Below are 57671 nucleotides of genomic sequence, written 5' to 3' on the forward strand. Positions count from 1 at the left end.
CGTCATTGCAGCCAATTTTTTGATTTTGCTCTATTTTACGAAGGAACGATTGCAAATCATTGCGCGTTATCATCTGATGGTCACCTTTCTGCTCATCTTAATGGTAGCAATGCTACTTACCAGCTTTAGCACAATGGATTATCGCTATTTGCTGCCTATCGGACAGAAGGGCTGGACGGCCATTATTGCGGGAATGAAAAGCTCTGTGATCACTTTCCTCGGTTTCGAGCTGTTTCTGATCGTCTCCTCCGATGTCCAATCCAAAGGCAAGAGCGTGCTTACTCCCATACTGTGGGCGAACACTATGGCGACCGTTTTCTTTTTCATTGTCGTAGTGCTGATCTTTCTGAATTTCAGTCCCGAGTCGATTCCCTTCATCCCGCAGCCTGTTCCTTATTTTTTGAACGGGATTTCCCTGCCTTTTCTGGAACGGATGGATTTGATTTTCCTTTCCGTCTGGTTGGTCAAAGTGACGGCAACGCTCATCAGTTACATGTATGCTGCTGGCAAAGGGTTCGGGTACTGGTTTCATAATAATGAACACAAAAAGGCCATTTACTATTTAGTCCCCGTAGTCTGTTTAATCGGTTTCTATTGGCGCTCAGAAGAAAGGATTGCTATTTTACAGAAAATTACGGAGTACGAGAGCTTCATCATAATCGGGATTCCTGTTCTGCTCTTCTTGTTAGTTTGGCTAAGGGGTAAAAAAGGGGGACAACTGCTATGAATCGCTTAGCGCCGCTCTGGCTGACGGTTCTTTTGCTGCTTTCGGGGTGCAGTTATCATTCAGATTTGAAAAATTTGCAACTCATCTATGCCACCTCTCTGGATACGAACGAAAAAAATGAAATCATCACCACCGTCACCATTCAATCTCCGGGGGGAAAGGAAAGAACTGTTCCTATCCATGAGGTGCTAACGGCAATAGGACCGACGTTGCAGGAGTCTTTGTATAAAAAAATCGGCCTGCAAATCGCAGGGCCCATCGGCACTTCCAAGAATCAAGTAATGCTAATCAGCGATAAGCTGGCGAGATCGGATCTCTTGAACCTTTTGGACGCCACATTCCGCAACTCCAATGATCCAATGCTAGCCAAAGTAGCTATCGTCCATGGCGAAGCGGCGGAATTAATTCGACTGGATCGCATCGGCTCCGCAACATCCGGAGAGTACTTGCGCAAAATCATTAAAAGCGCCCAGTACGAAACGGTCATTCCGTTCGTAACCGTGCATGCCATTTACCCTCTTCTTCATGATCGGGGGAAAGATGGTGTTATTCCGATTCTGAGAATGGAAAAGGGGAGAGACAGTGAGACGGACAAAGATAAAGCTGTCATCGATGGTGTAGGGCTTCTTAGTAAGAGTAAGTATACGGGATACTATCTCTCTCCTGAGCAATCTTCTTTGTTCCTCTTAATGAACGGCAAAAAGGGCGAAACCTGCATCATCACGCGAAAAACAGATGAAACGAAGGGCAAAACCGACCTGTCGCAGTACGTATCGCTGAACATCGTCAAGTCGAGCCGCGACAAAAAGGTTTCGGTCAGTTCATCCGGACAAGTTCATGTTCAATTGCAGCTGAAGCTGAAAGCGATCATCATCGAACACGCCAAAAAAAATCGCATTGACAAGCAGCTAATTGAGCAGCTGAACAAACGTTTCTCTGCGCTCCTCACGCAGGAAGCGCAAGGCATCTGCAAACTGCTTCAGAAGGCGGATTCCGATGCACTGGGCATTGGAAGGGATCTGATAGCTTTTCACCCGAAGGATTGGCAGAAGCTCGATTGGGAGCAGGCCTATCCAGAAGTGGATTTCCAGGTTTCAGTGAGGATGGAGATAATTTCTCACGGGATTATTAACTAGTCGCCGACTGATGCCTCGGCTTGAATTCGCTCGGCGATTGGCCAGTCCAGCGACGGAATTGCCGGGAGAAGTGGCTGGCCGAGTGGAACCCCAGCTTCTCCGCGATGTCCGTCATCGGCAGATGGGTCGTGACGAGCAGTTCCTTGGCCAGCTTCAGCTTCTGCTGGCTGACATATTGGCGGGGGGATAGCCCGTACACCTTGGAGAATAGCTTGCTGCATTGGCTGCGGCTCAGATTCATCTCCTTGGCAACCCCCGCTACTGTTGCTTCTTCGCATAAACCGTGCGATAGCTTCTCTTCAATCATGTGCGCGATATCGGCGGTGAAGAGCGAGGGATCTTTCTCGGGAGCGGTCCCATGCCCGCGGAATGAGCCGTGCTCATGCTTACGAAGGAGCTGGAGCACATCGTGTATGATGAGCAGTGTATACGACTGCAGGAGCAGCTTATCCTCGAAGCGCAAAGGAGAGGACTCGGTAGCTGTTTCCTCTTCGGGCTGTTCAGTGCGATTGCGCTGCATCACTTCTTCTAGCTCGCCAACGTAGAAGCGGAGCTTGCTTTGTTCCGCTTCTTTGTGCCGGATGAGCCGATATGGCGCTAGGGAGAGCAGGCTGCGAATCTCGGGGTCATCGAGATCGAAATGCACATTAAAAAAGCCGTAGTCCGACTTGGCGGTGTTGGAGGATTGATGCCTGACGCCAGACTTGATCAGCAGCCAGTCTCCTGCCTGCATCGTCATCGCATCTCGATTAATTTCATGCGCGACTTCCCCATCCACGCAGTATAGCAGCTCGAACAAATGATGATGATGCCTAGGGTAATGCCACCCTGGAGGCTTCAAACCAAAATGGCACCCAGTCACCTGAAGCGTATTGATCATATTAGGGAATCGATACAAATCCTCCAACTGTTGTTCCACTTACGTTCCTCCCGTTCGACTTCCTGTTTGTTTCATCATACCATGTCATTTGGCACATTTGGTATAGAAAATGATCCATTTGGCGATGGAGATCTACGATCCTTTCAGCGATGATGAATGTAGGTAAATTCGAACGATTAACCGACAGAACTCATCATCCGGAGGGATCATCATGGCCATTTTACAAGCTAAAGATAAACAGTTTTTATTAGATGGAGAGTCGTTTCAAATTTTGTCCGGAGCCATCCACTATTTCCGCGTAGTTCCTGAGTATTGGGAGGATCGGCTGCTGAAGCTCAAAGCATGCGGCTTTAATACCGTGGAAACGTATGTGCCCTGGAATTTGCATGAACCGCATGAAAATGCGTTTAACTTTGAAGGTCTTGCGGACATTGAACAATTCATAACACTCGCGGGCGAGCTCGGACTTCATGTGATTGTTCGGCCAAGTCCGTATATCTGTGCGGAGTGGGAATTCGGAGGATTACCAGCTTGGCTGCTGCAGTATACATATATGAAGCTTCGGTGTATGGACGCTACGTTTTTGATGAAAGTAGATCGTTATTATGATGCGTTAATTCCTAGATTAACCCGGTTGCAAAGCACAAATGGCGGACCCATTATTGCGATGCAGATCGAAAATGAATATGGCAGCTATGGCAACGACACTGCATATCTAACGTATTTACGTGATGGTCTGACAAAGCGTGGTGTAGATGTTTTGTTGTTTACATCGGATGGTCCGGAGGATGGCATGCTGCAAGGAGGAACGATTCCCGGTACGCTTGCGACCGTTAACTTTGGCTCCAGACCGGAGGAGGCGTTCGAGAAGTTCCGTGAATACCGTGCGAATGAGCCGCTCATGTGCATGGAGTATTGGAACGGCTGGTTTGATCACTGGTTGAAGCCGCACCACACGCGAGATGCGGGTGATGTCGCTGATGTATTCGATCGCATGCTGCGCGCGGGCGCTTCCGTGAACTTCTACATGTTCCACGGCGGAACTAATTTTGGTTTCTACAATGGTGCGAACTTTGGGGAGAAGTATGAGGCGACGATTACTAGCTATGACTACGACTCACCCCTTTCAGAGTGCGGAGATGAAACGGAGAAATATCGAGCCGTCCGCAGCGTGATTGCGCGCTATCTCGAGAAGGATGAGAAGGAGTTTCCTGCATTTCCGGTACCACTCCCGAAGAAAAGCTACGGCCGCGTTGCATTAACAGAAAAAGCAGATCTGCTTGGGCAGCTGGCTCAACTTTCTACGCCTGTTAAACGCACTTGTCCCGAGCCGATGGAGATGGTTGGCCAAAGCTATGGCTTCATTGTTTATTCAACACAGGTATCTGGTCCGCGAACCGGCGAAAAGCTGCACCTTCAAGAGGTACATGACCGTGCGCAAGTTTTCTTGGACGGCGTCTACCGAGGTACAATTGAACGCTGGGACCCGCGTCCTGTCCCGGTGGACATTCCTGCCGAAGGCGCCAGACTGGACATCGTTGTTGAGAACATGGGACGCGTTAATTACGGACCAAAATTAAAGGATTACAAAGGGATTACAGAAGGCGTGCGTTTGAACAATCAGTTCCTGTTTGATTGGACGTTGTATCCACTGCCACTGGACAATACGGATGTAATTCCGTTCGTGAATTCTGAGAAGAGCGAACAGGAGGATCATGTGCAGGTTCAGAATCAGGAGCGTCCGACTTTCTATCGCGGGGAATTTCACGTTGAAGAGGCCGGAGACACGTTCGTCCGTTTGGACGGATGGTCCAAGGGCGTCGTGTGGATCAACGGCTTTAATCTTGGGCGTTATTGGGAAAAAGGGCCGCAGCGTACGCTGTATGTACCGGCTCCGTTACTGCGGATTGGCAGCAATGAAATCATCGTCTTCGAGCTTCATCGTACCGAGGAACCGATAATTGCTTTGACGGATTCACCTGATTTAGGGTAAAACGGGGGAGTGATTCGAACTATGGCATCACAAAAGGCAGTCAAACGAGTCATTATTCTAGGCATTGATGGTGCAGGAACATTCATACGTGAAGCGCAGACACCCTATCTGGATATTCTGCTTGCGGGAGGCGTGCAAACGTACCAAGCTCGCACGGTCTATCCTTCCAACAGCGGGGAATGCTGGGGATCGCTGTTGCATGGCGTAACGCCGCAGCGGCATGAGTCTCATGTGCATATTCAAAAGAATCGAAGCTTTCCGGCGGATTCGTCGACTCCATCTATTTTCCGGATATTGCGAGAAGCAAGACCTGACAGTACAATGGCGGCATTCGTCTCATGGCAACCCATTATTACTGGCATCATTGAAGAGATTGATGGCATGAAGAAATATGCAACATCGGATGAAGAATTGGTTCCTGCCATCGGCGCCTATCTACGTTCAAACCCAGGACTTGAGCTCCTGTTCGTTCAACTGGATGATGTGGACGCCGCAGGCCATCGCCATGGATATGGGGAAGACTCCGCCGAATATCTGAAGGCGATCTCGCGTGCCGACAAGCAGATTGGCGAGATCAGCAAAGCGCTGCTTGAAGCAGGGATGCTGGAAGATAGTCTGCTGATCATCACGACAGACCATGGAGGCGGCGGTCTGGATGCTTTCAATCATGGGAGTGATGCGCCGCGGGACATGACCATTTTCTGGGGCTGCCGAGGTCCTGGCATCCATCCGGAGGCCAACTTGACCGGTCTGTCGATTATGGACACGGCTGCGGTCGCGCTTCATGCACTTGGCTTGCCGGTCCCGAGAGGTTGGGAAGCCAAGCTGCCGGCGGGATTGCTGGGTTAAAGATAGGGACAGTTTGCTGCCTATTTTACAAGCATCATCTCCTTTTCTTGAATATTGTGCTCAAGAGAGGAGTGAGGGCGTTGATCCAAGTTACGATTGCCGCTGTCGGAGATTTATTGATGAAAAGCGAAATTATTACCGCAGCCAAGAGGCAGAGCGGGCATGCGTTTGATCCCATTTTCGAAGAGGTTGCTCCCATTTTGAAGGCTCATGATTTGGCCGTAGGCAATTTGGAAACGACCTTCTCCGGTAAAAGATTGCTGGGCGCTCCCGGCATTCGCCCCAAATGCAACTGCCCAAGAGAACGGAGAAATCCGAGATCAGGTCTGCCTGTGTTCAATTGTCCGGATGAGCTGGCAGGTTCGCTGAAGAAAGCTGGGTTTCATGTCCTTACGACAGCCAATAACCATTGTATGGATGGTGGGAGCAGCGGGGTGAAACGAACGTTGCGGGTTTTGGACGCGCATAAACTTCAACATACCGGAACCGCACGTTCAGCTAAAGAAGCGAAAGGGCCGTTGATCGTGGAAGTAAAAGGTGTGCGCATCGGCATAGTGGCTTATACCGAGAAAACGAACGCCATTCCCGTACCGAAGAGGTGGCTTGTTAATCGTTTCAATGCGAATCAGATGGCAGCGGATATTCGGGGAATGAAGGATAAGGCTGACTTTATCATTGCTTGTCTTCATTTTGGTAAGGAGTATAGGAGCTACCCGGACAGTAGTCAGAAAAAGTGGATGCAGTTCCTGTTCAGGCAAGGTGTAAACGTGGTCTTAGGGGCACATCCGCATGTGCTGCACCCGGTCACTCAGTCCGTGATGAAAGATAAATATGGCGTAGAGCGAACCCGCGTCGCCGCTTCTTCCTTAGGGAATTTCGTATCGACGAAGCTGACGAAGGGGACAAACACGGTTCAGGGCATGATTTTGTCGCTCACCTTAACGAAGCAAGATAATGGTCGAACGGACATCAGCGGCGTTGAGCAAATCCCTACCCTTGTGGAGCGGAGAAAAGGGGAGACAACTGTGTATACCGTGGTTCCGGGGAGGTGAGGATTACATCGTTATGTTGCACGCTCCGAAAGACTGCGCTAGCGATGTAAAACAAAGCTTAACGATGAGGCGATGCTCCATCGACTCCGCGCACTCATGCTGTAACGCTGATTAACATCGCTACCGTATGCTTAACGCTCCGAAAGTCTGTGCTAGCGAGGTAAAACAAGCTTAACGATGAGGCGATGCTCCATCGACTCCGCGCACTCATGCTGTAACGCTGATTAACATCGCTACCGTATGCTTAACGCTCCGAAAGTCTGTGCTAGCGATGTAAAACAAGCTTAGCGATGAGGCGATGCTCCATCGTCTCCGTGAATTCACGCTGTAACGCTGATTAACATCGCTACCGTATGCTTAACGCTCCGAAAGTCTGCGCTAGCGATGTAAAACAAGCTTAGCGATGAGGCGATGCTCCATCGTCTCCGTGAATTCACGCTGTAACGCTGATTAACATCGTTACTGTATGCAGCACGCTCGGAAAGTCTGCGCTAGCGTTGTAAAACAAGCTTAGCGATGAGGCGATGCTCCATCGACTCCGCGAATTTATGCTGTAACGCTGATTAACATCGTTACTGTATCACTGCGGGGCGCCTCTCCAACATCTCTATATTGTACTTTGTGCAATAAAAAAGGAGGTCCGCCCGGCTCCAATCACAGTTCATTGCACAAAGTACAATGACTTTACCCAAACCGCCTGAAACTAACGACTTTTAGCCAAAATTATTGCACTTTGTACAACATAGAGGAGTGCTGAAGCCATTTTAAAGCCGAAATGTTGTACTTTGTACAACATAGAAAGACCGTCAGGCTGCATGCCTAACGGTCTTTTCTTGCTGGGGGTAGGCCGCTCCTGCCAAAATCCCCCGCGAAAAGGAACTACAGGCCGCTAATTGTGCCAAATCAGCTGTTTTCGGCATCCAAGCGGAACTACAGGGTCTTATCCGTCCACTCAAGCCTGCCATTCTGCCAAAATCGGCGAAATAGAGGACCGTAAATCCCCCTGATCTATCAAATGGCGGCTTTCCAGACAAATAGAGCATCATAGTTCCCATCGACGCGCGCCCCGGCTCTGTCTCCGAGCTCCGCTATCGCTCACTCGCCCCGGCCCGATCGCGCCCTCCGCTATCGCCCGCACGCCCCGGCCCGATCGCGCCCTCCGCTAGCCCCCGCTCGCCACAGCCAAGCCATCCAATTTGTTGTTTCACCCACAGATGAGATGGTTAAGATACTATAGGCCAGCGTCCCGCCTTAACGAAATTTTAATTCTTTTTTCAACCCTCATGTCGGATTGTATAAGATTCCATAGTTTGACATTAAGATTTAAAGACATCGAGTGTAAGTTAACATGACAAATAGTTTACATGATTAAGCTTTTAAGCGAAGGGGGGGTTCCATTGATCTCATTCCAACAAGTAGAGAAGCATTACGGCGATTTTCATGTGCTCAAAGGAATTGATCTTCAGGTCAAGCAGGGGGAAGTTGTCGTCGTCGTCGGTCCGTCAGGTTCGGGCAAAAGCACGCTGCTCAGGTGCATTAATCGATTGGAGACGATCACTAGCGGCGAACTTACCGTGAGCGAGCGCAAAGTCAGCGACAAAAAGACGGATATCAATAAGCTGCGCCGTGACATTGGGATGGTTTTCCAACATTTTAATCTGTATCCGCATAAAAAGGTCATCGATAATATCACACTTGCGCCAATGAAAGTACTCGGCCTCCCGAAGAAGGAAGCGGAAGAAACGGCGATGTACTACCTTGAGAAGGTGGGCATTCAGGACAAAGCCGGAAGCTATCCCTCGCAATTATCAGGCGGTCAGCAGCAGCGGGTAGCCATAGCCAGAGGGCTGGCGATGAAGCCAAAAATTATGCTGTTCGACGAACCGACATCGGCCCTGGATCCAGAGATGGTGGGTGAAGTGCTCGACGTCATGAAGGCACTCGCGCATGAAGGAATGACGATGGTTGTGGTCACGCACGAGATGGGCTTTGCCCGGGAAGTGGCGGATCGCGTTGTTTTTATGGATAAAGGGCAAATCGTCGAAGAGTCGCCTCCGGAGGAGTTTTTCGTCAATCCAAAAGAAGAGCGCGCACGACTGTTTCTAAACCGCGTTCTGAATCACTAGTATTTCGTTCTGCATCACTAAACCGCGTTCTGAATCACTACTAATGAGGAGATGAACTTATATGATAGCTAAAAAGTGGAATTTTATCGTGATGTTAACAGCCGTATTCGCATTGGCAGGGTGTGCCTCAACATCGACAACGGGTGGCGCATCAAGTACACCAGCAAGCTCGCCAGCAGCAAGCGCTAGCGCGCCAAGCACGGCCAAGCCGGCAGGCGGGGCATCGGTTCTTGACGAGATCAAGAGCAGAGGCAAGCTGGTAGTTGGCGTCAAATACGACACAAAGCTGTTCGGCTTGAAAAATCCGACAGGCGGCGAAGTTGAAGGCTTCGACGTGGATATCGCCAGGGCTCTGGCGAAAGAAATTCTCGGCGATGAGAAGAAAATTGAGCTCAAGGAAGTAACGTCCAAAACGCGCATCCCAATGCTCGACAATAAGGAAATCGACATGATCGTCGCAACGATGACAATCACGGAGGAGCGTAAGAAACAGGTTGAATTCTCCGATGTTTATTTTAAAGCGGGACAGTCCCTGCTCGTTAAGAAAGGCAGCCCGATCAAATCGGTTGCCGATATTAAAAAAGGCACCAAGGTACTAGCGGTAAAAGGCGCTACATCCGTTGGAAACATTAAAGCCAAAGCACCAGAGGCAACGGTGCTGGAGTTCGATAACTACCAAGATGCCTTCAGCGCTCTAAAAGCAGGGCAAGGGGACACACTGACCACAGATAATGCGATCCTCTACGGCATGGTCGCGCAAGACCCGAACTTTGCAGTCGTCGGTGACCCGTTTACGGATGAGCCTTATGGAATCGCGATGAAGAAAGGCGAAACAGCGCTCCAAGCCGTGGTCAATGAAAACTTGAAAAAGCTGCAAACGAACGGCGAATACGACAAGCTTTATAAGAAATGGATCGGCGAGGCGCCATCCAAATAACAAAGTTAAGATGGGTAGCCGCAAGCTGCCCATCTTCTGTCTATGAGGGGGGCACAAGCCGATGCCGGATTTCTCGATTTTTACCGACTATATCGATATCTATATGAAGGGCTTTGTTAACACGATCTGGGCCAGTGTCATTGCCTTAATTGGCAGCTTTATTCTGGGGACGGTCATCGCTATATTCCGAATCTCATCTGTAAAGCCCTTGCAGTGGATAGGTACGGCTTACGTGGAGTTCATTCGGAACATTCCACTCTTGCTCGTCGTTTTTGTATTCTTTTACGGTTTGCCATCACTCGGCATTACCTTGAGCGGCTTCGTCTGCGGAACCTTGGGGCTGACGGTGTACACGGCAGCTTTTATCGCTGAAGCGATCCGCGCTGGCATCATGTCCGTTCCGCTGGGCCAATCGGAGGCCGCAAGGTCCTCAGGTCTGACCTACGGGCAAACGATGTGGCATGTCGTCCTTCCGCAAGCGTTCAAAATCGTCATCCCACCACTGAGCAACCAGTTTATTAACCTGGTTAAGAATTCGTCGGTGCTAGGGGTATTTGCGGGCTTTGATCTCATGTATTTCGGGGATCAGATTGCCAGTGAGACGTACGCCACGTTTGATACGTATATTTTCGTCGCTGTGCTTTATTTGATCTTAACACTGCCGCTAAGCTACGGCGCATTGCGTCTAGAACGCAAGCTGGCGAGGGGGTGAATGAATGGATATCCTGCATGCTTTCTCCGTTGATAATATGAGGTTTATTTTCGAAGGTTTCTACATGACGCTAAAAGTTGCCCTGATTTCTATCATTCTCAGCTTTATTGTTGGCTGCGTCGTGGGGACGGTCCGCTATACGAAAATGCCTATCGTCTCACCTATTTTAGGTGTAGCTGTAGAGTTGCTCCGTAACTTGCCCTTACTGCTGATCATTTTTTTCGCCCGGTTTGCCTTACCGGATATCGGCATCAAGCTGGGGCCGATGAATGCGACAATTGTCGCGCTTACGCTTTTTGAAGGGGCGATGATTGCGGAAATTGTGCGAAGCGGGCTGAATTCCATCGACAAAGGGCAGATCGAAGCAGCTCGTTCTTCAGGACTAGGCTATGTCCAAACCCTTTGGCATATTGTGATTCCGCAGGGGCTTCGCCGTATGGTTCCTCCGCTGGTCAGCCAGTTTATCTCCCTGCTCAAAGATACTTCTCTTGCCATTGTTATTTCCTTGCCTGAACTGATGCATCATGCGAAAATAGTAATTGGACAAAGTTATAGCTACACCTTACCAATTCTGTTTGTCGTGGCTGTGCTTTATTTTGCAGTCAATTATGCATTATCGTTAGCAGCGCGAAGATTTGAAGCGAGAATGGTATAGAGAATTTGAGCTGAAAGAGGAGTCATTGACATCATGTTACACTTGAGTTGGGAAATGTTATTGTTCGTCATCATTGGAGGGTTTCTGGCCGCTTATGTAGATTCAGTCGTGGGAGGCGGGGGATTGATCGCATTACCTGTTCTCCTCGCAACGGGATTGCCACCGGCAGTCGCGCTTGGAACGAATAAACTGGCTGGCACGATGTCGTCGCTGACGAGCACCATTTCCTTTATGCGTTCAGGCCATATCGATTTCAAAGCGGTAAAAGGTTTATTCATTTTATCTTTATCAGGAGCCGTTTGCGGAACGATGGTACTGAGGCAAATTCCTTCGGATTTTCTTAAACCGCTGGTGGTCGTCATGCTGATTCTAATAACCATCTACACACTTTTCCGGAAAAATTGGGGAAACAGCTCGACATTTCGCCAGTACTCAACCAAGACAGCCCTGCTAATGGGAGGCGCCGCTTTCGGTTTGGGCTTCTATGATGGCTTTTTTGGACCTGGCACGGGTTCCTTTCTTATATTCGTTTTTCTTATGTTAGGTTTTGATTTTGTAAAAGCGGCAGGGAACTCCAAAATGCTGAATTTTGGAAGTAATATAGCGAGCTTGGCTACGTTCATGGTACTTGGTTCCATCAATTACGGCATTGGAATTCCGATGGGCATCGCGATGATTTGCGGTTCTCTGCTGGGCTCGCGCATGGCGATTCGCAAAGGTTCAGCTTATGTGCGGCCTCTATTCCTTACCGTTTGTATACTTCTAATTAGCAAGCAGATATGGGATCTAATCTAGGGGGTGATCGGCTGGGACGCTTGAAAAATGAAGGGCTACAAATGATTCTCATCGCCATTGTGACGGCAATTGCTGGCGAGTTCAAAATAACGCCCTTCAGTGGCGAAGTGTTTCGGATCGGTCTTGGGAGCAGCACATTCCTTTTGTGTCTGCTTTTACTCAAACATTTGCCTTATATCTATACAGGCATTATTACCGGAATTACCGTTCTGCTGTTTCGTACCTTAGAGGCAGGGATTATGACGCATGGCGATGTGTCGCTTGGCTGGAGCATGCAGACTCACTTGTCTGCCATGCTGTATTACATGGCTTTTGCGGTGGGCATGAGTCTGATGAAGCAGAAAATAGGGAAATTCCATCCCCTCGTGCTTGGTATATTCCTAGCGCTCATCGATCTCCTGTCCAATGAGATTGAGCTGCTGGCGCGCAGTTTCATTTTCGATACACCCTACAAGTTTTCACAGCAATTAGTGTATATATCGGTGATTGCCCTTGTAAGAAGCTACTTTGTGGTGGGCATCTACAGCAGCGTGACCATTCATCAGATGAGGGTCCTCCACAGTGAGCAGCAGAAACGGATGGAGCAGATGCTAAATACGAACAGCGGACTGTACGGCGAAGTATTTTACCTGCGAAAGTCCATGGAAACGATTGAGCAACTGACGGCCAAAAGCCACAATTTATACGAAAGAGTGAACGGCTCGGGGCTGAAAAGTTATGCCCGCACGATTTTGGAAATCACGCAACAAATCCATGAGGTAAAAAAGGACTCGCAGCGCATCCTTGCCGGCTTATTAAAGCTCTTTGACCGAGAATTCGCTTCGAATATGAGGCTGGCGGAAATCATAGAGTTTGCGATAAAATCCAATCTTGGATACAGCGGAATGATCGGCAAACGGATACGATTCACCACGGATCTGCGAATCAATTATGATTCGGATCACTATCTTCCTCTGCTGACGGTCATGAACAATCTGTTGTCCAACAGTGTGGAAGCGATCGAAGATCAGGGAGCGATTCATGTAAGTGCGTACGAGCGCGGCGCTGAAACTATTTTGACTGTCACGGATACGGGGACGGGGATTGCCGAACTCGAGAAGGATATGATTTTCGAGCCTGGCTTCACGACGAAATTCAATCAGGAAGGTTTTGCCGCAACCGGCATCGGGCTTTCTCACGTACGGGATATTGTTCATTCCTTAGGCGGGGATATTCATTTGCGTTCTGATGAGCTTGGCTCTCAGACAACTTTTGTGATCACCTTATTGACCGATACGTTGAAAAAAGGAGCGTAGAGATCATGCTGTCTTTCGGAATTGTGGACGATGATGCGGTAAGCAGGCTGATGCTGCACAAGATTATTGAAAAAGGCGGGCTAGGAGAAGTCGTAGGAACAGCAGGCAGCGGGAGCGAAGGGGAAAGAGTGCTGCTCGAAACATCTCCGGATGTCGTTGTCATCGATCTGCTGATGCCGGATCAGGATGGGATTGAGACCATCATTCGGCTCAAGGAGCAAGGTTTTCAAGGGAAGTACGTCATGATTTCGCAGATAGAAAACAAAGAGATGATCGGCAAGGCCTATCAGGCTGGCGTCGAATACTACATTCAAAAGCCGATTAACAAAATCGAAGTGGAAGCGGTGCTTTCCAAAGTCAACGAGCAGTGGAAGATCAGCCGTTCCCTGAAGGAGATTCAGGACTCTTTGACGAAGCTGAGCCTATTGAACATCAGTCCAGAGAGCGCTCGCAAAAAGCGCAGTGTGCGCGAGATTGTCCAGCCCATCCTCATGGATATGGGAATTGTCGGGGAGAGCGGAAGCCGGGATGTGACGGACATTATGGAGTATCTGACGAAGCATCATAGAGGTGATGGGATACCGCCCCTGAAGGAATTGTATGAGACGGCGGCCCGTACTCACAAATTGCAAGAAGCTGATGTGGAAAAAGAAGGGAAGGCCGCCGAGCAGCGTATTCGCCGCGCCGTTATGGCTGCTTTAGCCCATATAGCTAGCATCGGTTTGACCGATTACAGCAATCCGAAATTCGAGCATTATGCGCCGCTCTATTTTGAGTTTCAGGATGTCCGTTTGAAGATGAAAGAAATCGATGAGAATTTGAAGTCGGAGAAAAGCAAAATTAACATTAAAAAGTTTCTCCAGGTCCTTTATCTGGAAGTTACGGACAAAATGCGAAGCGAGCATTAGGCCCGGCATATGGGCGTTTTGCGGTTGCGAATTGACCGACGGTTATGATATGATTTTGTACATAGTAGGAAAAGGAGGTGAAGGTAGGATGAATCGAGAGTTTGTGAACAACCGTGTGAGCCAGTTACCTATCGCGATGGCTGGCATCGTTCATGCAGCAGCGGGCAACGGGAGAAGTCTGTCCAAATATGCTCATACGGCATTACAACTCACGAAAAGACACCTACCTTAACCTCAATCGGATGATCCGCCCAAGGTCGTAGGAATTTTCCTGCGGCCTTTTTTGCTGCGCTCAGGATGTTCAGGATAGGGTCTTTCATAACCAAGGAGGATCCTTAACGATGTTACTTATAAATGGTCAAAATATGAAGAAATACCACGGTGCCCAGCTAGTGCTGGCAGACGTCACTTTTGAGATTCATCAGGGTGAACGAATCGGATTGGTCGGACGCAACGGCAGCGGTAAATCGACCCTGCTGCGCCTCATTTCCAAAATGGAGAAGCCGGATGAGGGGCTGCTGACGGTACGCAAGGATACGCGAATCGGCTACTTAGCCCAGATTCCGACGGAGTGGGAGAGCGGTACGGTATACGATGTGCTGGCGGCTAGTTTTGCGGAGCTGCTCGAGTGCCGCGCCGCGATGACAGAGCTGGAGAAGCGCATGTCAGACCCATCGGCGATCGGAGAGCTCGATCAGCTGCTGGGGCGGTATGCGCAGCTACAGGAGCGTTTTGAGCGTGAAGGCGGCTATGAGCTGGATGCCAGAATCGACCAAGTAGCAACTGGACTTCGCATTGCCCACGAGGTATACGGGCGAAGCTTCACCTCGCTGTCCGGGGGAGAGAAGACCAAGATCGCGCTCGCCTCCCAACTGATCGGCAAGCCGGATGTCCTGCTGCTCGATGAGCCAACGAATCATCTTGATTTATTTGGCGTGGAGTGGCTGGAGGAGTACTTGACCCATTATGAAGGCGCCTGTTTCATTGTGTCTCATGATCGCTACTTTTTGGACCGGGTCGTTACCAAGATTGTAGAGCTGGAAGACGGAGAATCTTCGACTTATCTGACTTCCTATACAGGATACATGAAGGAGAAAGAAGTTCGGCTGCTGCAGCAATTCGCGGATTATCAGGAGCAGCAGAAGGTCATCAAGAAAATGAAAGAGACGATCAAGCAGCTCATGGAGTGGGGGCGTGTCGGAGGGAACGAGAAGTTTTTCCGAAGAGCGGCATCCATGCAGAAGGCGCTCGATCGAATGGAGAAGCTGAAGCGCCCTGTTCTTGATCCGAAGGCAGCTGAATTCGGGCTGAAGGTGGATGATCGCTCCGGCAAGCGGGTCATCGTGTTCGATGACGTAAGTAAGCAGTATGGGGATAAAGTGCTGCTGCGGCGGGCAAGCGGCTTGCTGGAGTATGGCGAGAAAGTGATGCTTCTGGGGCATAACGGTTCAGGGAAAACGACCCTGCTGAGGATGTTATTGGGCGAGGTGCAGCCTGACGGGGGCGATCTGGAAATCGGCGCGCGCGTGGACATCGGCTACTTGGCGCAGCAGGAGTACCCCGCTGACCAAAAGAAGACGGTGCTGGCTTACTTTTGCGAGGAAGCGAAGCTGGAAGAAGGGGAAGCTAGAAGCAGGCTAGCTACTTATCTGTTCTATGGCGCAGATGTTTTCAAGCCAGTGAGCTCGCTCTCTGGAGGAGAATGGACGCGGTTGCGGCTGGCGCTGCTCGTGCTGCGTAAACCGAATCTGCTCATTCTGGATGAGCCGACGAATCATATGGACATTGCCTCAAGGGAGGCGCTAGAGGAAGCGCTTGAGGAGTTTCCGGGCACGGTGCTTGCGGTTACGCACGACCGTTACTTCATGAACCGGCTGTCCCAGAAAATATGGGAGCTGGATCAAGGGCGCATCACCGTTTATTTGGGCAGCTTTGATGACTACAAAGCTAAGAGCGCTCAGCTGCGCGCGGCGGTGACGAAGTCGACCGGCGCAGGAACAAAGGCAGCGGCGGCCAAGGCGGAGCCGCGCATGGAATCCGCTCCGCGCGGGAAGTCCCGCAGCACGGCTGCGTTCGCGCGCGAGAGGCTGGAGCGGGACATCGCGGAAGCGGAGGCGTTGCTCGGCGAGCTCGACCAGGCGTTGGAGAATCCAGCGGCTGAGGAGCTGAGCCGCCTCTGGGCAGAGCGCGAAGCGGCGCAGGGCGCGTTGGATCGGCTGTATGCGGAGTGGATACAGTATGAATGATAGGAAGAGGGGAGCCGCGGGCTCCTCTTTTTTTGTTATCGGCGGCGGAGAGATGGAACTCTGCTCCGCTATTGTAGTGTAAAGCGCCCCCTTGCCCTGTTAAGGGGAACTAGGGGGCGCTATTTCGCTTGATTTCGCTTGATTTGGCCGCTATGCAGGTCTTCGCGGACAAATAAGGGCCTGTAGTTCCGCAAAGTCTGCGAAACAGGCTGATTTAGCCGAAATAGAGGACCACAGTTCTCCTGAGCTAGCCCAAAGCCGCACCCTAGCGCTGCGCTCTATCCCTACGCTAACCCTGAACCCAACGCACAGGGATCTCCACACGCTGCGGGTTGTACTGACCGCTGCACTGCTCAAGCAGCAAGCTTACGGCGGAAAGCGCCATCTGCTCCTCATCTTGCAGTACGTGCGAGATTCCCGGGATTTCCGGATCGTCGAAGGACACGAGTACAGTGTTTGGATTTAGTCCCTCCTCTTTAAGGAGGGCATGATGCGTAAGCTTCGCCATCTCGGCTGTCAAAGCAAAAACAGCTGTTAGGCTGGGATGCTGATGCAGAAATTTAACGACATAAGCTGAGGTGTCGCCGGTCCTGAGGATGTCGATGGGCACGTGGCACCATAAGCTTTTATCAATGGGAATATTGCTGTCAATATAAGCCTTTTCGAAGCCATGGGTACGGTCCTCAATGGTCGTATTCGTATTATCCGGGGAAATGAGTGCAATTTGCCGATGGCCTTCCTTAAGCAGATGATTAACGGTCTCATAAGCGCCGCCCCAATTATCGGATGTTATCCGGTACGTATCGATATTTCGCAAGTAACGGTCAATAAAGACAAAAGGATACTTATCTAAAGAGAGACGAAGCAGCGATTCGTTATAACTTTCATCTTCCGTAGGGAAAACAATGATGCCGCGGACGCCTTGCGTGCTGGTAAGCTGTTGGACGGCCCGTGATTCTTCATGGGAAGATTCCCGGGTAATATGCAGGACAAGCTGATAGCCAGCTTCCTTGACATAATACTCGACATAATCGACCAGTCGTTGGATGACCTTTGTTTTCATCGTAGGGATGATCAGACCTATGTAATTGTAATTATGATTGTGCAAAGCTGGCGCTACAGGGATCGATCGGCTCGTAGTTTCCACAGTCACGGAAGCGGGATCTGACGATACAAAGGTTCCTTTCCCTTGAATACGGGTGACGAGCCCTTCGTCTACCAGGACGGCCAAGGCGTTTTTCACCGTAATTTTACTGACCATAAATTCATCCATGAATTCCTGCTCGGAGGGCACACGGTCTTTGGGACGAAGCTCGCCTGAAATAATCTGGTCTTTGATGGATTGGTAAATTTGTTTATAGAGAGGAACTTTGTTCATGCGAGCATCACCTGATTCTTCATAATCTAGCTAGCTTCATTGTACTTAGTAAATCAATAAAATGGAATATGTTTAATATAATAAATATGATTTTATACTAAATTGGTTATATAAATATGGGATTTTATGTACTATAATTCGATATGTAAAGCGCTTACACGTCGTTAATTCCAATCTAGGGGGAATCATTGTTATGAAAAGGAAGCTACAAGTAACTTCAGCTGCGGTCCTGGCATCGATGCTTTTACTATCTGCTTGCACATCAAGCCCGAGCACAACGCAAAATGATAGCGCAACCAAGCCTGGCGAGCCGGTCAAGCTGAGCTTCTGGACGTTTAATGAACTGCATCAGAAATTTTTTGAAAGCATGGCAGAGTCCTGGAATAAAGCACATCCGGATCAGTCGATTAAACTAGAAGCAACAACGTTCCCTTATGATGATAACCACAATAAACTGCTGGTGGCGCTGCAATCCGGTACAGGTGCCCCCGATATGGCTGACATTGAAATCAGCAAAATTGGTAATTTTCTGAAAGGTGATGTCCAGCTGACGCCTCTAAACGATATTGTTGAGCCAGAGAAAGCGAATCTGGTCATGTCTCGACTCGATAATTATGCCAAGGAAGGCAAGTATTACGGCATTGACTACCACGTAGGCGCTCAAGTTATCTACTATAACAAGGAAATTCTCGATAAAGCAGGCGTGAATGCGGACAATATCAAGACTTGGGACGATTATGAAAATGCAGGCAAACAAGTTCTCGAAAAGACCGGGAAGCCAATGACGACCGTCGAAACGCAGGATCAGTGGAGCTTCTGGCCACTCGTTGTTCAACACGGTTCAGATTTTCTAGACAAAAGCGGTAATGTAACGCTGGGAGATCAAGCGAATAATGATGTGTTATCTTACCTTCAAAAGCTGGTAAAAGAGAAAGTAGCGATTGTGGCTCCAGGCGGCTTTCATCATGCGGAAGAATATTATGGTTTCATGAATAAAGGCGGCGCAGCTTCTGTCTGGATGCCGATGTGGTATATGGGCCGGTTTACGGACTATATGCCTGATCTCAAAGGCAAAATTATCATTAAACCGATGCCGGTATTTAAACAAGGCGAGATGCGCTCTTCAGGAATGGGTGGTACGGGTACGGTCATTACGAAACAATCGAAAAATCAAGATGTTGCGAAGAAATTCCTGTCCTATGCCAAATTGTCCAAAGAGGGGAACATCCAGATCTGGTCGCAGCTCGGATTTGATCCGATTCGTACGGATGTTTGGAATGACCCGGCGCTGAAAGCGGACAATAAATTCACTTCGTATTTTGGTAAAAATCTATGGGACGTTCTCATTTCTGTAAAAGGTGAAATCGCGCCTACGAATATTAAAGAGAAAACGCCGGCCGTGTCTGATTACCTCAAGACAAAGACGATATTCCAAGCGTTGAATGAATTGAAAGATCCGAAACAAGTACTGGACGATGCCGTGAAAAATATCAAGTAGTTCGAACGCCTCGCGTTCCGTTGCTGGCTTTGCCTTCGCTATGTTACACGGCTTAGGTGAAGCTCGGCAGCGCTTCTAGAGAGGAGTAGCGATAGCCAATATGAGTAAATTTCTGTATTCCTCCCGGGTGGCTCCTTATGTGTTTGTTTTGCCATTTGTCTTGTCCTTTCTTATTTTCTTTGCCTATCCGGTCGTGAACACGATTGTCATGAGCTTCCAGGAGGTTCTCCCGGGTCAAACGCACTTCATTGGGCTGGCAAATTACAAAAATTTATGGAGCGAGTCTTTTTTCACAGCATTGAAAAATAGCAGCAGGTATACGTTTTGGACCATTCTGGTGTTAATTCCAATGCCGCTTGTGCTGGCTGTATTCCTGAATGCTAAGCTCACCAAGGCGAGCGCTTTTTTTCGTTCGGCTTTGTTTATTCCGTCACTCACTTCGGTCGTTGTGGCGGGTACGATATTCCGGCTTGTTTTCGGTAGTTTGGACGAGTCTGTGATGAACGGTTTCCGTCATTTGCTGGGCATGCCGAGTATTAACTGGCTCGCTAACTCAGCGACGGGTATGCTTGTCATGGTCATACTAGCGACTTGGCGTTTTACTGGCGTAAATATCATTTATTTCTTGTCAGCGCTGCAAAGTATACCGCATGAATTATACGAGTCGGCGGAGATTGACGGCGCGAACAAATGGGACCGCTTCTGGCGCATTACGCTGCCTTTATTGAAGCCGGTTGCGATTTATGTCATTACGATTTCCATCTACGGCGGCTATTCCATGTTTACCGAGAGCTTCATTCTGTGGAATGGCAATCGGTCCCCGAATGACATTGGTTTGACGATGATTGGCCTGCTCTACCGGGAAGGCATCGAGCGCAATAATTTGGGCTTTGGTTCCGCAATTGGTATTACATTGTTAGCGATTACGATGGTGCTGAATGTCATTCAGTTAAAATTTTTCGGCTTATTTAAAAAGGAGGACTAGGACATGCAAATTGAAAGAAACAAACTCCTTCAATCCTCCCTATTGATCTTGCTGTTTGCCGTGCTTGCGATTCTTGCTCTGTTCCCGTTCTACAGTCTTGCGTTGGCCTCGTTAAAACCATCCAAAGAGATGCTGCGCTATGGGCTTAATGTGAAGCTGCAGCCGGAGCTGTTATCTTTTCATAATTATTCGTTCCTGTTTTCTGCCTCCGCCAAAAAGTATTTAATATGGTACAAGAACAGTGTGCTGATCTCGATTGTTTATACGATATTTTGTTTGCTTTTATCGTCTATGGTGGGTTACGGGCTGGCGATGTACCGTTTTGTCGGGAGAAATATCATTTTCCTCTTCGTGCTTCTCGTAATGATGGTGCCTGTGGAAATTATCATGCTCCCGCTTTATAAGCAGATGATCAGCTTCCGCTTAATTGATACGTATGCCGGGGTTATCCTGCCTTTTGTCGTAGCACCGCTGCCGATCTTCTTCTTCCGGCAATATGCGGCCGGGTTGCCTAAGGATTTCCTTGATGCGGGGAGAATTGACGGCTGTTCGGAATACGGGATCTTTTTCAAAATTATGATGCCTTTGATGGCTCCGGCTTTCGGGGCTATGGCTATCCTGCAGGCTCTTGCGAGCTGGAACAGCTTTGTCTGGCCGCTAATTGTGCTCAAAACGGGTGAGAAGCTGACGCTGCCCATCGGTCTATCCAGTCTAGTCACGCCTTATGGCAACAACTACGATATTCTGATTGCTGGATCCGTGCTGGCGATTGTACCAATTCTCATTGTCTTCATCTTCTTCCAACGTTTCTTCGTGTCGGGACTTACAGTTGGCGGTGTGAAAGGCTGACAGACAGACAGACAGACAGACAGACAGACAGACAGACAGACAGACAGACAGACAGACAGATAAACAGATAAACAGACAGATAAACAGACAGATAAACAGACAACAGATAAACAGACAAACAGAGAGAGTATTAAAGGAGACTAACCTATGAAAAACTTGGAAACCAACGTGATTAAACCTCTTTTGGAGCAGCGTGCTGATCCATGGATATACAAGCATACGGATGGATTTTATTATTTTACAGCGTCGGTACCTGAGTATGATCGCATTGAAGTGCGTCGCTCTGCGACGATTGAAGGTTTGAGTGAGGCGAACCCAGTCGTAGCCTGGAGGAAATATAGCGAAGGCCCGCTGAGTGCCAATATTTGGGCGCCGGAGATCCATTATGTAGCGGATAAATGGTATATCTATTTTGCTGCGGCTAGAACGACAGAAACGAATGAGGGCCTCTTTGACCACCGAATGTTTGTTCTTGAAAATGATGCGGCAAATCCTCTGGAAGGGGAGTGGGTGGAGAAGGGGCAGCTGCGCACCGAGTGGGAGAGTTTTGCGCTAGACGCTACCTCCTTCGAGCATCGTGGCATCCGGTATTTGGTCTGGGCACAGAAAGACCCTGAAATTGTCGGGAATTCGAACCTTTACATCTCGGAAATGAGCAGTCCGTGGACGCTCCAAGGTAAGCAGGTCATGATAACAACGCCGCAGTATGATTGGGAAATCATCGGCTTCAAGGTTAATGAGGGTGCGGCGGTATTGAAGGCTAATGGACGCATCTTCCTCTCTTTTTCCGCAAGTGCGACTGACTATAATTACTGCATGGGGCTGTTAACGGCAGATGAAGACGCGGATTTGTTGGACCCGCAGTCGTGGTCGAAATCAAAGTCGCCGGTTCTCTCAACCGATGAGAACATTGCTCTTTATGGGCCAGGACACAACAGCTTCACGGTGTCGGAGGATGGTTCACAGGATATTCTCGTGTTCCACGCGAGGAATTATAAAGAGATTGAGGGCGATCCGCTTTACGATCCCAATCGTCATACGTTTGTTCGCGTGCTGAAGTGGCACGAGGACGGCACGCCGGACTTTGTAGGTTCCGTGCTTAGTGACTAATAAGCTGACAAAGGCTGTTCCGCAAGGTCTGAAAAGGCCGGGGGACGGCCTTTTTTTGTTTCCTTGGAGCGTCGCCTCTATTTTGCAACCGTTCCGCCACCGTTCCGACATGGAAGTCGATTATCACAATATGATAAGCTTAGAGTACTTAATAAAGGAGGCGATTGCTGTGATACAAGTATTTCCTGCGCATACACGAAACAGTTCGGATTTGGGCTGGCTCAAGGGGTATAAGAGCTTTTCGTTTGGTGATTATTTTGATGAAAATAATACGGGTTTCGGGGTTATGCGCGTGTGCAATTATGATGAAATTGCTGCAGGTCGCGGTTTTGGGCCGCATCCGCACAGCGATATGGAAATTGTCAGCGTCGTTCTCAGCGGAGCTATTAAGCACGAGGATAGTTTAGGGAATGTGGCAGTAACGGCGGCAGGTGGCGTTCAGCGCATGTCAGCGGGCAGCGGCGTGATTCATGCCGAGTACAATGCTTCGGATTCAGAGCCGCTCAGCCTGTTCCAACTCTGGTTTATGCCTGCGAAACGGGGCATGGAGCCGTCCTTCGAGAATGTGACCTATGTACCAGAGGCAATGACGAATGCTTTGCTGCCGGTTGTAACGCCTGAAGGTGGCGAGCACCAAGCTAGAATCTACCAGGATATGAGCGTCTATCTCAGCAAACTGGAAGCGGGCAAAGAGCTGGTCTTCAATCAGGGCGAGAATCGGCGTATTTTTCTTATGGTCATAAGCGGGAAGTTAGAGGCCAATAAGGTTCAGTTGGAAACCATGGACAGTGCGCGCATGGAGGCGGAATCAACGCTTGCGCTTCGTGCTGCGGAAGATGCCCATTTCATGTTAATCGATCTGCCATAACAAGGAGGCTGCGGAGATGAAGGAACAATTTTTGGTGAAGCATGCGGTAGGCGGTCGGGCATTTATCGATACAGGTAAGCAGCCTGTTGATTATACGTATAAGCAGGTAGAAGACCAATGGGTTTTCAACGTGAAGATTGATAGGGAGCGTATTGCTGAGCTTTTAAAATGGAAAGATGAACTTAATGTTTTTATTTTTCAAGAGTTTGAGAATCAACCGACACGGAAAGTATGGTTCTATGTTGGCGATGACGCCGTCCATTATTCAGAGGAGCAGGGCGAGTTAACCATTATCGCTGGCTCTCAAATAGCCTATGTACCTGAACAATTTAGCGCACAATTGTAAGAGATAAGGAGCCCTGGCGGGAGGAAAGCCACTGGGAGCTTCTAGGAATCGGAGTGGAGTTACACCTATGAAAGAAGTGCAGGATCAACTGTTAGACAAGGCCGTTCCTTTTATTAGAGAATGTTATCGTGAATTAGGCAAAAGCGAGAGCGAAACCGAAGCTCGCATTGCCGAGATTACCCGTTCCATCGGGTACAAGGGTTCCTATGAGCACACGCTGCAAGAACTGGAGCATGGGGCCAAAATGGCTTGGCGCAACAGCAATCGCTGTATTGGGCGATTGTTCTGGGAGTCGCTGACCGTGCAGGATGCTCGTCATGTAGAAACGGAAGATGAGATGGCGAAAGCCCTCTTTCGGCATATTGAGACGGCGACGAATAACGGGAAGATTCGCCCGATGATTACGGTATTTTCGCCTGAGCAGGGGGCAGCTCCGGGGGCTTTTATCCATAATGCACAGCTGATTCGATATGCAGGCTATGAGACGGAGGACGGCATCGTAGGCGATCCGGCTTCCTTGCAAATCACGGCCATGTGCCAATCTCTCGGATGGCAAGGGGCGGGGACGTCCTTCGATGTCCTGCCGCTGGTCCTTCAGATGGGGAATAACACGCCGAAGTTCTATGAAATTCCGAGCGGACTGGTCAAAGAAGTGGCTATCACGCATCCGGATATCGCGGCAATGGCGGATTTGCAGCTCAAATGGTACGCGGTGCCGATCGTATCTAACATGTATCTTGAGATTGGGGGCATCCATTACTCGGCGGCCCCTTTCAACGGTTGGTACATGGGTACAGAGATCGGAGCTCGTAACTTCGCTGACGAAGCGCGATATAACATGCTGCCGCGTGTAGCTGCTGTGATGGGGTTAGATACTCGGCGCGATGCTTCCCTCTGGAAGGATCGGGCGCTTGTGGAGTTGAATGTGGCTGTGCTGCATTCTTTTCAGCAGCAAGGCGTAGCCATTGTTGATCATCATACCGCAGCGAGGCAGTTCAAGCGGTTCGAGGAGAAAGAGGAGAAGGCCAGCCGTGAGGTCACGGGCGACTGGACATGGCTGATCCCGCCGCTTTCTCCGGCGACGACGCATATTTTTCATCAGCATTATAGCAATGAAGTGAAGCTGCCTAACTTTTTGTATCGGGATGAAGCGTAGGGGGAACATGGCAGGCGCCTTTGGCGGCCTGCTTTTTTGTTGCTGGGTGAGGGGGAGATTCGCGCCAAGTAACCATTCTACTTTAGCTGCCCGTACTGCTCCTAGTAACTAATCTGCTCCAAATGTCCGCACCGCACCAAGTAACTATTCTGGTCCAAATGCCGCACTGCTCCAAGTAACTAATCTGGTCCATGTCCGCACTGCTTCAAGTAACTAATCTACTCTAAATGCCCGCACCGCACCAAGTAACTATTCTGGTCTAAATGTCCGCACTGCTCCAAGTAACTAATCTGCTCCAACTGCCCGCAGTACTCCAAGTAACTAATCTGCTCCAACTGCCTGCACTGCACCAAGTAACTAATCTGCTCCAAATGCCCGTAGTACTCCAAGTAACTAATCTGCTCCAAATGTCCGCGCCGCACCAAGTAACTAATCTGCTCCAAATGCCCGCAGTACTCCAAGTAACTAATTTGCTCCAAATATCCGCACTGCTTCAAGTAACTAATCTGCTCCAACTGCCTGCACCGCACCAAGTAACCACTCCGCGCCAACTGCCCGCACCGCACCAAGTAACTATTCTGCCTCACCTCCCAAATCTACGTTGCACTTTTTACAACATAAGAACGGATTACACCCTGCAATCCTGCGCTTCCTTGTACAAAGTGCAATCATTTTGGATGAAATGGCATTAAACAAGCTGGATTTAGCCATTATTGTTGTACAAAGTGCAATATAGAGGAGGAACGAGTTGATATGCGACCAAATTGTTGTACAAAGTACAATATAGGTAAGCCTAGAAGCGTATTACATCCAGTACCGTTAGGCTTGCTGCCTTTACGGCTTTTATTAATTTGTTTGGTGTGAGAGGTGCGATAGTAGCGAGCGAGTATGCATACCAGCCGCTTACGGACAGAGCGACCCTTATTGAGTGAAAAAGAGGTGAAATCAAATTGTAACGGACACCAAAGCAGCTATTCACATTGCTCACGTGCATTTTGCTCCAATTATCCACGAATAACGACACTGGTGTCCGTTAGTTTGGATAATGGATGAATTTAGCCGAAATAACGTCCGTAGGGTCCGTTAAATTTTTCACTCGCCCTTCGCTTTCACTCAACGCCGTCGCTCAGCCGTCACTGTCCACCCTCACCGCTACCTACCTCCTGCATCCTTCACCCTCCGTTTTGTATATACTTTTTTCACACGTCTGTAGTATGATTTGGCAAGAAACATGTGCACGAATCCAGATGGAAAAGGGGAACCCCACTTGTGGCAGAAGGTGGCTAATTGGAACACACTGCGTAATCAAATGCTGGCCGGCTTCGTTTTTGTAATGATCATCGTGCTCATTTGCGCCGGCGCCATTACGTTCAACTCGGTATCCACCCTCCTGAACACGAAAGCGGAAACGCAGATGAAGCAAATCGCCTCGCAAGCGAACGGCAGGCTCGAAGCGATCATTTCGCAAATTGACATGCTAACGCTGCAGGCCGTCAATGACGCCTATCTACAGCAGCTATTTCTTTCAAATGTGCTAGGCAAAGAGGTGACCTTTAGCGAGCGGCAGGCGTTGTTGAAAATCGCCAATCACATACAAGCGTATAGCGGTGTAAGCAACGTGGAGCTGTACACGACTGGATTTGTACGTTTGTTCCCGCTGGATGATCAGAAGATGTCCGATCGGGTGGACAACTATTGGATCGAGCAGGCGGACAAGGAAAAAGGAAAGTTAGTCTGGATCGGGAATGATCCGAAGGAACCCGGTACGGTTCTTGCGATTCGACGGATCAATTTAATTGACCGTTGGTTTTCGAACGGCGGGTATTTGCTTGTCCGTATCAACAGCAGCTATTTTGATTTTCAGAAACAGTTAGCAGATACAGGCAACCACCAGGAATTGCTGGTGCTGGCAGACAGCTCAGGTAGACCTATCATACCGGATGGTGAGGTACCCGTTGGTGAAGTCACGGATGGTGTAGGCGAGTTAATGCAGACCTCCTCTCAGACGGTAACGATCAAACAGAAACGCTACATTCTGGTGAAGCAGCCATCGGAACAAACCGGATGGACACTTATGATTTTGTATCCAGTCAGCGATATTACCGATGGGATCTCCGTGCTGCGTTGGGCGATTATCGTATCCGGGGCGATTGGACTGGTGTTGTTCATTATTCTCTCGTTCTTGCTCTCCATGATGATTACGCGGCCAATTCTAAGGCTTATGCGAGCTATGAGAAATACGAGGCAGGGCGTGCTCACGCCTAATCTTACGAAAACGTATACAACAGAGTTGAACGATTTGAATGTGACCTACAATCAGATGGTGGACAACATCAACGGACTCATTAAACTCGTGTATGAGAAAGAAGTGATCCAAAGCCGAACGGAACTGCAAGCGCTTCAAGCGCAGATTGATCCACATTTTTTATATAATACGCTGGAAGCTCTGTACTGGTCTTTGCAGGATAAAGATGAGGAGGAGCTGGCGGATCTCGTTGTCGCGATGTCGGACTTGTTCCGCTACGTGATTGGCAGTCCCAATAAGGATGAATGGGTGTCGATGGGAGAAGAATTGGAGCACATTAAGCGGTATTTGAGCATTATGAGTGTGAGGTTCGGTTCCCGTCTGGTTTGGGAAATTAACATCGATGATGCGTACAATCATGTCCTCATTCCCAAACTGCTGATTCAGCCTTTGGTGGAAAATGCGATCCTGCATGGCTTGGAAGGAAAAACAGATCCTGGTCTCATCACAATCCGTGTAGAGCCTTCGCCACTGGAAGCTGCGGAGCTGCGCATCACGGTCAGCGATGATGGACCGGGGATGAGCGAGCAGACGCTCCAAGCCGTCAAGGATGCGATGGAACGCGGGGGCGCACCTTCGGGCAAAGGAAAGGGCATGGCGATTTCCAATGTCCAGCGCCGCATTCAATTGTATTATCCAGCCTTGGCAGAGGGCAGCAGAGGCTTATCCATCCACAGTATTCCGCGTCAGGGGACAAGCGTCAGCTTCGATATTCCGATTCATAAGGAGGATAACGATGATTTCACCGAGCAAAACAATTCTGATCGTCGACGATGAGCCGCTGACCAGGGAAGGCATCCGCAAAACGCTCGAAGCCTGGTCGATCGGCCGCTATCACATCATAAGCAGCAGCAATGGAACGGAAGCGCTGGAAGTATTGAACACCCGCCCGGTGCATCTGCTTATCACCGATATTCGCATGCCGGAGATCAGCGGACTGCAAGTCGTAGAGGACTCGCGCAGTACAGGGCATAAACCTGTCGTTATCGTCATCTCGGGACATCCGGATTTCCAATATGCTCAAACAGCCATTCAGCTAGGCGTCGTTAACTATTTGCTGAAGCCGATTAAAAAGAGTAAGCTCCTTGAAGCCGTTGAGCAGGCGCTGCAGATTGAAGAGGAGCGCGGGCGCGTGGAAACGATGGAGAAAATGGTTGATTCCCGGCTCATGCAAGCCAAAACCGTCTCCATGAACTACAGTCCTCCCGTTAGGCAAGCTGTGCTTTATGTAGAGGAGCATCTCCAGGAACCTCTAGGTATGAGCGAGGTGGCCGGGCATATCCATTTGAACCCGAGCTATTTTAGTGCTCTTTTTAAGGAACAGACAGGCTTCACTTTCAGTGAATATGTCACGAGGAGCCGGATTCAGAAAGCGAAGGAGCTTCTTTTGCAGACTAGGCTGACGATAGCGGACATTTCCGAGCAGATTGGGTACCAGACATCGAAATATTTCATCAAACTGTTCAAAGACTATGAAGGGATCAGCCCGAATCAATACCGCAAGCAGGCGAACGAGAACGAAGAGAAATTAGAAACCCAAAAATAGTGGTATATTTCCCGATAGCCGTTACTCCCTGTCGTCTCAATGAAAGCGCTACAATAAGACTCGTAGCAAACATAGTTTAAGGGGGAAACAACGCATGGCAAGAAAAACGCTTACATGGACGATGACGACGATGCTTAGTCTTGGTTTGGTACTATCCGGGTGCTCCAGTTCTACAACGGAGAGTGCCAGCACACCGCAGCCAGCCAAAGAAACAGCCAAGGCAGGCGGAGAAAGCGCGCAACCAGCTAAGAAAGTAACGATCAAAATGATGCACCTCTGGCCGACCGGTAACTCCGCAACGCAAAACAAAATTGTAAACGATATCATTAAAGAGTATCAAACAGCAAATCCCAATGTGACAATTGAACAAGAAGTGCTTGAGAATGAGCAATATAAAAATAAAATGAAGGTCCTGTCCACTTCCAACGCTTTGCCGGATGTAGGCTTCACATGGGCTGCAGGCTACATGGATCCTTATGTGAAAGGCGACATGTTCGCTCCACTTGACGATCTGCTGCAAGGAGATTTGAAGGATAAATTCGTTAACGGAACGACGAACGCCTATGCTTTTGGCGGTAAAACCTACGGGCTTCCCGTGGAACTGAACATCGTGCCCGTGTATTACAATAAAGCGATTTTCGCGAAATATAACCTGCAAGTGCCGAAAACCTACGATGAATTCAAAAATGTGGTCAAAACGCTAAGCACCAACGGGGTTGCCCCAATCGCGCTTGGTAACAAGGACCGCTGGACCGGGTCCCTGTGGTACATGTACCTAGCCGATCGTATTGGCGGACCGGAAACTTTGAAGAAAGCCATTGACCGCTCCGGTTCATTCAACGATCCTGGTTTGGTTCGCGCCGCTTCCGAAATTACGCAGCTGGTTGATATGAACGGGTTCAACAAAGGCTTCAACGGGCTTTCTAACGATGAGGGCAAAGCGGAATTCATGAACAGTAAAGCAGCTATGTATATGATGGGAACATGGGAGCTGCCGAATTACACAACGAACAAAGATGTTCCACAAGTCTTCAAGGATCAAATCGGCTTCTTTAAATTCCCGACCGTCGATGGCGGCAAAGGGAACTTGGACAGCTGGGTTGGCGGACCGGGCGTAGGTTTGTTCGTTGCGAACAACTCGAAAGTCAAAGAAGAATCCAAGAAATTCGTCAGCTTCTTCGTTCAGAAGTGGGGCGAGCACGCGATTTCCGAAGCGGGTGTTATCCCAGCGACGAAAGTTGATACTTCCAAAGTGAAGCTGCCGCAAATGTACATTGACTTATTAAATGAGCTGAATAAAGCCAGCAACATCACATTGTTCGCTGACGTACAGATGAAACCAGCTTCCGCTGAAGTTCATCTGAATATGATTCAAGCGTTGTTCGGCAAGGCCGTCTCGCCCGAAGAATTTGCGAAAAAGCATGAAGAAGCATTGGCCAAAGAAGGTAAGTAACCAAACTAAACGAGTGGGAAGGACATATCCCGACACCGCGGTATGTCCTTTTCCTATATCGGTAAGAAAGGGAAGTGTCAGCTATGGATAAAGTCATGTCCAATAAATCCATGATTGCCTTGTACGTCATTCCCTCGTTACTTCTGGTTGTGGCCCTTATCTACATGCCGATCGTCATGACGGGCTATTACGGATTAATGAAATGGGACGGCGTCGGTAAAATGAGCTTTATCGGCTTGCAAAATTACATGGAGCTGCTGCGTGATGAATTGTTCTGGAGCAGTGCCAAGCATTCTTTTCTACTTGCGATCTTTTCGGCGCTGAGCCTACTCGTCTACTTGTTGGTAGCGCTAGTACTATCGGCCAACCTTCGCGGAGCGAATCTGTTTCGCAAAGTATATTTAATTCCGATGCTGCTGTCCTCAGTTGCAATTGCCCAACTATGGTTGAAAATTTTCCACCCGACGAACGGAATGCTCAATCATATTCTCGCGTCGCTGGGGGTCGAACATACGCCTGAGTGGCTCTCCAATCCATCGATTGTTCTCTATGCCATTTTTATTCCAATCCTGTGGCAGTACGCGGGATTCTATATTCTGATTTACTATGCCGCTTTGAAAAATGTGCCTACCTCGCTGATTGAATCCGCGCGCATCGACGGCGCCAGCCCATGGCGAATTGCGCTATCCATTCGCATTCCTTTGATCGCCGAAGTCATGAAAGTGACCGTAGTCCTTGCGGTTGTCGGGTCGTTGAAATATTTTGACCTGATCTATGTTATGACAGGTGGCGGACCCAATGGTGCCAGTGAAGTTATGGCCTCATACATGTACCGCAAAGCGTTCAAAGGCTACGATTTCGGCTACGCCAGCGCTATTGGCTTTTTCCTATTGATCATCTGTCTCGTTGTGACATGGTTGATTCGCAAGGCGACAGCATCCAAAGATAATATCCAATATTCGTAACGAAAGGAGCTTGATTAGGGTGAATATCGAAACGATTGAGCGTCAAGCGCAGCCTCAGATGATACGGAGCAAGCTGCCGGAGCGGATTGGATATGGCGTGCTGTATGCTATTTTGACCATCGTCGCTGTAATCCAGGTCGTTCCTTTGTTGTGGCTTATGTTGTTTTCTTTAAAAAATAACGAAGAAATATTCAACCTGGCGCCAATGGCCTTTCCGGAAAGACTGCGTTGGGAAAATTATGAGAAGGTATGGACGCAGGGCCATATCAATAATTACTTTTTCAACAGCGTCTGGATGACAGTGGTCTCTGTGGCGGTTACCGTATTGTTGGCTAGCCTAGTTACGTTCGCATTAACGCGGATGAAGTGGAAGCTGCAATCGTTCGTGCTGGGTCTGTTCATGGTCGGATTGATGATCCCGGTGCACTCAACGTTGATCCCGCTGTTCAGTTTTTTCACAAAAACACATTTGACTAATCATCCGCTGTCCATCATCCTGTCGTACATCTCTTTCAATCTGCCGATTACGATTATGATCATGCTCGGATTCTATTACACGTTGCCTCGTGAAGTGGAAGAAGCGGCAGTTATGGACGGGTGCTCGGTGAATCGGATGTTCTTCAGCATCACGCTGCCGATGACGGTATCGGTGTTATCCACGGCTGTTATTATCAATATGATTTACAACTGGAACGAGTTTATTTTCGTTAATACCTTCATTAGTTCCGAGAAATACAAAACGCTAACGGTCGGGGTGCAAAATTTTATCGGTCAATATACGACGGACTGGGGAGCTATCGGCGCTACGTTGATGATCAGTATTTTACCGATACTGCTGGCTTTCCTGCTGCTTAGCAATCGTATCGTGGAAGGTATTGCTGCGGGTTCTGTAAAAGGGTAATAAAATCATAGAACAGTCACTTTTCGAACTCTCGTCTAGCGGGGGTTTATTTTTTTGTGAAAAAGTGGACTTAACTAGGTACGGACAGATGTGACACACTATGTTACAATAGGACAATGCAAAATTGACCTACGGATGGATCGACTGGATTCATAGGGTACTGTAACTAGACATTGAAAGAAGGATTGGACGATGAAAAAAGGGCTTTGGTACGCCATTATTGCCTATATCGCATGGGGCTTGCTGCCTGTTTATTGGCGGTCATTTGAGTCGCTGCTTGCTGGAGAAATCTTAGCACACCGCGTCATTTGGTCATTTGTATTTATGGCGCTGCTTCTATTCGTAGGGCGCGGCAAAATGAAGCAGCTTCGAGAGATGTTCACAAACCGCAAGACATTGCTCGTGGTCGCGGCCAGCTCGATCTTAATTTCATCCAACTGGCTGATCTTCATCTGGGCGGTCAACAACGGACATGTCATAGAGACGAGTATCGGATATTACATTACACCGCTGTTTAATGTTATGCTTGCCGTCCTGTTCTTGCGTGAGAAACCTAGCCGCAGTCAGTGGCTTGCTGTCGCTTTGGCGGGGGCCGGCGTTTTGGTCGCTACGATCGACTATGGCAGATTCCCGTGGGTATCCTTGTCGCTAGCGGCTTCGTTCGGGGTTTATAGCCTAGTGAAAAAGAAGGTTTCCTACGAAGCTTCTATTGGACTGGCTGGGGAAACGGCGATCGTTTTCCCTATCGCTGTCGCTTATGTCGTTTACTTGCATTTCACTCATCATGAAGCGGCTTGGTCGCTTCCGACAGCTTCGTTTGTCATGCTTTTATTGTCAGGCGCAGCAACAGCTTTGCCTTTGCTGTGGTTCGCCAAAGCAGCGGCTCGGCTTCCGTTATCGATGCTCGGCTTCATTCAATACATCGGCCCCTCCATTACGCTGCTGCTCAGCGTATTCGTATTTAAGGAGAAGTTTTCGCCTGTGCTGCTTATCAGCTTCTCCTTGATCTGGGCGGCTCTCATCGTCTACGCTTTGGCGTCGATGCGTGTGGCTCGGACGACGGCTGCTGCTTCTGCTGCGGAGGCGGGTTAACCCGGGCTTAAAGTGGCACGGGCCAAAGCCAAGACGCCGGAAAGGAACTACAGGGCGCTTTTTGAGCTGATTCAGCCCGACGCACGTTCCAAACGGAACTACAAGACGCTATTCACACTCAGATTGGCGTATTTTCACCAAAGTCGGCTGAATAGAGGATCATAGTTCCCACTAACCTGCCAAATGTCGTTTTTCGGCAAAATAGCGGATCACAGTTCCGCCTCACGTGTCAGTCAGCGAAGTATAAAGGGTTATCCGTCGTACAAGTCATAATTGACTTATACGACGGATAGCCTTTTTTTATTGCTCCGAGCTGTAATCTTCTTTGGAATTTAATTTTATTTTAATATTTAAAAATTGAAATAAAATTTCTTGATTTGGCGACTAGGAATCCGTTACGATAGGAGAAGATCATCTTGTATTTTTAAAAAAATATTCGTATGATATTAGTAATTTTAGCTCCGATAATATATGGCGAGTAGGGAAAAGCGATGGCAATTAACGATAACATTTTGATCAAAATTCGGGATATGAAAGAAAGTCTTACGCCTGTAGAGAAGCTGGTAGCGGAGTACATCTTAGAGAATTTAGAAGAGATTCCTCATTTATCGATTAAAAGTCTTGCTCAATTGACGAAAACTAGCGACGCATCGGTGCTGCGGTTCTGCAAAACGATGGGCTACAAAGGTTACCGTAATTTCATCGTCAGCATCTCTGCTTCAATTGGCTCTATGGATGATGAGCAGAAGGATCAGTATACCGATATTCAGCCTGGGGATGATCTTTCGATTATTATCTCTAATATTTCCCGTAACAATAGTAAATCGATTGAAGATACATTAAGTGTGATTGATAAAAATGAAATCGCCCGTGCGGTTAAAGTGCTGCGCGATAGCAGCCGCATTGTTTTCTTCGGAATTGGTGCATCCGGATTGGTCGGTATCGATGCGGAGCAGAAGTTTTCGCGGATTAACAAGATGTGTCATTCCTATACAGACGGACACAGCCAGCTCACGGCCGCAACACTTCTTGATAAATCAGATGTAGCCATCTTTATTTCAAACTCTGGCAGCACCATTGAAATTATAGAATCGCTGGACATTGTCAAAAAGAACGGGGCTTGCGTCATCGCGATTACGAAATATAACAAAAGCGAGTTAGCTGAAAAGGCGGACATCGTGCTGAGCATATCTACGCCTGAGGTTACAATTCGCAGTGGAGCGATGGGGTCACGCATTGCGATGCTAACGGTAATAGATATCCTTTTTGCTGGAGTAGCCAGCGCAGAGTACAAGAAAGTAAAGAAATATTTGTCAAAAACACATGATATTATTGCCATCAGCAAGCACCGCAAATGAATAAGAAAGACAACGGCTAAGCATGATAAAGCCGTTGTCTTTTTTTGTTGTGTTCCAAAATAAAAATTCAATTTTTTATTGTATAATAAAATAAAATTTCAAAAACTATTGACCATGATGAAATTTTTCGCTAGTATGAATTTAGAAACTTAAAGAAACAGGATAGGAGGATGAGACAATGGATGAGTATCTGTCGGGGTTGACTACGGAAGAGATCAATGAGAAAACACTGAATATCGACGAATGTACAACAGAACAAATGTTACGTTTGATGAATGAACAGGATGCGACAGTTCCAGCAGCCGTAGAAGCGGAGATTCCGCAGATTATGAAAGCGGTTGACATTTTGCATCATGTGCTGAAAAATGGTGGCAGAATGTTCTACGTAGGGGCCGGATCTTCTGGCAGACTCGGTGTGCTCGACGCTTCTGAATGTCCTCCTACTTTTGGTGTAGATGCCATGCTGGTGCAAGGTCATATCGCTGGTGGGGATGTGGCCCTAAGATTTGCGGTTGAAGGATTTGAGGATAACGCAGAGGAGGGGGTCGCACTTATTGAGCGTTGTGGAGTGACTGACAAGGATGCGGTTATTGGTATTACGGCTAGCGGAAGCGCACAATTCGTCATTGCTGCTTTGAGAAAAGCGCAGGAAATTGGGGCTTCGACAATCGGCGTAGTAAATAACAAGAACTCGAAATTAGCACCTGTCTGTGACGTATGCATCGCACCAGTCGTAGGGCCGGAAGTGATTATGGGATCCACCCGTTTGAAAGCGGGAACAGCACAGAAGCTGGTCCTAAATATGCTTACGACTTGTACGATGGTCAAATTAGGGAAGACTTATAACAACCTAATGGTTGACATGAAAGCAAGTAACATCAAGTTGCGTGATCGTTCCGTACGTATTATTCGAGCGGCATCAGGCGTTGACGAGGCGACTGCGATGGCTCATTTGGAAGCTGCTTCCATGAACTGTAAACTAGCCATTATGATGATCAAAACAGGCATGAATGCCGCGGATGCTGAACAAGCGCTGCAGCAAAGTGAAGGCAGTTTGAAAAGAGCCATACGTACCTTTGTTCAAGTTGTGTAAATAACTGAAATTATTAGGAGGTCTGTTTTTCATGAAAAGAAAAATGCCCGTATTAGCATCCGTTGTAGCTTTGACAATGGCTTTAACCGCTTGTGGTGGCGCTTCAGGTACGAAAGAGTCGAGTTCACCGGCTGCATCAGCTCCAGCTGCAAGTGCTGGCGCTTCAACAGCTAAAGATACCATTACGGCACTTTTGCCGCCGGTTTCACCGAACTACCAAAAAACTTTCGAACAAATGACCAAAGATTTTAATGCTCTATACCCAAATCTTACATTGAAAATCGAACCAGCTAGCTGGGAAGATATGAAGCAGAAATTGGACACACAAGTGAATGCGGGCAGCCCGCCGGATATTGCATTCGGAGGCTCTGACGGTATCCCGAAATACGTGCAGCAAGGTTTGCTCATGGACATCACGGATACAGCAACTCCTGAAATGATTAGTGATTACGACAAAGCTCCACTTGATTACATGAAAAATGGTAAAGGTCTTTACGGCTTCCCGGCGTACATGGAAGTACACGCATTGGGCGGAAATAAAGAGTTTTTAGAAAAAGCAGGCATCGATTGGAAAAAAGTACAGACAAACGGCTGGACGTATGACGAATTCCGTCAAGCGATCAAAAAAGGCGTAGTAACTGAAAACGGCAAAACGCGTTACGGTTTTGTATTTGCAGTGAAAGGCGTTGCCGCGGTAGATTACTTGGGTATTATGGCGAAAAATGCCGGTATGCCAAGCGCGTTTGATAAAGATTTGAAATATGCATACACTAGCAAAAATTACTTGGGTCTACTTAAAGATCTTCGTCAACTGATTGATGACGGCTCCATGCCGAAAGAGCTTAGCTCCGTAGACGCTGGTAAACGCTGGAACATGTTCTTGACAGGCCAAACGATGATCACGGGTAAAGGTCTTGCTGTGTTTGAGAACTCTGCAAAAACAAACAATGCAAAACTAAAAGCAAGTGATGCAAGTGCAGTAAAAGACTCCATCCCTGTTGATTATGTCGTATTGCCGGCTCCGACTTTCCAAGGTGCTAAACAATCATCCGCAGCTGTAGTTGACGGTTACATGACGTTCCGCGGTAAAAAGGAACCGACTCCTGAACACAAAGCAAATGTCGTTAAAGCGGCTTACTTCCTAGCTAGCGGTAAAAATGCGGCGACAACAAACAATGATTTGTTCTCCGCTCACATCACGCAAAGCGGTAAAAAAGCGGCTGAAAACATGAAGATTGAGAGAAGCCCAGAGAACGTCGCTGCTGTTGAATACATGCTTAAAAATGCAACGCCAGCTCGTTCCGACATCCCAAGTGAACTAGGCGCTAAAGCGATTAAATTGGAAACAGAAGTTATCGTTCCTAAGTTCCAAGGTCTAATTGCTGGTGAAGTTACACCAGAAGCCATGTACGAAGCTGTTAAAGCTGCTGCAATTGCTGCATTTGGCGCAGACGGTATTGTTAAAGACTAATAATAAACAGTAAATTTCGGATAGTCGTGGAAGCAACTTACACGGCTATCCGAACTATTTTAATCCGGGTTTTCTGAAACGGGGTTTGGGGGTTAGAGAAAATGGCAACGAATATCGCTAAACCGATAAAAAGAAGAGGAATCAAAGGAGAAGGTGTCTGGGGATATGCATTTATTGCCGTCGCTTTGGTTGTTTTTGCGATGTTCACCGCATACCCGGTTGTAAGTGCGTTTATCATCAGTCTCCAAGAATACAAGCCTCTTGGTTCCACTTATATTGGATTCGCGAACTACGCTTCTTCATTAAAAGATCCTTTGTTCTGGCAAGCAATGCGCAACACGGTTGTCTATACGATTCTGACCGTGCCTGTTAACTTAATCTTATCGATGGTGATCGCGATCTTGATTCTTCCGCTGAGGAAGAAAACGCAGGGCTTTTTCAAAGGTGTTTATTACTTGCCTGTCGTAGCTTCAGGTGTTGCTTTATCCGTTGTATGGCTTTGGATCTTCGATCCTCTTGAGGGCGGAATTCTCAACCAACTGATTCATTTCTTCGGATTCAGCAATCAGAACTGGTTGGGGTCAAGTAAAACAGCCATGTTCTCATTGGTGCTGATGTCTTGGCTTTCCAGTCACGGCACAAGCATTATCATCTACCTGGCAGGACTTTTGGGTATTGATGAAACGTTCTACGAAGCAGCGGAAATGGATGGAGCGAATTTCTTCCAGAAGCTGTGGTACATCGTTGTTCCTTCTTTGAAACCAGCTACGTTATTCCTTCTGGTTACAGGTGTTATTGGTTCATTCCAAGTGTTTCAGAACGCGTACCTGATGACGGGCGGTGGCCCGAACAATGCGACTACGATGGTTGGTCTACTGATCTTCAATAATGCCTTCACTTATTTTGAATTCGGTAAAGCCGCAGCACAATCGCTGATTCTGGCTGTTATTATCGCAGGGATTTCGGTTCTTCAGTTCAAATTTGCCGGAAAAGATGTCGACTATTAAGAGAGGGGATGGATAAATAATGGCTTTATACAGCAGTCATGCAGGCAGACCTAGAGTAAAAACCCTTCGTAATTCAATCATTTTTATCGCCCTTCTACTTTTTGCTTTGGCGACGATATTTCCAATCTATTTCATGGTCATTTCATCCTTTGCAGATCCGGTTGAGGCAGGGGCAGTGAGCTACTCCATTTTGCCAAGCAAGTTCACATTCGCTTCCTTTAAATATTTCTTTGATTATAGCGAGTATTCGTATCGGTGGATTCTGAATTCCCTGATCGTAGCTACAACCGTGATGGTATCGAATGTTATTTTCGCCAGTATGGCAGGATATGCATTCGCTAAACTTCGTTTTAAAGGGAGAGGCGTACTGTTTGCCGTCTTGCTTGTCTCTATGATGATTCCGTACCAAGTTACGCAAGTTCCTTTGTATATTCTTGTTGTTAATGTGTTCAATTTGCAAAATACGTACAGCGCGTTAATTATGCCGGGTATTGTTACTGTGTATAATATTTTTCTTGCTAAACAGTTTATGAGCAGCATCCCGACCGAGATTATGGAAAGTGCCAAAATCGAAGGGTGCAGCCAGTTCACGATCTATTGGAGAATCATACTTCCTTTGTCCAAAACCGTCCTTGCCGTTATGGCGATTCTAACGTTCATGGATAGCTGGAATACGTTCTTCTGGCCGCTATTGGTCACCAACACGATGGATATGCAGACGATTCAATTAGGTCTCAAAAACTTCCGCTTCGCCAATACGACGTTTATCGCGCCGATGATGGCAGGTGCTACGATCTCTGCACTACCGATGTTTATTCTTTTCTTCAGCTTGCAAAAGTACTTCCTAGAAGGTGTAACAGTTGGAGCGGTAAAAGGCTAATACAAGATGGGCGTGGGGGAGGTATCACTTCAGCATGATTGTGTCTTGGGATCAACAATATCGTCAGGCCGTTATTGATTTATGGAATGAAGAAGCCGTGAAAGATGGCTATAAGGAACTGACGGAAGAAACCTTTGAGCGTATTTTCACGGCCAATCCTTATTTTGATAGTGAAAATACTTATGTGCTGCTGGATCAAAATGAGGTCAAAGGCTTCGCCTGTGGCTGTACAGGGGATGATCTGCCGCTTGGGGAAGTGGCTGGATACATCACCTGCATCGTTTTGGCCGAACGCTACAAAACGGATCACAACTATCAAGGCATGCTAGACGCTCTGGAGCATCGTTTTCAGCAATTGGGGAAAAAGCAAGGCGAGGTCTTATTTTTTAATCCGATGTTATTGCCATGGTATATACCTGGGACTCCGAAGCATGAGCATAACAATGCGCCCGGTGTGCCGATCGAAAGTAAATTGTATGCGTTTTTGCTGCAAGCAGGGTATGTGGAGCGTGCGAAAGAGTGCGCAATGTATTTGAAGTTGGATGGTTTCGCCATACCGGAGGATGTTAGAGCCAAGGAGCATAAGGCGGCAGCTGAAGGATATACGGTGGAATTGTTCGATAAGGAAAAGCATAACGGCGTTAATGAAATGCTTAATGGCTTTAATAATCTTTTGTGGCAAAGGGAAATCGGGCAGTGCACGGCAGATGGTGTGCCAGTGGTCATTGCTGCATATAAAGGTAAAGTCATCGGATTTGCAGGCCCGGTCATTCGTCAGGACAACGGGCGTGGCTACTTTGCAGGCATTGGCGTGCTTCCTGAGCATGAGGGTCATGGGCTGGGCAGCCTACTTTTCTTTAAGCTGTGCGAGGCTTTCCGTTCAATCGGGACTGCCTACATGTCACTCTACACAGGCAGTACGAATCCGGCCATTCGCATTTATGAGAAGGCAGGTTTTACTACCGTCAAACAATTTTCTGTGATGAGAAGGGAGTTTGTGTGAATGAGCGAGCAAAAGTTAACGATATTAGCGATCGGCGGCCATGTGGGTGATGCCGAATTAACGGCTGGAGGCGTATTGGCGAGTCACTTCTTGAAAGGGGACCGCATTGCGACTCTGGCGCTGACAGCAGGCGAACGCGGTGTTCCGGCAGGACAAGATATGGCTGAGTATCGCGTGCAGAAAGTAAATGAGGCGAAAATGTTTGCTGAGATGCTAGGCGGGGAAGCTTTCGTCTTTGACGATATTCCTGACGGCGAACTGCAGGATAACCAAGAGATGCGCTTCCGTGTATGCGATGTCATTCGACAAGTGCGACCTAACGTGATCATCACCCATTGGAAAAACAGCATGCACAAGGATCATATGACCACGCACCGCATCGTGAATGATGCCCGTTATTTTGCTGCCTTGCCGACATTCGAGCGGGAGCTTCCTGCCCATTTTGCACAGAGATTGTATTATGCCGAGAACTGGGAAGACGCTGTTGACTACCGTCCGTATGTCTATGTCGATTACGATCAGGATTCATTCGACCTATGGGTCAAAGCCGTTTCCACGCATTGGTTCGTAACGGGCAGCAAGTCGTTCAAATACTTGGAATACTACAAGCATTTGATGAGAGTCCGCGGGCTTGAAGCCAGAAAAGAATATGCACAAACGTTCATGATTCCAGAAGAAAATATGCGTGTGCTCAAAACTGAATTATAGAAAATCATCCGACCTCTACACGCAGCCGCTTATCACGAATATGGCTTAGGTAGAGGTTTTGTTCAATAAAAAGAAGCGAGCGAGGGGAAAGCTATGATTCTTAATGGAATTGATTGTATCATGCAGTATGCTCATCTATTCAAAGGGAAACGGCTTGGGCTGATTACGGCGCCAACGGGATTGAACAAGGATTTTGTTTCTACAATTCAAATTTTGCATGAGAATTTCAACCTCACCGCCTTATTCTCTCCCGAACATGGGGTGCGGGGAGATCAAGCCGCTGGCGCACTGGTAGAAACGTACTTGGACCCGATTACACAAGTGCCGGTACACAGCTTGTATCGCAAAGATTCCAAACGTCTGAGCCAGGAAATGCTGGATGAAGTCGATATGGTTGTCTATGATATTCAAGATGTAGGAACACGCTATTATACGTTTATTTATACGATGTTATATGCTTTGGAAGATTGCGCGAAAGCAGGTAAACCTTTTGTTATTCTGGACCGGATTAACCCTCTGGACGGGGTGACCGTGGAAGGTAACATTTTAAAACCGGAATATCAATCTTTTGTGGGTAATTATCCGCTTGCTGTACGCTATGGAATGACGGTAGGAGAACTTGCGATGATGGCCAATGATCAGATGAACTGGCAGTGTGAGCTGCACGTGGTTCGCTGTGAAGGTTGGAATCGAAACATGCTTCTCCCGGAGACCGGGCAAGAGTGGATTATGCCATCCCTGGGACTTCCGCGTTTTAGATCAGCTTTGCTGTATCCCGGAACGTGCATTTTTGAAGGCACGAACTTGTCGGAAGGACGCGGAACGACGGTTCCTTTTGAAGCCATAGGGGCTCCGTTCCTTGATGGGCAGAAGCTGGCGGATGAAATGAATGCGAAGAAACTGCCGGGCGTTGTTTTCCGTCCCGTCTATTTTAAACCGAGCTTTTCGAAGCATCAGGGAGAGTCCTGCAGCGGCGTTCAAGTTCATGTTCTGGACACTCGTGCTATCGAGCCTCTGGAAACAGGGATTACCCTGCTCTACACGATTAAGAACAATTATGAGCAATTTGAATTTCTGCCTCCTTTCCGAGAAGGCTCCAGACCTTTCATGGATTTGTTGTGCGGGGACAATGTGTATCGTCAAGACGACGTGAATGTGCCAGATCTGCTTCAGCAATTTCGTGAAGAGAGCCAAACCTTTGCTCAGATGAAACAGCAGTATCATTTGTACAAATAGAATAAATGGAAGAAGTGAAAAGTAACCCAATGACAAGATACGTAGCGGGGCTAGATGGCGGAGGTACCAAAACAGCTGTGATGGTAGCTGATGAGAGCGGTCATGTGGTGCATACTTTTACATCTGGCGCTATTAACTATAATGGGCAAGATGCGGATAGTATCCAGCGGAGCTTTCAGGACATTTTTCAAGGGATCAGCGAGGCATGCGGGGGATTAGAGCACTGTGAGCAAATCGTGATTGGTGCAGCTGGTGTTAGCAATCCGACCGTTACTACCCGCTTGGAAGCGAATGTCCGAGAATGCGGCTATCAAGGCAAAGTATACATCACTGGCGATCAGGAGACGGCACTTTGCGGCGCGCATGATCGGGAATACGGCATTATCATGATTGCAGGAACAGGATCTATTTGTTATGGCAAAAATGAGGACGGAAAGATTCACCGTGCCGGCGGTCTCGGACACCTTATTGATGATGAGGGCAGCGGCTACAGCATCGGTCGTGACCTGTTGTCTGCTCTCGTTCAGTCGCAGGATGGAAGAATTGGGGAGACCGTCATTACTGATATGGTCTATGAGAAGCTTCAACTGAAGACGGTTCAGCAGATCGTTGGATTTGTCTACAACAAAGAGACGAACAAAAAGGATATCGCAGCCTTGGCGCCGATCCTGTCTAAGGCTTGTGAGCTAGGAGACGAAACAGCGCTTGCTATTGCGGCGAAAAGTGCTGCATCGCTGTTCGAGACGGCTGTTCCTGTCGTGGAAAAGTTGTCCATGCAGCAGGGGAGCCTTGCGATGGTCGGAAGCGTATTGCTGAACAATAGCCATGTGCGAAGCGCTTTTGTGCAGAGATTGAGCGAAAGATATCCGGATTTGACGTGTATTACGGCTAAAAAGGATGCGGCTAGCGGCGCTGTTCTGATGGCGCTGAACCGTTTGGGAAAATAGATGTAGATTAAGGAAAGAGCAAGAGAAAGAGCGAGAGCAAGAGCGAGTCAAGACCAAGACATAAAGAGTTTATTTTGCGGATAGAAGTTTTGTCGATGAGGGAGAGGGATAGAGAATGATGAAAGTTCAGGACATGACGCTAAGAGAGAAAATTGGGCAGATGCTTCTTTGCGGATTTGAAGGCACTGAAGCGACAGATCAGCTCAAAGCGCTGATTGCTGAGCACCATATTGGCGGTGTTATTTATTTTGCGCGTAACGTAGAACAAACTGGACAGGTAGCTGAGCTATCCGAGCAGTTGCAGCAAATCGCAGAGCAGTCGGGCACGTTGCCGCTTTGGGTTTCCATCGACCAAGAGGGCGGGATGGTTGCCCGTATTACCGAAGGCGTCGCGTTGATGCCTGGGCAAATGGCGCTTGCGGCAGGAGCGATTGGGACAGGTGTTGGTTTAAGAGACGGAGGTAACGCCGCGTATGAAGCCGCGTTGATCTCAGGGAAAGAGCTGAGAGCGCTTGGGATTAATTTAAACTTTGCTCCTGTGCTCGACGTGAATAACAATCCGGATAATCCGGTCATTGGTGTGCGGTCATTTGGCGAGTCAGCTGAGCTTGTCGCTGAATTCGGGCAGCGTTCTGTGCAAGGTTTCCAGGACGCCAATGTCGTTGCGACGGCCAAACATTTCCCGGGACATGGCGATACGAGTGTCGACTCTCATCTGGATTTACCGACGATTGTTCATGGCCAAGAACGGATTCGCTCTTTGGAACTGGTGCCGTTCGTCCGGGCTATTGAGGGCGGCGTTGATGCGATTATGTCATCGCATATTTATTTCCCGGCTTTTGAGTCTGAGAAGCTGCCTGCGACGCTTTCCAAGTCCGTGTTAACTGGACTGCTGCGCGAAGAGCTGGGCTACGAGGGCGTCATCATGACGGACTGCATGGAGATGAATGCCATTGCAGAACATTACGGCACGGTAGCCGCAAGTGTAATGGCTATCGAAGCAGGGGCTGATCTTGTGCTGATCAGCCACAGGCTTGACCGCCAGATCGGCGCTATTGATGCGATCGAGCAGGCCGTTAAGGAAGGGCGTCTAAGTGAATCGCGCATCGACGCGTCCGTGGAAAGACTGCTCGCGCTCAAGGAGCGCCGCGGGTTGCTGGTGCCGCAGTCGGGCACTGCGGCTGAAGTAGGGACAGCGGAGCATTGCGCGGTCGCGGGGCGTCTCAGCGAAGCCAGCATTACGCTCGTCAAAGACGAGCAGGGGCTGCTGCCGCTGAAGCGTGTAAGAACGCTAGCGGTCACCGTGGCCGCAGCGGTATCGTCCGGCGTCGACGAAGCGTACGCCGGACCGGCAAGTCTGGGCGCAGCGCTTGCGGAGCGCGGCCTTGACGTGATCGACCGCGTGCTGCCGCTCACAGAGGTCAGTGGGTTGACGCAATCGGTGCTTGCAGCAGCTGAAGAAGCGGAGCAGATCGTTATCGGGACGTACAACGCCCGATTCCATCCGGCGCAGGTCGAGCTGGTGCGCGCCCTGCACGCACTCGGCAAGCCAGTGGTCGTCGTCGCGCTGCGCGTGCCTTATGATTTGCTGGAGCTGCCGGAGGTTTCCACCTTCATCGCTGCTTATGAAAGCCGTCCGCTGGCGCTGCAAAGCACAGCCAAAGGTTTGCTAGGCGAGCTGCAGATGAAAGGCCGTCTGCCTGTCACTCTAGGCTCTGGATATCCTGCAGGTTGGAAGTGGGAGGGCGGACTGTGATGCTCCGTACCCTTCTGAATCAAGAATCCCTGACCGTAGCAGGCATTATGTCAGGTACCTCCTTGGACGGCATTGATGTAGCCATCGTCCGTATTGATGGCTGCGGGATCGATGCCAAAGTCAAACTACTTCACTTTGAAAGCTTCTCCTATGAGGAGGAAGTTCGCGAAAAGCTGAAGCAGCTATGTTCCATCGATCACTCGAATGTGGTTCTTTTGTGCGGCATGAACTTCGCCATTGCTGAGCGATTTGCTGACGCAGTGGTGAGTACAGCTGCAGCTGCGGGAATGAAGATGGAGGAGATCGATCTCATCTCCACCCATGGACAAACCGTGTGGCACATTCCGGTGGCGGATGAAGCGGATCCTTATCTGCCGAAATCAACGCTGCAGATCGGCGATTTGTCAGTAATCGCCAAACGGACCGGCAGGGTGGTTGTCGGCGATTTCCGCACCGCCGATATGGCGGTAGGGGGGCAAGGTGCTCCCCTTGCACCTTATGGGGATTTCATTATGTTCCGCGATACGGCCAAAGGGCGCATCCTTCAAAATATCGGCGGCATCGGCAATTGTACGGCGATTCCAGCTCAGGGAACAGATGCAACGATGTCGGGTGCCAGCGAGCTCATTGCTTTCGATACAGGTCCGGGTAACATGATCATGGATCAAGTGGTGTATGAGTTGTCCGAAGGCCGGCTTACCTATGATGCTGATGGCGCATGGGCGGCTCGCGGTCAAGTCCACGCCGAGCTGCTAGAGGAGATGCTGGCGCATCCTTATTTTGCGCAGCTTCCTCCGAAAACGACGGGCCGCGAGCTGTTCGGCAAGGCGTACACGGCTTCCTGGCTCAAAAGCGCACTGGAGCGCGGCCTTGCTCACGAAGATATCGTCGCTACAGCGACGGCGTTCACGGCGCATTCCATTGCTCGCGCTTATAAGGAGTTTATTTTCCCGCACTGTGTCATAGCGGAAGTTATCGTGAGCGGCGGCGGTGCGCGCAATCATACACTGCTCAGCATGATGCAGGAGCTGCTCCCTGAGCAAGTGATTCTTATCTCCGATGAGCTGGGTATTTCCGGTGATGCCAAAGAAGCAATCCTGTTCGCCCTGTTGGGTAACGATTGTATTCACGGCGTGCCGAACAATTTGCCTTCGGCGACAGGTGCGGAGCGACTGACTGTTATGGGCAAGTTGGCTTTGCCTTAGGGCGAGTGTATTTATAGGTAGCTGATAAAATAGAGAAGATGTAAAACGTACAGTGAATCTGAATCGATTTCCTGTTAACGGATAAAAATCTGCAAAACGTACATCAAATATCGCGACTTCACGCTGTTTTCGGCTGATAGTCGGGGTTTTGATGTAGGAAATGCAGGTTTTTTATGTTTGTGGGTATTTATCCGCGAAATTGCTGTACTTTTTGCAGTTCGTATCTAATCCCCAGAGGAGGACTACTTTCACCTAGCAGTCTGAGCCTGAAGGACTGAGATGCTTCTTATTGAGCGAAATAAGCTCAATATAGAATCTAACGGACACGAACGACGTTATTGACCTTGAGATTGCTTAAAGCAGCTAATAATCAAGCAAATAAAGGCTCTCAGGTCCGATAGGCCTCTTTATATTGGCTCGATTATCAACATAAGGGCTATGGTGTCCGTTGTTAATGTGCATAGCTTGGTGTGTGGTGCGTGATATGGTCGTGCTGAGGCGGACAGGGAATTGTGGAGAAAGAGCTGTGAGTGGCAGAGAAGGGAAATAGTTGGAGTAGCTAGTGTAGTGAGGCTGGAATAGTTTTTGTTGTAGATAGCACAGAATTTGCAGTACTCGGGGATATTGGTCGGGGTGAGTGAGGGTGCGGTACGACGGTGTTGATGCGGACTGGGCATTGTGAGTAAGAGAGTTGTTTGGCAGCGGATGGAATTAGTTGGAGTAGAGCCAACAAAAAAAAGGGAGACGCTCACTATAAGCGTCTCCCAGCTGTTTCTATTTCGTAGAGCTCACCTGCAGAAGGTGGGCCTCTTTGGTTTTATCAAAATGCGTCAAGGTGAAGAGGTAATCACCCTGGTAGTAGCTGTTCGTGTAGGTGCCACTCCCGGTACCTACCTCGGTTTCCATCACGACGTAGCCAGCATCGTTAGGCTCGCCGCGCTTTTTGACGGTCTCGATGGCTGGCTGCAGCAGCGCCAAGGGCTTCGAGCCCCAAATGCTAAGCGAAGTGACAACGGCCTCCTTCGGGTTGCCCTTCGCCGGCTCTACCAGCAGCGACAGCTGGTAGGCCGGGTAGCTCAGCAGCAGCTTCACGCCTACCGGCGCTGCTGCCGCATCACCCACGCCCGCTGCCGGAGGCGCGGGCGTTTCAGCCGGAGCGGCCGCCTCACCAGCGCCAGCCGAAGCCCCCGCGGAGGCGTCCACCGCCGCCTCCTGGCCCGCAAGCATGACGCTGACATCCTGCAGCGTCACTTCCGCCGGTTTGCCCAGCAAGTCTTCGACTTTCTTGCTGGACAAACCGAGGAAGCCCTGCAGGCTGGCCTGGCCGCCTGCAAAAAAGCTCCGCAGCAGCGGCGCGCCGTCTGCGTCAAACACCGTGCCAAGGCCGTCATAGACGCCAGCCTTGAAATCGCCCTTGTAGACGAGCTTGCCAAGCTCGTCATACGCCTCTCCAGCGCCGTTCAAGGCGCCGCTCACATACGTGCCTTTGAAACGGGGCACGCCTTTTTCATCGAAGGCGGTACCCTCACCGCCGTACGTGCCCGCTAGGAACTGGCCTTTGAACTTCATCAGGCCGTTAGCATAGAACTCGGTACCATCGCCAGAGTAGCTGCCATTCAGGAAGCCGCCTTCATAAACGAGCAGTCCCTTGGTATCGTAAAGCTTACCAGCCCCGCTATATTGACCGGCTGCAAATTCTCCTTCATATTGGGCGATGCCGCCCGAAGAGAACAGCTTGCCCGCCCCGTTATAAAGGCCGCCATTAAACGCGCCTTCATAGAGCAAATCGCCGCTTGGGGCAAACAATTTTCCGGCCCCGCCGTACTTGCTATTTTGAAATTCGCCGATATACAGCACTTTCTGGTTGGGAGTATACAAGGTGCCCACCCCGTTGTAGGCATCCCCGGCAAAAGCCCCTTTATACAGCAATGTACCGTGTTCGTCGTAGAGCGAGCCGGCACCTGATTTCTGCCCCTTTTCAAAATCGCCTTCGTAAGCAAGAATACCGTTCTTGTGATACAGCTTGCCTTTCCCAGCATACAGCCCGTCAACTAGACCGCCTTCGTAGCGAGCTGCTTTTTCAGTACCCACCACTTTACCATTCCCCGAGAAGCTAGTCAGCTTCGTGGTGTTTTCCTGGAGGACAGGCACCCGATTCAACCATTTATTCACGATCGCCGGAGGTCGGATGAAAATAAAGAAAATCAGGACGAGAATCAATAAGGTGATGAAGAGCAGCAGCCTTTTGGAGATGTAGTAAGAGCCGATCAAAATATAGTTTTTTAATGAAGTCTCACGCGTTTGCAGCATGACCCTTAGAATCTGTTGAAACTTAATGATCGCAAGTTTAGGCAGCCTTCCAACGGTTTGGATGGCTTTCATGATATGGCCGATGAAAGGTGCAACGACGGGTTTTAGCACTTTTTCAATGGCTTTGACCGGCTGAATCTCCAAATGATTTCACTCCTAGAAGGATGTTCGATTTTTAAAAATGGGTTAAGGTACCTGAATGGTCATTTGTCCAGGCTGCTGAACTTGGATGACGCCGCCCCAATTGCACATGCATTTGGAAGAGTTGTTCAGAGCAGGCATGTTAGCGACGAGCACCGTTGGAGATCCAGGAGCCCAAGGGGCTGCTGTCACCGGTATGCAGGGCATGGGAGTGAGTACGCCGAACGCCGCCGCCGTTGCTGCGGCAACCATAGGGTTAGCCATCGAATTGCACATCCCGAACGGCAAAATGTTCACCATCGGCTTATTGTCCATGATGTTTGCAATTGGCATAGCAGTCATTACCATATTCGCTGGCAGCACCATTAACGAACTGGGCGCGGCGCCGAAGGAGCATTGAAGCATTGCACCTCCGCAAACAATGTTTCCCATAGGTTATTCTCCTTCCTATCATGCGGCTGTCAATTTAAAAAGGGCAAGGTTGCTTATAGCTAGTCAGCAGGGGGTGTTACGGTGTATGTGAAAACAGACAGAGATGTCAAAATATGCGGGTCGCTATTACTTTTATACTACTAGAAAAGCAGGTAACCATCAATCTATTACTCTATTCGATTCTTTTCGCTAAGTTTCTCCAAAAGATGGGTGCGAGAGTGAGGGAGATATTGTACTATAAAGGAAGAGTTGTATGCGAGCGGAGGGATTCATAGTGGTAGGGTTAAAAGCAGTAAGGCTGGGACTCGTAGTGCTGCTGTCGACAGTGCCGATTTTGACGGCAGGGCCAGGCGCGGAAGCTGCGTCAGTAAAAGCTTTGACCATGAAAGAAGCGATGGATCAAGGGTTGAAAATAAGTTCCGTACTGCGGGACGCCAAGACGGATATTTCGAAAAAAAGGCTGGAGCTGGAGCAAGCGCAGCATGCGGTTAAAAGTGAGGAAGCGAAGGCTTCCGGCCTTTTTGCCAAACCTCGTAATTTGAGCCAGGAATTGACGACTCGGCTGAAGGTGCCTGAGGCCAGCAAGCAGCTATATATCGCACAGGAAACATTGCGCCAATCGATGAATACTGTACGGGTTGATGTCCAGAAAGCCTACTTAACGGCTTATCAGGATGGAGCTGCGGAAGAGAACGCACGGAAGAAGTGGGAAGACGCCAAGACGGCGCTCGATACGGTTAAAAAGAAGCGGAAATTCGGGCTCGCAGACAGCGCCGAGCAGGAACAGGCAGAGAAGGCGCTAGAGAAGGCTGCATCCGTATATAAACAAGCACAATTGACGGCCAAATCGAGCCGTTTGGCGTTAGGCAAGCTGCTTCAATTGGATATGGAAAATAAAGTTCAGCTTACTTTTGAACCGGATTACGCGAATTTGGATCAGAAGCAGCTGCCAAGCTACATAACAAGTGCGCTCAAGTCGACAGTTAGTCTACTCAAAGATACGGAGGATCGGCGTTTAGCTGATCATAAACTTAGCACGACACGTGATTTGTACGGTTCCAAATTTGGCAGCAGCCGCATGAAGGTTATTGACGGGTTATATAAGGCTAAGGATATCGACATGGAATTGTTTCTAGCGAGCTATGAAACGACGTTATCACAGGTGAAGACGGATTGGGAAGGGTTCTTCCTTTTGCTTGGATTCATTCCGATTCCGAAATCTTTACTCCAAGGGGAGTTTGACGGACTGCGTTACCTTGACGATCTGAGGGATGCGCTGCCTATAGCTACCATGGAACAAAACAAGGCAGTGCTGCAGGAGAAGGAGAGCAGATCTGCGGTTATTGCTGCCGTGAGAGCTTCTTATATGGAAGCCAAGGGTGCGGAGGAAGGTTACGCGCAGGCTTTGCGCGATAAGGATAGCGCCGTGAAAGCGCTGGATAAAGCTGCACAGAAGGTGAAACTCAGTCTGATGAAAACCGAAGAGCTGACAGCTTATAAAGAAGCGGTGAGCAAGGCGGACGAGCAAATTCTGATGGCGCAAATGAGTTATGAAACAGCGCTTGGCAAGCTGGATATCGACACGGGCGGAGCTGTTGAAAAGACGTTGAAGATGGGCATTCTGCCTTATCGAAATCTGGATGACGGGCTTGCCGCCGTCAAACCGCAAAATCCAAAGGCTCCAGCAGGCTCTTGGAAGTTGAAGCCGGCTGTCGGTCCGCTGCTCAGTGATTTTAGCGTGATGGTGAATAAAAAGCTCGGCGCAACGGAATATGCGCTGTTTACCAAAGAGGGTCAAGCGATCGGCAAACGCACCAAAATCAATAAGGGTACACGGCAATTAACGCTCAAACTTAGTCAAATCGACAACTTGAAGGTCGTGCTTTACGCGAAGGAGAAGCTGATTGGGGAGCTGCTTTTGGAGGGCAAAGGAAATGCCGGACAGTTGGCGGAGGCAGACGCTGAGGCCACTGATGGTACGGCTGGCAGTGAGAGCGGCTCAGGTAGCGTTGAGGAAAAAGGGCTCGGCACCGTCATCATCGGTTCCTACAAAGTGCAGCTGGACGCGCTGACCCCAGAGGCTTATAATGCGGCTTCGGCCACGATGTCTTCATCGGGGCAGGGGATTTTTTATAAAGCGGATGAGCCTGGAGCGGTTTGGTTCGGCATGGATAATGCCGTAGACCCGAGCGCGATAGCCGAAACTACGAGTTCCGCAGCGCTTTCGAAGAAGGACGCGGATGCTCTGAAAGTTACCGTGGAAATTACAAAGCCTGGTGCTATTGCTTCCTTGCAAACGCCTGAACAGCTAACGCAGCAGATTGACACGCTGAAGAAAGATATTGTGAAGCTGGAGGCGGCCAAGGAAGCGGCCGTTACGGATATGAAGCTGAGCGAGATCGCCGATTTGGCGGTCGAGATCAAGGATGCGCAGGCCCAGCTCGGGATGCTGGAGGCGCTGTTGAAAGGCGACAGCCAAGCAGCTCTCAAGCAGATGGAGCTGGTGAACAACCCGGACGCGCTGATCGCAGCGCTGTCCGAGGAGACCGAGACACCGCCGGGCGAGCCAGGCGGTGAAGAACCCCCAGGCGGCACGACGCCTGGGAAGGAAGTGGCCAGCGAAGATGCGCTGGCCGAGCAGGCTGAGCTCCAGCAGGCGAAGCTGGAGCAAGCCCTTTCCGCCGGCGAGCCGCAAGCTGTAGCAGCAGCGCTGCAACAGCTCCTGGCGACGCAGGCGCAGCTCGCGGATGCGCAAACAGGCGCATCCGAGGGACAGGCTTCGCTCGCAGAGGCGAAGCAGAAGCTGGAGACTGCGCTCAAGCTGGCGCAGGCGCAGGGGGACACGGAGCGGGTCGCGACGCTGACCCGCTCGATGGAGGCCGTCGCCGAGGCGGTGCAGACGGCGAAGAAGGACGCGCTGTTCGCGCAGCTGGACGCCGTACAGGTGCTTGCGGCAGCGTTGCCGCAAGAGGCAGGCGTGCAGCTGCAGCTTGAACAGCAGGTCACGAAGCTGCTGAAGGAGCTGCAGCAGCAGGAGAAGGCCAAATATGGGCCTGAGGAGCAACAGGCCCTGGCCGATGTTTCAGCGGCTCTGTCGCATATAACCGAGGTAGCTAATAGCACTCCCGCCGCCATTCAACCGATTCCGGCAGAAAACGTGCTTTCACCCAATATTTTCATCAAATTCGATGCCCCGCCTGTTATAATAAACGGGCAGGCATATTTACCTATAAGATCCGTATCGGAATCGTTTGGTGCTGCTGTAGATTGGGATCAAGATTCTCTTACGGTTACAGTCAGCACGGAATATAAGACAATCACAAGCCGCATCAGCGATGACAAGGCATATGTGGATGGCGATCCCGTGCAAATCGACGGACCAGCCTATCTGCTTGAAGGAAGGACCTATGTCCCATTAAGGTTCATAGCGGAATCCTTGGGCTTGCAGGTTGATTGGAACGCACCTACGCAAATCATTCAGATTTCATATTAAGAGGAGATTAAAGAGCGATGAAGAAATCGATTGCGGCATTGCTGCTCGTACTGCTGCTTCTGGGTGCTGCTGGAACCTACCTTGGATTAAACAAGGAAAGCTTAAACAGGGAAAGCTTCACACTATGGCCTTTTCACAAGAGCATGCCTTTCGATGGTTTATCGAAGGCAATCTCGGATGGGCATAACAATTTGTTTGTCATCGATAACGCGAAGAAAACCATTCACAAGCTGAATGGAGAAGGTGTTCTTCAATACTCCATTACGAGTGAGACCGGGAAGAACGGGGAAGTGTACCGTTTTAACGATATGGCTGTCGATGATTTGGGGTATCTCTATACGATTCGTACCTTGCTTGATCCGTATGGCATTGCGGTTAAGGCCGAGCAAATTGTTCGCTATACGCCGGATGGGCAGTTCGATCGCAGTTTGTTCTCACAGGAATACAATGACACGCAAACCCAGCGGTATAGATTGGGGTCCCTGCGCAATGTTCAAGTTCGCGATGGGATGGTCTACTTTTTCAATGATGAAGTGCAGCAGTTGACCCTCTATCAAGCTCCAATTGGCAAACAGGAGGCATCCGAGCCCAAGTTGGTGTACACGATCAAGCTCCCTCCAAATAAATTTGTTGCTGAGGCAGATGGCTTTAAGCCTGGAGAAATCTACTATTCAACGCGCAGTGGAGAGATTTATCGCGCTTTCGGCGACGGGCATTCCGAGGTTGTTTATCCGGTTCCTGGGCTGGATCGCACAAGACGTAATTTCCCCGAAAGCATGCATCTTGATAATCAAGGCCGCCTGATCTTCATCGATTTTAACAACAAAATGATCTCACGGCTTGATCCCGCACAGCCTTACTTAATCGAAGGTCTTGTAACGGAAGAAAAGGCGAAAGCAAACGGCATAGAGCTTGCTTTTGATGCGACAGCGAGCTCCATAGCGCAGGATGGCAGCCTTATTATTGTAGAATCAGCGCAGATTAATCGCCGCCTGCCGGATGGAACGATTACACCTTCCATGGTAGAGGCTTTGTATAGCCAGTCGGCAAGAACACATTCGTTTATACATTGGTCGGTTGCCTTAGTGGCTCTGATCCTTGTGCTGTATGCGATCAAACTTGTCTTCTTCAATCTGCTGCAGCGCCGTCTTCCCCTGATGATGAAGCAAGTTCTCATTCTAGTGCCAGTCATTGCGGTTTCTATGATTCTGCTGTCGACCGTCATTTATGAGAGTTTCTCCAAGAAAATGGAAGAGGAAACGTTCAGCGAGCTTGTTTTACTGGCCAAAAATGGTCAAAATCTGGTCGATGGCGATAAGCTGGAAAGTCTGGCGTCACCGCTGGATTATAACGGTGCAACGTATCAATCTTTCCGCAAAAAGATTCAATCCGTTTTTGAGAATAACGCCAGCGATGATAATCAAGGCTTTTACAAAGCCGTATATAAATACGAAAATGGGATCATTTATCGAGTGCTAGAAGACGATGATGGCATGCATATGTTCAATCCGTTCCAACAAACCCCTGAAAATCAGCAGGTTGTGCTCGAAGGCAAGCCAGCTACAGGGCAGTGGCAGGATTTCTCCGGCGAGTGGCGTTATGCGATTGCCCCTATTTTTAACTCAGCAGGTAAAATTGTCGGTGTTTTCGAAACGAGTAAAAACTTGGATGGTATCCTCAAGCATCGCCAAACGGTATTACAATCGATTATCCGCAATATTGCGCTCATTTCAGTTGGTTTGCTGATTGTGCTCGTTGTAATGACGTATGTACTCCTTTCTTCGATTCGGAAGCTGCGCAACAGCGTCGGTGAGATTGCCAAAGGCAACTGGGATACGGTTGTTACGATCAACACGCGCGACGAGGTGTCAGATTTGGGCGACAGCGTCAATACGATGGCAGCGCGCATCCGGGACTATATTACCAAGGTAGAGAACTTCAGTCAGTCCTACTATCGTTTCGTTCCTCAGCAGTTTTTGCGATTCCTTAACAAGGAAAGCATTCTAGAGGTTGAACTTGGCGATCAAGTGGAGAAAAATATGTCGATCTTGATTTTTAATATCCGAGGTTTCTACCTGCTTTCCAAAAAGCTGACGCCGGAAGAGAACTTCAACTTCGTCAATTCGTTCCTTAGCCGATTTGGGCCGTATGTCCGCAAGCATCAAGGTCTTATGAATAAGTACCTGGGTGCAGGCTTCATGGCGCTTTTCCCGAATCAAGCAGATGAAGCGCTGCAGGCGTGCATTGAGATGCGTAAGGAATTGGATCTTTATAATTCGCATCGGGCCAAAGTAGGCTACTCGCCGCTAGATTTCGGTATCGGCCTGCATAAAGGGCCGCTTCGTCTTGGCATCATCGGTGAGCAACAGCGCCTAGAGGGCAATGTGATCTCTGATGGTGTGAATGTGGCAACTATGCTGGAGAAAATGACAGAACCTCTTGGCGCCTCCATTCTCATTACCGACAATGTGGTGCAATCGCTGCAACAGCGGACAGCCTTCCAATACCGGAACCTGGGATTGATTCAAGTAGAAGGGGTGAAGGAGCCGCTTCGATTGTTCGACGTTTATCAGGGCGATCCCGATACGATTCGGGTACTGAAGGAGAAGACTCGACCGCTGTTCGAGCAAGCTGTCACGTATTACCAGGTAGGGCGTTTCTATGATGCAAGGGAAGCCTTCTTGATGGTCATTAAACAGAATCGTCAGGATAAAGCGGCACAGTTGTACTTCTATATTTGCGATGAGTATTTCCAACACGGCACGACAGCAGAGTGGAATGGCACATTATCGGTTTCATGATGAAAGAGGCGAACTTGACATGCAAGTGCAGGAGCTGACTACGGAGAAAGACGCACAACGTATTACTGAATTTTATCTATCTTCCTCATCCTTTGATGATCAAAATCATACCCCAGGGGAGTTAGAGCATTTTCGCAATGCTCCCCTGCTTAGCTTGACACACCGCAATCACTGGCATTGGTTCATTGAGAATGAAGCCGGAGAGATCATTGCTGTGACCAGCTGCAAGGAGAATGAGCATCAGTCCGGTGGTTATTTATGGGATTACTTAGCCGTCCATCGCGAGTACCGCAGACATGGTTTTGCGAAGATTTTGTTCCAAGCGCTAGAAACGTTCTCGAGAGAAGCGGGTGGGCGCTACATTCTTACTTATACATGCGATTTACCCGAATATCAGCCTATTCAAAAAATGTTCCAGGCGAACGGCTTTGAACTTATCGGCACTTATCCGAATTATTACTATGAAGGCGAAGCGAGATTAGCTTTCTATAAACCACTTATCGAAGACAAATGAACTAATAGATTGGACCTGATGATATGCAAGGAAGCTTAACCAGATGGATGGGACTGCGGACGGAAGATATCCGAAAGCTGTGGATGATGCTGCCGATCTTTTATTTTAGCGGGATTGCGGAATCGCTGAACTACACGGCGTTCATGGCTCTTTTTAACCAAAGATTCGGCGTGCAGTATTTGCCCTATATCTATATTGCCGAAGCGGCTATCATGCCTCTGGAGGGCTGGCTGTTGGCGAAGCTGGCCAACCGTTTGCCGAAGGCCAAAATGATGACGACGCTCTATCTGTTGATGATTGGTCTACTGGTGCTGAATGGTGCGGTGCTGCTGGGCTTCAAGCTGGGTGGCATTGACTTCCGCTATTACTATCCCATTTTGTTCATTTCCTCTAACTTTGTCGTAAGGCAGCTGACGCTGCTCTTATGGAGCACCGCCTTTGATTTATGTCCTACTCAGCAGGCCAAAAGATTGATGCCGGTGTTCATCGCATCTACGACGACAGGCGGGATTACCGCCGGCTTGATCGCTCATCAAATCGGCAAGCTGCTCGGAACGGAAGCCGTCTATGCGCTAGCTCCTGTGCTGATGGTGTTCGGCTTCATCTTTTTTCGTAAGGCGTTGGCGCGCTATTTGGTGCCTTTAACTTTAAAAGAAGACCTCCGACTGAAGAGCCAGAGTGGAAAGGACATTGCAGAAGAAGAAAAGCAACTGCCAGCTGGCTACTATGCGAAGCAGATGCTAAGCAGCCCGTTCTTGCTGTGCGCTGTTGCGTTAATGACGCTGATGCCGGCCGTGTATTTTATGATTGAGTATCAGTACTTTACCGCGGCGGAAGCCAAGTTTCCACTGGAGGGGGATTTAACCTCTTTTTATGGCTTAATTACAGCTACTCAATTTACGTTCTGTCTTTTGCTGCAAACGGTGTCTACACGCTTAATGAACTGGCTGGGCGCAAGCAATATGCTGCTCGCTATTACCGTGTTGTTCTTCGGCGGCTTCGGGCTTACGGCTCTATTTATCAATCAGTCTGTTGGATTGGCGCTGGTTTCGGGCTCCTACGCGGTCTTCTATATCTTGCTGTATTACATAGCAGAGCCTTGTTATCAGCTTTTTTTCAAAATGATACCCATCTCCAAACGGGACGGCTACCGTTATTTCGCTCAGGGGGTTGCTGCCTCAGGCGGAATATTAATCGGTTCCTTGCTGTCGTTGCTGCATTCCTTCGGTCTAATTCAGCTGTCACTGCTTGCTTGGTTAGGCGTAGGTTTGGCCAACATTCTCGTATTTGTCGCTTGGTACGGCAGACATTTGTATATCCGCGAGCTGGTCAAAAGTGTGCAGTCGCTGCACGCCGATTTGTCTGAAATCGCGGAGTCTTTTATCGGGGGCATCCGCAGCTCCAAAGCTTTGTCTGCCATGCTTGACTACTTGAAGCATCCGAATGATTACGTGCGGGAGCTGGCGCTCGAAGTAATCGGCAAGGCGAAGGATTCCGCGTTCCTGCCACATTTGATCGGAATGATTGGGGAAGAAAGTTCGCGAATCCGCATTGCTGTGCTGCGTGCGATGAATCTCCAAAGCGCTACGATTCAAGATCTCGTACAGGTTGCGTCCTTTCTTGAGGACGAAGACCCGGAGGTGCGAGCCGAAAGCGTTAAACTGATTTCAAAAGCAACACATCTTAGAAGTCAGTCGCACTTCTTCATTCGCGTCAAGCTGCTGGATAACCATCCAAAGGTTGTACATGAAGGAGTTAAGGCGCTATACGCGCTCGAAAGCGAAGAAAGCTATCAAGCCTGTGACGAGGCAATTATCAAAATGCTAGATAACGGCGGCGAGTGGGCTGTCTACGGCTGCCATACTGTAGCGGATCTGAAGCTGGATGCTTATTCCGCTTGGGTGCTGTCACTGCTTGAGGATCATCGGCCTGCGGTTAAAGTAGCTGCAGCAGCGTGTCTGGGTAAGCTTCGCCATGTGGAGGCAATTCCGCTTCTTCTGAGCATGGTGCCGCTTGCGGACCAGGAATTGCGCAAAGCCATTCTTCAGGCTTTGGTAGATATGGGCGATACAGCTTTGCCAGCGCTGATCGACAGTGTAAACCATGCGAATCCTTTTATTTGGAACGCAGCCGTTACAGCCCTTGCTGAGCTGCTCGATGAAAATAAACTGAGAACGCAGCTCGTTGACCCTTGCGTAAATCGCATGCTTGCTTCTACGCAGGAACGCGCATTGCCGGAAGCTCTGCTGCAGCTTGGTATGAAGGGGTTAGCGGAGCTTGCGAATCAGCGGTGCGCAGAGCTGCACAATGCACTTGTCGGCGGGGCATGGGCCGTCATGGCCCAGTTCGTTGATGAGCGTATTGTGGCGACACTGCGCGAAGCAATCAAGGACGAAAGTGAAGAAGTTCGCGAGAATGCGCTTGAGGTGCTGGCCGAGGGGCTAGGGGACCGCAAATTGGCTTTGGCTCTGCTGGAACTATTGAAGCAAGGAACAGCCGGCAGCGATGCGGCGATGACCGAGCCGCTTGTGTTATTACAAGAAGCTGCAAGGT

The 57671-nt window shown here is 49.1% G+C and carries 47 protein-coding genes (2 of these 47 cut by a window edge); 42 read left to right on the forward strand and 5 right to left on the reverse strand.

Annotation, left to right across the window (positions count from 1 at the left end; translation table 11 throughout):
- Positions 1-727, forward strand: the 3' portion of a protein-coding gene (locus AC58VC_RS32605; RefSeq protein WP_497375185.1) for a GerAB/ArcD/ProY family transporter. Its footprint begins 344 nt before the window's first position; 727 of the gene's 1071 nt are visible here — the last part of the coding sequence; the start codon falls outside the window, past its left edge; it ends in the stop codon at positions 725-727.
- Positions 724-1863: a Ger(x)C family spore germination protein gene (locus AC58VC_RS32610; RefSeq protein WP_497375187.1), complete on the forward strand. Its 1140-nt coding sequence runs from the start codon at positions 724-726 to the stop codon at positions 1861-1863. Before AC58VC_RS32605 ends, AC58VC_RS32610 begins: the two co-directional genes overlap by 4 nt.
- On the opposite strand, the gene AC58VC_RS32615 is transcribed toward AC58VC_RS32610, so the two are convergent.
- A complete protein-coding gene (locus AC58VC_RS32615) occupies positions 1856-2782 on the reverse strand; it encodes an AraC family transcriptional regulator (RefSeq protein ID WP_497375189.1) in 927 nt (308 codons plus the stop codon). The two genes, AC58VC_RS32610 and AC58VC_RS32615, sit on opposite strands and share 8 nt — an antisense overlap.
- Before the next feature lie 172 nt (positions 2783-2954).
- Between AC58VC_RS32615 and AC58VC_RS32620 the strand changes: the two genes are divergently transcribed.
- The 12 genes from AC58VC_RS32620 (at position 2955) to abc-f (ending at position 16311) form a co-directional block, all read left to right on the forward strand.
- Complete coding sequence (locus tag AC58VC_RS32620; protein ID WP_497375191.1) at positions 2955-4736, forward strand: glycoside hydrolase family 35 protein; 1782 nt, start codon at positions 2955-2957, stop codon at positions 4734-4736.
- 21 nt (positions 4737-4757) lie between these two features.
- On the forward strand, positions 4758-5585 hold the full coding sequence (locus tag AC58VC_RS32625) for an alkaline phosphatase family protein (RefSeq protein ID WP_497375192.1): 828 nt from the start codon (positions 4758-4760) through the stop codon (positions 5583-5585).
- Between the two features lie 71 nt (positions 5586-5656).
- Positions 5657-6637 (forward strand): CapA family protein, encoded by a 981-nt coding sequence (locus tag AC58VC_RS32630; protein ID WP_497375194.1) that lies wholly within the window; start codon positions 5657-5659, stop codon positions 6635-6637.
- A gap of 1397 nt (positions 6638-8034) precedes the next feature.
- Positions 8035-8763 carry an amino acid ABC transporter ATP-binding protein gene (locus tag AC58VC_RS32635; protein WP_497375196.1) on the forward strand — a complete coding sequence of 243 codons (729 nt, stop codon included), beginning with the start codon at positions 8035-8037 and terminating at the stop codon, positions 8761-8763.
- A 61-nt stretch (positions 8764-8824) separates the two neighbouring features.
- Positions 8825-9700: a glutamate ABC transporter substrate-binding protein gene (locus AC58VC_RS32640; protein ID WP_497375198.1), complete on the forward strand. Its 876-nt coding sequence runs from the start codon at positions 8825-8827 to the stop codon at positions 9698-9700.
- A gap of 61 nt (positions 9701-9761) precedes the next feature.
- Positions 9762-10412, forward strand: coding sequence for an amino acid ABC transporter permease (locus tag AC58VC_RS32645; RefSeq protein WP_497375200.1), 651 nt, complete (start codon positions 9762-9764; stop codon positions 10410-10412).
- 4 nt (positions 10413-10416) lie between these two features.
- Entirely contained in the window at positions 10417-11067 is a 651-nt protein-coding gene (locus tag AC58VC_RS32650) for an amino acid ABC transporter permease (protein WP_497375202.1), read from the forward strand.
- Between the two features lie 33 nt (positions 11068-11100).
- Entirely contained in the window at positions 11101-11862 is a 762-nt protein-coding gene (locus tag AC58VC_RS32655; protein WP_497375204.1) for a TSUP family transporter, read from the forward strand.
- 20 nt (positions 11863-11882) lie between these two features.
- The gene (locus AC58VC_RS32660) at positions 11883-13157 is read left to right on the forward strand and encodes a sensor histidine kinase (RefSeq protein WP_497375206.1); all 1275 of its coding nucleotides are present in this window, start codon (positions 11883-11885) and stop codon (positions 13155-13157) included.
- Positions 13158-13162: 5 nt separating this feature from the next.
- On the forward strand, positions 13163-14065 hold the full coding sequence (locus AC58VC_RS32665) for a response regulator (RefSeq protein WP_497375212.1): 903 nt from the start codon (positions 13163-13165) through the stop codon (positions 14063-14065).
- 88 nt (positions 14066-14153) lie between these two features.
- Complete coding sequence (locus AC58VC_RS32670; protein WP_497375215.1) at positions 14154-14297, forward strand: RAxF-45 family protein; 144 nt, start codon at positions 14154-14156, stop codon at positions 14295-14297.
- Between the two features lie 109 nt (positions 14298-14406).
- Complete coding sequence (gene abc-f / locus AC58VC_RS32675; RefSeq protein ID WP_497375217.1) at positions 14407-16311, forward strand: ribosomal protection-like ABC-F family protein; 1905 nt, start codon at positions 14407-14409, stop codon at positions 16309-16311.
- Between the two features lie 289 nt (positions 16312-16600).
- Here abc-f and AC58VC_RS32680 read toward each other — a convergent pair whose 3' ends face one another.
- Complete coding sequence (locus AC58VC_RS32680; protein ID WP_497375219.1) at positions 16601-17689, reverse strand: GntR family transcriptional regulator; 1089 nt, start codon at positions 17687-17689, stop codon at positions 16601-16603.
- A 193-nt stretch (positions 17690-17882) separates the two neighbouring features.
- On the opposite strand from AC58VC_RS32680, the gene AC58VC_RS32685 reads away from it, so the two are divergent.
- The 7 genes from AC58VC_RS32685 (at position 17883) to AC58VC_RS32715 (ending at position 24501) form a co-directional block, all read left to right on the forward strand.
- A complete protein-coding gene (locus AC58VC_RS32685) occupies positions 17883-19187 on the forward strand; it encodes an ABC transporter substrate-binding protein (RefSeq protein ID WP_497375221.1) in 1305 nt (434 codons plus the stop codon).
- 100 nt (positions 19188-19287) lie between these two features.
- Positions 19288-20172 carry a carbohydrate ABC transporter permease gene (locus AC58VC_RS32690; protein ID WP_497375223.1) on the forward strand — a complete coding sequence of 295 codons (885 nt, stop codon included), beginning with the start codon at positions 19288-19290 and terminating at the stop codon, positions 20170-20172.
- A 3-nt stretch (positions 20173-20175) separates the two neighbouring features.
- A complete protein-coding gene (locus AC58VC_RS32695) occupies positions 20176-21021 on the forward strand; it encodes a carbohydrate ABC transporter permease (RefSeq protein WP_497375225.1) in 846 nt (281 codons plus the stop codon).
- Positions 21022-21168: 147 nt separating this feature from the next.
- The gene (locus AC58VC_RS32700; protein ID WP_497375227.1) at positions 21169-22131 is read left to right on the forward strand and encodes a glycoside hydrolase family 43 protein; all 963 of its coding nucleotides are present in this window, start codon (positions 21169-21171) and stop codon (positions 22129-22131) included.
- Between the two features lie 169 nt (positions 22132-22300).
- On the forward strand, positions 22301-22999 hold the full coding sequence (locus tag AC58VC_RS32705; protein WP_497375229.1) for a pirin family protein: 699 nt from the start codon (positions 22301-22303) through the stop codon (positions 22997-22999).
- A 16-nt stretch (positions 23000-23015) separates the two neighbouring features.
- On the forward strand, positions 23016-23345 hold the full coding sequence (locus tag AC58VC_RS32710) for a hypothetical protein (protein ID WP_497375231.1): 330 nt from the start codon (positions 23016-23018) through the stop codon (positions 23343-23345).
- A gap of 67 nt (positions 23346-23412) precedes the next feature.
- Complete coding sequence (locus AC58VC_RS32715; RefSeq protein ID WP_497375233.1) at positions 23413-24501, forward strand: nitric oxide synthase oxygenase; 1089 nt, start codon at positions 23413-23415, stop codon at positions 24499-24501.
- Between the two features lie 218 nt (positions 24502-24719).
- On the opposite strand, the gene AC58VC_RS32720 is transcribed toward AC58VC_RS32715, so the two are convergent.
- Entirely contained in the window at positions 24720-25088 is a 369-nt protein-coding gene (locus AC58VC_RS32720) for a hypothetical protein (RefSeq protein ID WP_497375235.1), read from the reverse strand.
- Between the two features lie 680 nt (positions 25089-25768).
- Here AC58VC_RS32720 and AC58VC_RS32725 point away from each other — a divergent pair.
- The 17 genes from AC58VC_RS32725 (at position 25769) to AC58VC_RS32805 (ending at position 45427) form a co-directional block, all read left to right on the forward strand.
- Positions 25769-27583: a sensor histidine kinase gene (locus tag AC58VC_RS32725; RefSeq protein ID WP_497375237.1), complete on the forward strand. Its 1815-nt coding sequence runs from the start codon at positions 25769-25771 to the stop codon at positions 27581-27583.
- Positions 27543-28352, forward strand: a complete 810-nt coding sequence (locus AC58VC_RS32730; protein ID WP_497375239.1) for a response regulator — start codon at positions 27543-27545, stop codon at positions 28350-28352. The genes AC58VC_RS32725 and AC58VC_RS32730 overlap by 41 nt, the downstream gene beginning before the upstream one ends.
- Positions 28353-28446: 94 nt before the next feature.
- Positions 28447-29805: an extracellular solute-binding protein gene (locus AC58VC_RS32735; protein ID WP_497375241.1), complete on the forward strand. Its 1359-nt coding sequence runs from the start codon at positions 28447-28449 to the stop codon at positions 29803-29805.
- An 83-nt stretch (positions 29806-29888) separates the two neighbouring features.
- Positions 29889-30770 carry a carbohydrate ABC transporter permease gene (locus AC58VC_RS32740; RefSeq protein ID WP_497375243.1) on the forward strand — a complete coding sequence of 294 codons (882 nt, stop codon included), beginning with the start codon at positions 29889-29891 and terminating at the stop codon, positions 30768-30770.
- A gap of 58 nt (positions 30771-30828) precedes the next feature.
- Positions 30829-31671: a carbohydrate ABC transporter permease gene (locus AC58VC_RS32745; RefSeq protein WP_497375299.1), complete on the forward strand. Its 843-nt coding sequence runs from the start codon at positions 30829-30831 to the stop codon at positions 31669-31671.
- A 192-nt stretch (positions 31672-31863) separates the two neighbouring features.
- Positions 31864-32763, forward strand: coding sequence for an EamA family transporter RarD (rarD, locus tag AC58VC_RS32750; RefSeq protein ID WP_497375245.1), 900 nt, complete (start codon positions 31864-31866; stop codon positions 32761-32763).
- A 491-nt stretch (positions 32764-33254) separates the two neighbouring features.
- Positions 33255-34121 carry a MurR/RpiR family transcriptional regulator gene (locus AC58VC_RS32755; RefSeq protein ID WP_497375247.1) on the forward strand — a complete coding sequence of 289 codons (867 nt, stop codon included), beginning with the start codon at positions 33255-33257 and terminating at the stop codon, positions 34119-34121.
- Positions 34122-34299: 178 nt separating this feature from the next.
- Positions 34300-35214 (forward strand): N-acetylmuramic acid 6-phosphate etherase, encoded by a 915-nt coding sequence (murQ, locus tag AC58VC_RS32760; RefSeq protein WP_497375249.1) that lies wholly within the window; start codon positions 34300-34302, stop codon positions 35212-35214.
- A 31-nt stretch (positions 35215-35245) separates the two neighbouring features.
- Positions 35246-36685 carry an ABC transporter substrate-binding protein gene (locus tag AC58VC_RS32765; RefSeq protein WP_497375251.1) on the forward strand — a complete coding sequence of 480 codons (1440 nt, stop codon included), beginning with the start codon at positions 35246-35248 and terminating at the stop codon, positions 36683-36685.
- A 101-nt stretch (positions 36686-36786) separates the two neighbouring features.
- The gene (locus tag AC58VC_RS32770) at positions 36787-37692 is read left to right on the forward strand and encodes a carbohydrate ABC transporter permease (protein WP_497375253.1); all 906 of its coding nucleotides are present in this window, start codon (positions 36787-36789) and stop codon (positions 37690-37692) included.
- 19 nt (positions 37693-37711) lie between these two features.
- Positions 37712-38572, forward strand: coding sequence for a carbohydrate ABC transporter permease (locus AC58VC_RS32775; RefSeq protein WP_497375255.1), 861 nt, complete (start codon positions 37712-37714; stop codon positions 38570-38572).
- A 34-nt stretch (positions 38573-38606) separates the two neighbouring features.
- Entirely contained in the window at positions 38607-39575 is a 969-nt protein-coding gene (locus AC58VC_RS32780; protein WP_497375257.1) for a GNAT family N-acetyltransferase, read from the forward strand.
- Entirely contained in the window at positions 39576-40283 is a 708-nt protein-coding gene (locus AC58VC_RS32785; RefSeq protein ID WP_497375259.1) for a PIG-L deacetylase family protein, read from the forward strand.
- A 93-nt stretch (positions 40284-40376) separates the two neighbouring features.
- Entirely contained in the window at positions 40377-41519 is a 1143-nt protein-coding gene (locus AC58VC_RS32790; RefSeq protein ID WP_497375261.1) for an exo-beta-N-acetylmuramidase NamZ family protein, read from the forward strand.
- 5 nt (positions 41520-41524) lie between these two features.
- Positions 41525-42466, forward strand: coding sequence for an N-acetylglucosamine kinase (locus tag AC58VC_RS32795; RefSeq protein WP_497375263.1), 942 nt, complete (start codon positions 41525-41527; stop codon positions 42464-42466).
- A 118-nt stretch (positions 42467-42584) separates the two neighbouring features.
- Complete coding sequence (gene nagZ / locus AC58VC_RS32800; RefSeq protein WP_497375265.1) at positions 42585-44222, forward strand: beta-N-acetylhexosaminidase; 1638 nt, start codon at positions 42585-42587, stop codon at positions 44220-44222.
- Entirely contained in the window at positions 44222-45427 is a 1206-nt protein-coding gene (locus AC58VC_RS32805; RefSeq protein ID WP_497375301.1) for an anhydro-N-acetylmuramic acid kinase, read from the forward strand. Before nagZ ends, AC58VC_RS32805 begins: the two co-directional genes overlap by 1 nt.
- A gap of 774 nt (positions 45428-46201) precedes the next feature.
- Here AC58VC_RS32805 and AC58VC_RS32810 read toward each other — a convergent pair.
- Both AC58VC_RS32810 and AC58VC_RS32815 read right to left on the reverse strand, forming a co-directional pair.
- Complete coding sequence (locus tag AC58VC_RS32810; RefSeq protein ID WP_497375267.1) at positions 46202-47881, reverse strand: MORN repeat-containing protein; 1680 nt, start codon at positions 47879-47881, stop codon at positions 46202-46204.
- A gap of 42 nt (positions 47882-47923) precedes the next feature.
- A complete protein-coding gene (locus AC58VC_RS32815; protein WP_497375269.1) occupies positions 47924-48310 on the reverse strand; it encodes a DUF4280 domain-containing protein in 387 nt (128 codons plus the stop codon).
- A 274-nt stretch (positions 48311-48584) separates the two neighbouring features.
- On the opposite strand from AC58VC_RS32815, the gene AC58VC_RS32820 reads away from it, so the two are divergent.
- The 4 genes in view from AC58VC_RS32820 to AC58VC_RS32835 are tightly spaced (at most 23 nt apart) and all read left to right on the forward strand, a layout consistent with a single transcriptional unit that may run on beyond the window.
- Positions 48585-51803: a stalk domain-containing protein gene (locus AC58VC_RS32820; protein ID WP_497375271.1), complete on the forward strand. Its 3219-nt coding sequence runs from the start codon at positions 48585-48587 to the stop codon at positions 51801-51803.
- Between the two features lie 17 nt (positions 51804-51820).
- Positions 51821-54604, forward strand: coding sequence for an adenylate/guanylate cyclase domain-containing protein (locus AC58VC_RS32825; protein WP_497375273.1), 2784 nt, complete (start codon positions 51821-51823; stop codon positions 54602-54604).
- Positions 54546-55118, forward strand: coding sequence for a GNAT family N-acetyltransferase (locus tag AC58VC_RS32830; protein ID WP_497375275.1), 573 nt, complete (start codon positions 54546-54548; stop codon positions 55116-55118). Before AC58VC_RS32825 ends, AC58VC_RS32830 begins: the two co-directional genes overlap by 59 nt.
- Positions 55119-55141: 23 nt before the next feature.
- Positions 55142-57671 carry the 5' portion of a HEAT repeat domain-containing protein gene (locus AC58VC_RS32835; protein ID WP_497375277.1) on the forward strand. The gene runs 530 nt beyond the window's last position, so 2530 of the gene's 3060 nt are visible here — the first part of the coding sequence; the start codon lies at positions 55142-55144; its stop codon lies beyond the right edge, outside the window.

The organism is Paenibacillus sp. J22R67, assembly GCF_059692175.1.

Excerpts from the sequence above, each read along its gene's own strand:
- AC58VC_RS32715 (WP_497375233.1), top strand. The coding sequence starts at position 23,413 with ATGAAAGAAGTGCAGGATCAACTGTTAGACAAGGCCGTTCCTTTTATT.
- AC58VC_RS32790 (WP_497375261.1), top strand. The coding sequence starts at position 40,377 with ATGATTCTTAATGGAATTGATTGTATCATGCAGTATGCTCATCTATTC.
- AC58VC_RS32690 (WP_497375223.1), top strand. The coding sequence starts at position 19,288 with ATGAGTAAATTTCTGTATTCCTCCCGGGTGGCTCCTTATGTGTTTGTT.
- AC58VC_RS32650 (WP_497375202.1), top strand. The coding sequence starts at position 10,417 with ATGGATATCCTGCATGCTTTCTCCGTTGATAATATGAGGTTTATTTTC.
- rarD (WP_497375245.1), top strand. The coding sequence starts at position 31,864 with ATGAAAAAAGGGCTTTGGTACGCCATTATTGCCTATATCGCATGGGGC.
- AC58VC_RS32805 (WP_497375301.1), top strand. The coding sequence starts at position 44,222 with ATGCTCCGTACCCTTCTGAATCAAGAATCCCTGACCGTAGCAGGCATT.
- AC58VC_RS32670 (WP_497375215.1), top strand. The coding sequence starts at position 14,154 with ATGAATCGAGAGTTTGTGAACAACCGTGTGAGCCAGTTACCTATCGCG.
- AC58VC_RS32645 (WP_497375200.1), top strand. The coding sequence starts at position 9,762 with ATGCCGGATTTCTCGATTTTTACCGACTATATCGATATCTATATGAAG.
- AC58VC_RS32665 (WP_497375212.1), top strand. The coding sequence starts at position 13,163 with ATGCTGTCTTTCGGAATTGTGGACGATGATGCGGTAAGCAGGCTGATG.
- AC58VC_RS32765 (WP_497375251.1), top strand. The coding sequence starts at position 35,246 with ATGAAAAGAAAAATGCCCGTATTAGCATCCGTTGTAGCTTTGACAATG.
- AC58VC_RS32740 (WP_497375243.1), top strand. The coding sequence starts at position 29,889 with ATGGATAAAGTCATGTCCAATAAATCCATGATTGCCTTGTACGTCATT.
- AC58VC_RS32710 (WP_497375231.1), top strand. The coding sequence starts at position 23,016 with ATGAAGGAACAATTTTTGGTGAAGCATGCGGTAGGCGGTCGGGCATTT.
- AC58VC_RS32620 (WP_497375191.1), top strand. The coding sequence starts at position 2,955 with ATGGCCATTTTACAAGCTAAAGATAAACAGTTTTTATTAGATGGAGAG.
- nagZ (WP_497375265.1), top strand. The coding sequence starts at position 42,585 with ATGAAAGTTCAGGACATGACGCTAAGAGAGAAAATTGGGCAGATGCTT.
- abc-f (WP_497375217.1), top strand. The coding sequence starts at position 14,407 with ATGTTACTTATAAATGGTCAAAATATGAAGAAATACCACGGTGCCCAG.
- AC58VC_RS32815 (WP_497375269.1), bottom strand. The coding sequence starts at position 48,310 with ATGGGAAACATTGTTTGCGGAGGTGCAATGCTTCAATGCTCCTTCGGC.
- AC58VC_RS32680 (WP_497375219.1), bottom strand. The coding sequence starts at position 17,689 with ATGAACAAAGTTCCTCTCTATAAACAAATTTACCAATCCATCAAAGAC.
- AC58VC_RS32825 (WP_497375273.1), top strand. The coding sequence starts at position 51,821 with ATGAAGAAATCGATTGCGGCATTGCTGCTCGTACTGCTGCTTCTGGGT.
- AC58VC_RS32640 (WP_497375198.1), top strand. The coding sequence starts at position 8,825 with ATGATAGCTAAAAAGTGGAATTTTATCGTGATGTTAACAGCCGTATTC.
- AC58VC_RS32730 (WP_497375239.1), top strand. The coding sequence starts at position 27,543 with ATGATTTCACCGAGCAAAACAATTCTGATCGTCGACGATGAGCCGCTG.
- murQ (WP_497375249.1), top strand. The coding sequence starts at position 34,300 with ATGGATGAGTATCTGTCGGGGTTGACTACGGAAGAGATCAATGAGAAA.
- AC58VC_RS32775 (WP_497375255.1), top strand. The coding sequence starts at position 37,712 with ATGGCTTTATACAGCAGTCATGCAGGCAGACCTAGAGTAAAAACCCTT.
- AC58VC_RS32700 (WP_497375227.1), top strand. The coding sequence starts at position 21,169 with ATGAAAAACTTGGAAACCAACGTGATTAAACCTCTTTTGGAGCAGCGT.
- AC58VC_RS32795 (WP_497375263.1), top strand. The coding sequence starts at position 41,525 with ATGGAAGAAGTGAAAAGTAACCCAATGACAAGATACGTAGCGGGGCTA.
- AC58VC_RS32695 (WP_497375225.1), top strand. The coding sequence starts at position 20,176 with ATGCAAATTGAAAGAAACAAACTCCTTCAATCCTCCCTATTGATCTTG.
- AC58VC_RS32610 (WP_497375187.1), top strand. The coding sequence starts at position 724 with ATGAATCGCTTAGCGCCGCTCTGGCTGACGGTTCTTTTGCTGCTTTCG.
- AC58VC_RS32625 (WP_497375192.1), top strand. The coding sequence starts at position 4,758 with ATGGCATCACAAAAGGCAGTCAAACGAGTCATTATTCTAGGCATTGAT.
- AC58VC_RS32655 (WP_497375204.1), top strand. The coding sequence starts at position 11,101 with ATGTTACACTTGAGTTGGGAAATGTTATTGTTCGTCATCATTGGAGGG.
- AC58VC_RS32755 (WP_497375247.1), top strand. The coding sequence starts at position 33,255 with ATGGCAATTAACGATAACATTTTGATCAAAATTCGGGATATGAAAGAA.
- AC58VC_RS32745 (WP_497375299.1), top strand. The coding sequence starts at position 30,829 with ATGATACGGAGCAAGCTGCCGGAGCGGATTGGATATGGCGTGCTGTAT.
- AC58VC_RS32780 (WP_497375257.1), top strand. The coding sequence starts at position 38,607 with ATGATTGTGTCTTGGGATCAACAATATCGTCAGGCCGTTATTGATTTA.
- AC58VC_RS32770 (WP_497375253.1), top strand. The coding sequence starts at position 36,787 with ATGGCAACGAATATCGCTAAACCGATAAAAAGAAGAGGAATCAAAGGA.
- AC58VC_RS32830 (WP_497375275.1), top strand. The coding sequence starts at position 54,546 with ATGAGTATTTCCAACACGGCACGACAGCAGAGTGGAATGGCACATTAT.
- AC58VC_RS32685 (WP_497375221.1), top strand. The coding sequence starts at position 17,883 with ATGAAAAGGAAGCTACAAGTAACTTCAGCTGCGGTCCTGGCATCGATG.
- AC58VC_RS32785 (WP_497375259.1), top strand. The coding sequence starts at position 39,576 with ATGAGCGAGCAAAAGTTAACGATATTAGCGATCGGCGGCCATGTGGGT.
- AC58VC_RS32735 (WP_497375241.1), top strand. The coding sequence starts at position 28,447 with ATGGCAAGAAAAACGCTTACATGGACGATGACGACGATGCTTAGTCTT.